Origin of the sequence: Sphingobium lignivorans (genome assembly GCF_014203955.1) — a bacterium.
Classification (GTDB): Bacteria; Pseudomonadota; Alphaproteobacteria; order Sphingomonadales; family Sphingomonadaceae; genus Sphingobium; species Sphingobium lignivorans.
Window position 1 is genome coordinate 56,257 of sequence record NZ_JACHKA010000001.1, and the last position, 56,475, is coordinate 112,731.

53 protein-coding genes (1 of these 53 only partly in view) are annotated in these 56,475 nt (G+C 65.7%); 28 read left to right on the forward strand and 25 right to left on the reverse strand.

The window, feature by feature from the left end:
• Positions 1–133: 133 nt before the first annotated feature.
• Positions 134–2,425, reverse strand: a complete 2,292-nt coding sequence (gene parC / locus HNP60_RS00275) for a DNA topoisomerase IV subunit A (RefSeq protein ID WP_184148763.1) — start codon at positions 2,423–2,425, stop codon at positions 134–136.
• 133 nt (positions 2,426–2,558) lie between these two features.
• On the opposite strand from parC, the gene hemB reads away from it, so the two are divergent.
• Genes hemB through HNP60_RS00290 form a run of 3 tightly spaced genes read left to right on the forward strand, consistent with a single transcriptional unit; the run spans position 2,559 to position 4,658 of the window.
• A complete protein-coding gene (gene hemB / locus HNP60_RS00280) occupies positions 2,559–3,554 on the forward strand; it encodes a porphobilinogen synthase (protein WP_148276660.1) in 996 nt (331 codons plus the stop codon).
• On the forward strand, positions 3,547–4,104 hold the full coding sequence (locus HNP60_RS00285; RefSeq protein ID WP_184148766.1) for a GNAT family N-acetyltransferase: 558 nt from the start codon (positions 3,547–3,549) through the stop codon (positions 4,102–4,104). Before hemB ends, HNP60_RS00285 begins: the two co-directional genes overlap by 8 nt.
• Entirely contained in the window at positions 4,101–4,658 is a 558-nt protein-coding gene (locus tag HNP60_RS00290) for a gamma carbonic anhydrase family protein (RefSeq protein WP_184148769.1), read from the forward strand. Before HNP60_RS00285 ends, HNP60_RS00290 begins: the two co-directional genes overlap by 4 nt.
• Here HNP60_RS00290 and HNP60_RS00295 read toward each other — a convergent pair.
• The gene (locus HNP60_RS00295) at positions 4,633–5,175 is read right to left on the reverse strand and encodes a hypothetical protein (protein ID WP_184148772.1); all 543 of its coding nucleotides are present in this window, start codon (positions 5,173–5,175) and stop codon (positions 4,633–4,635) included. The two genes, HNP60_RS00290 and HNP60_RS00295, sit on opposite strands and share 26 nt — an antisense overlap.
• A 215-nt stretch (positions 5,176–5,390) precedes the next feature.
• Between HNP60_RS00295 and rplU the strand changes: the two genes are divergently transcribed.
• The 3 genes from rplU to HNP60_RS00310 all read left to right on the forward strand — a co-directional run bounded on the left by rplU (position 5,391) and on the right by HNP60_RS00310 (position 6,893).
• Entirely contained in the window at positions 5,391–5,750 is a 360-nt protein-coding gene (gene rplU / locus HNP60_RS00300) for a 50S ribosomal protein L21 (protein WP_014074424.1), read from the forward strand.
• A 29-nt stretch (positions 5,751–5,779) separates the two neighbouring features.
• A complete protein-coding gene (rpmA, locus tag HNP60_RS00305) occupies positions 5,780–6,049 on the forward strand; it encodes a 50S ribosomal protein L27 (RefSeq protein WP_184051784.1) in 270 nt (89 codons plus the stop codon).
• Between the two features lie 271 nt (positions 6,050–6,320).
• Positions 6,321–6,893: a GNAT family N-acetyltransferase gene (locus tag HNP60_RS00310; RefSeq protein WP_184148775.1), complete on the forward strand. Its 573-nt coding sequence runs from the start codon at positions 6,321–6,323 to the stop codon at positions 6,891–6,893.
• On the opposite strand, the gene HNP60_RS00315 is transcribed toward HNP60_RS00310, so the two are convergent.
• The gene (locus HNP60_RS00315) at positions 6,863–7,405 is read right to left on the reverse strand and encodes a GNAT family N-acetyltransferase (protein WP_260394576.1); all 543 of its coding nucleotides are present in this window, start codon (positions 7,403–7,405) and stop codon (positions 6,863–6,865) included. The two genes, HNP60_RS00310 and HNP60_RS00315, sit on opposite strands and share 31 nt — an antisense overlap.
• Positions 7,406–7,602: 197 nt before the next feature.
• Here HNP60_RS00315 and HNP60_RS00320 point away from each other — a divergent pair, with 197 nt between their 5' ends.
• On the forward strand, positions 7,603–8,508 hold the full coding sequence (locus HNP60_RS00320; protein ID WP_184148780.1) for a hypothetical protein: 906 nt from the start codon (positions 7,603–7,605) through the stop codon (positions 8,506–8,508).
• A gap of 102 nt (positions 8,509–8,610) precedes the next feature.
• Here the strand turns inward: HNP60_RS00320 and HNP60_RS00325 are convergent, their stop codons facing one another.
• A complete protein-coding gene (locus HNP60_RS00325; RefSeq protein WP_184148782.1) occupies positions 8,611–10,278 on the reverse strand; it encodes an MFS transporter in 1,668 nt (555 codons plus the stop codon).
• Between the two features lie 218 nt (positions 10,279–10,496).
• On the opposite strand from HNP60_RS00325, the gene obgE reads away from it, so the two are divergent.
• Genes obgE through HNP60_RS00340 form a run of 3 tightly spaced genes read left to right on the forward strand, consistent with a single transcriptional unit; the run spans position 10,497 to position 13,677 of the window.
• Positions 10,497–11,555: a GTPase ObgE gene (gene obgE, locus HNP60_RS00330; RefSeq protein ID WP_184148785.1), complete on the forward strand. Its 1,059-nt coding sequence runs from the start codon at positions 10,497–10,499 to the stop codon at positions 11,553–11,555.
• A 17-nt stretch (positions 11,556–11,572) separates the two neighbouring features.
• Positions 11,573–12,730, forward strand: a complete 1,158-nt coding sequence (gene proB / locus HNP60_RS00335) for a glutamate 5-kinase (protein WP_184156775.1) — start codon at positions 11,573–11,575, stop codon at positions 12,728–12,730.
• Positions 12,727–13,677 carry an NAD-dependent epimerase/dehydratase family protein gene (locus HNP60_RS00340; protein WP_184156777.1) on the forward strand — a complete coding sequence of 317 codons (951 nt, stop codon included), beginning with the start codon at positions 12,727–12,729 and terminating at the stop codon, positions 13,675–13,677. Before proB ends, HNP60_RS00340 begins: the two co-directional genes overlap by 4 nt.
• Here HNP60_RS00340 and HNP60_RS00345 read toward each other — a convergent pair.
• Complete coding sequence (locus tag HNP60_RS00345) at positions 13,620–14,273, reverse strand: hypothetical protein (RefSeq protein ID WP_184148788.1); 654 nt, start codon at positions 14,271–14,273, stop codon at positions 13,620–13,622. The two genes, HNP60_RS00340 and HNP60_RS00345, sit on opposite strands and share 58 nt — an antisense overlap.
• 362 nt (positions 14,274–14,635) lie before the next feature.
• On the opposite strand from HNP60_RS00345, the gene HNP60_RS00350 reads away from it, so the two are divergent.
• The 5 genes from HNP60_RS00350 to lptG all read left to right on the forward strand — a co-directional run bounded on the left by HNP60_RS00350 (position 14,636) and on the right by lptG (position 20,757).
• The gene (locus HNP60_RS00350) at positions 14,636–14,884 is read left to right on the forward strand and encodes an acyl carrier protein (protein ID WP_184051774.1); all 249 of its coding nucleotides are present in this window, start codon (positions 14,636–14,638) and stop codon (positions 14,882–14,884) included.
• A 3-nt stretch (positions 14,885–14,887) separates the two neighbouring features.
• Positions 14,888–16,147, forward strand: a complete 1,260-nt coding sequence (gene spt, locus HNP60_RS00355; RefSeq protein ID WP_260394577.1) for a serine palmitoyltransferase — start codon at positions 14,888–14,890, stop codon at positions 16,145–16,147.
• Between the two features lie 70 nt (positions 16,148–16,217).
• Positions 16,218–18,215 carry an ATP-binding protein gene (locus HNP60_RS00360; protein WP_184148791.1) on the forward strand — a complete coding sequence of 666 codons (1,998 nt, stop codon included), beginning with the start codon at positions 16,218–16,220 and terminating at the stop codon, positions 18,213–18,215.
• 228 nt (positions 18,216–18,443) lie between these two features.
• Positions 18,444–19,658, forward strand: coding sequence for an LptF/LptG family permease (locus tag HNP60_RS00365; protein ID WP_184148794.1), 1,215 nt, complete (start codon positions 18,444–18,446; stop codon positions 19,656–19,658).
• Between the two features lie 4 nt (positions 19,659–19,662).
• Positions 19,663–20,757: an LPS export ABC transporter permease LptG gene (lptG, locus tag HNP60_RS00370; protein ID WP_184148798.1), complete on the forward strand. Its 1,095-nt coding sequence runs from the start codon at positions 19,663–19,665 to the stop codon at positions 20,755–20,757.
• A 208-nt stretch (positions 20,758–20,965) separates the two neighbouring features.
• On the opposite strand, the gene HNP60_RS00375 is transcribed toward lptG, so the two are convergent.
• Entirely contained in the window at positions 20,966–22,036 is a 1,071-nt protein-coding gene (locus HNP60_RS00375) for a fatty acid desaturase family protein (RefSeq protein ID WP_184148800.1), read from the reverse strand.
• 190 nt (positions 22,037–22,226) lie between these two features.
• Between HNP60_RS00375 and HNP60_RS00380 the strand changes: the two genes are divergently transcribed.
• Both HNP60_RS00380 and HNP60_RS00385 read left to right on the forward strand, forming a co-directional pair.
• Positions 22,227–23,387 (forward strand): hypothetical protein, encoded by a 1,161-nt coding sequence (locus HNP60_RS00380; protein ID WP_041392279.1) that lies wholly within the window; start codon positions 22,227–22,229, stop codon positions 23,385–23,387.
• 148 nt (positions 23,388–23,535) lie between these two features.
• Positions 23,536–23,970: a protein tyrosine phosphatase family protein gene (locus HNP60_RS00385; RefSeq protein ID WP_184051764.1), complete on the forward strand. Its 435-nt coding sequence runs from the start codon at positions 23,536–23,538 to the stop codon at positions 23,968–23,970.
• A 156-nt stretch (positions 23,971–24,126) separates the two neighbouring features.
• Here HNP60_RS00385 and HNP60_RS00390 read toward each other — a convergent pair whose 3' ends face one another.
• The 4 genes from HNP60_RS00390 to HNP60_RS00405 form a co-directional block, all read right to left on the reverse strand.
• Positions 24,127–24,528 (reverse strand): MAPEG family protein, encoded by a 402-nt coding sequence (locus tag HNP60_RS00390; protein ID WP_184051762.1) that lies wholly within the window; start codon positions 24,526–24,528, stop codon positions 24,127–24,129.
• A gap of 287 nt (positions 24,529–24,815) precedes the next feature.
• A complete protein-coding gene (locus HNP60_RS00395; RefSeq protein ID WP_184051760.1) occupies positions 24,816–26,117 on the reverse strand; it encodes an ammonium transporter in 1,302 nt (433 codons plus the stop codon).
• A 15-nt stretch (positions 26,118–26,132) separates the two neighbouring features.
• Entirely contained in the window at positions 26,133–26,471 is a 339-nt protein-coding gene (locus HNP60_RS00400; protein ID WP_184051758.1) for a P-II family nitrogen regulator, read from the reverse strand.
• A 587-nt stretch (positions 26,472–27,058) separates the two neighbouring features.
• Positions 27,059–27,955 (reverse strand): prephenate dehydratase, encoded by an 897-nt coding sequence (locus HNP60_RS00405; RefSeq protein ID WP_184148803.1) that lies wholly within the window; start codon positions 27,953–27,955, stop codon positions 27,059–27,061.
• Between the two features lie 181 nt (positions 27,956–28,136).
• Here HNP60_RS00405 and HNP60_RS00410 point away from each other — a divergent pair, with 181 nt between their 5' ends.
• On the forward strand, positions 28,137–28,766 hold the full coding sequence (locus HNP60_RS00410; protein WP_014074447.1) for a c-type cytochrome: 630 nt from the start codon (positions 28,137–28,139) through the stop codon (positions 28,764–28,766).
• Positions 28,767–28,826: 60 nt separating this feature from the next.
• Here the strand turns inward: HNP60_RS00410 and HNP60_RS00415 are convergent, their stop codons facing one another.
• Both HNP60_RS00415 and HNP60_RS00420 read right to left on the reverse strand, forming a co-directional pair.
• Entirely contained in the window at positions 28,827–29,708 is an 882-nt protein-coding gene (locus HNP60_RS00415; RefSeq protein ID WP_014074448.1) for an LOG family protein, read from the reverse strand.
• 42 nt (positions 29,709–29,750) lie between these two features.
• On the reverse strand, positions 29,751–30,437 hold the full coding sequence (locus tag HNP60_RS00420; protein WP_260394580.1) for an extensin family protein: 687 nt from the start codon (positions 30,435–30,437) through the stop codon (positions 29,751–29,753).
• 289 nt (positions 30,438–30,726) lie between these two features.
• On the opposite strand from HNP60_RS00420, the gene HNP60_RS00425 reads away from it, so the two are divergent.
• From HNP60_RS00425 to HNP60_RS00440, 4 genes are all read left to right on the forward strand, one after another.
• Entirely contained in the window at positions 30,727–31,875 is a 1,149-nt protein-coding gene (locus HNP60_RS00425; RefSeq protein WP_184148809.1) for a phosphoserine transaminase, read from the forward strand.
• Positions 31,876–31,984: 109 nt separating this feature from the next.
• Positions 31,985–33,568: a phosphoglycerate dehydrogenase gene (gene serA, locus HNP60_RS00430; protein WP_184148812.1), complete on the forward strand. Its 1,584-nt coding sequence runs from the start codon at positions 31,985–31,987 to the stop codon at positions 33,566–33,568.
• A gap of 113 nt (positions 33,569–33,681) precedes the next feature.
• Positions 33,682–34,818: an ATP phosphoribosyltransferase regulatory subunit gene (locus HNP60_RS00435; protein ID WP_184148815.1), complete on the forward strand. Its 1,137-nt coding sequence runs from the start codon at positions 33,682–33,684 to the stop codon at positions 34,816–34,818.
• A gap of 137 nt (positions 34,819–34,955) precedes the next feature.
• A complete protein-coding gene (locus HNP60_RS00440; protein ID WP_014074454.1) occupies positions 34,956–35,714 on the forward strand; it encodes a Crp/Fnr family transcriptional regulator in 759 nt (252 codons plus the stop codon).
• A gap of 7 nt (positions 35,715–35,721) precedes the next feature.
• Here the strand turns inward: HNP60_RS00440 and HNP60_RS00445 are convergent, their stop codons facing one another.
• Positions 35,722–36,162 (reverse strand): hemerythrin domain-containing protein, encoded by a 441-nt coding sequence (locus HNP60_RS00445; RefSeq protein WP_184148835.1) that lies wholly within the window; start codon positions 36,160–36,162, stop codon positions 35,722–35,724.
• A 669-nt stretch (positions 36,163–36,831) separates the two neighbouring features.
• Between HNP60_RS00445 and HNP60_RS00450 the strand changes: the two genes are divergently transcribed.
• From HNP60_RS00450 to HNP60_RS00460, 3 genes are read left to right on the forward strand one after another with little or no spacing between them, the layout of a single operon-like run.
• Positions 36,832–40,176 carry a transglutaminase family protein gene (locus HNP60_RS00450; protein WP_184148838.1) on the forward strand — a complete coding sequence of 1,115 codons (3,345 nt, stop codon included), beginning with the start codon at positions 36,832–36,834 and terminating at the stop codon, positions 40,174–40,176.
• 5 nt (positions 40,177–40,181) lie between these two features.
• Positions 40,182–42,674 (forward strand): circularly permuted type 2 ATP-grasp protein, encoded by a 2,493-nt coding sequence (locus HNP60_RS00455; RefSeq protein WP_184148841.1) that lies wholly within the window; start codon positions 40,182–40,184, stop codon positions 42,672–42,674.
• Positions 42,675–42,684: 10 nt separating this feature from the next.
• The gene (locus tag HNP60_RS00460; RefSeq protein ID WP_184148844.1) at positions 42,685–43,581 is read left to right on the forward strand and encodes a transglutaminase family protein; all 897 of its coding nucleotides are present in this window, start codon (positions 42,685–42,687) and stop codon (positions 43,579–43,581) included.
• Between the two features lie 59 nt (positions 43,582–43,640).
• Here HNP60_RS00460 and rpsT read toward each other — a convergent pair whose 3' ends face one another.
• The 7 genes from rpsT to HNP60_RS00495 all read right to left on the reverse strand — a co-directional run bounded on the left by rpsT (position 43,641) and on the right by HNP60_RS00495 (position 48,750).
• Complete coding sequence (gene rpsT / locus HNP60_RS00465) at positions 43,641–43,904, reverse strand: 30S ribosomal protein S20 (RefSeq protein WP_014074459.1); 264 nt, start codon at positions 43,902–43,904, stop codon at positions 43,641–43,643.
• 138 nt (positions 43,905–44,042) lie between these two features.
• The gene (locus tag HNP60_RS00470; protein WP_184148847.1) at positions 44,043–44,609 is read right to left on the reverse strand and encodes an HdeD family acid-resistance protein; all 567 of its coding nucleotides are present in this window, start codon (positions 44,607–44,609) and stop codon (positions 44,043–44,045) included.
• Between the two features lie 21 nt (positions 44,610–44,630).
• Positions 44,631–45,764: an AI-2E family transporter gene (locus HNP60_RS00475; RefSeq protein ID WP_184148850.1), complete on the reverse strand. Its 1,134-nt coding sequence runs from the start codon at positions 45,762–45,764 to the stop codon at positions 44,631–44,633.
• 149 nt (positions 45,765–45,913) lie between these two features.
• Complete coding sequence (locus HNP60_RS00480) at positions 45,914–46,264, reverse strand: arsenate reductase (protein WP_184148853.1); 351 nt, start codon at positions 46,262–46,264, stop codon at positions 45,914–45,916.
• The gene (locus HNP60_RS00485; RefSeq protein ID WP_184148856.1) at positions 46,261–46,749 is read right to left on the reverse strand and encodes a GFA family protein; all 489 of its coding nucleotides are present in this window, start codon (positions 46,747–46,749) and stop codon (positions 46,261–46,263) included. Before HNP60_RS00485 ends, HNP60_RS00480 begins: the two co-directional genes overlap by 4 nt.
• Positions 46,746–47,180 (reverse strand): RrF2 family transcriptional regulator, encoded by a 435-nt coding sequence (locus HNP60_RS00490; RefSeq protein ID WP_014074464.1) that lies wholly within the window; start codon positions 47,178–47,180, stop codon positions 46,746–46,748. Before HNP60_RS00490 ends, HNP60_RS00485 begins: the two co-directional genes overlap by 4 nt.
• 196 nt (positions 47,181–47,376) lie before the next feature.
• Entirely contained in the window at positions 47,377–48,750 is a 1,374-nt protein-coding gene (locus tag HNP60_RS00495; RefSeq protein WP_184051729.1) for a class II 3-deoxy-7-phosphoheptulonate synthase, read from the reverse strand.
• Positions 48,751–48,845: 95 nt separating this feature from the next.
• Between HNP60_RS00495 and HNP60_RS19785 the strand changes: the two genes are divergently transcribed.
• From HNP60_RS19785 to HNP60_RS00505, 3 genes are read left to right on the forward strand one after another with little or no spacing between them, the layout of a single operon-like run.
• Positions 48,846–48,971: a hypothetical protein gene (locus tag HNP60_RS19785; RefSeq protein ID WP_260394581.1), complete on the forward strand. Its 126-nt coding sequence runs from the start codon at positions 48,846–48,848 to the stop codon at positions 48,969–48,971.
• A gap of 13 nt (positions 48,972–48,984) precedes the next feature.
• On the forward strand, positions 48,985–49,251 hold the full coding sequence (locus HNP60_RS00500; RefSeq protein WP_184051727.1) for a helix-turn-helix domain-containing protein: 267 nt from the start codon (positions 48,985–48,987) through the stop codon (positions 49,249–49,251).
• Positions 49,248–50,972, forward strand: a complete 1,725-nt coding sequence (locus tag HNP60_RS00505; RefSeq protein ID WP_184148859.1) for a SulP family inorganic anion transporter — start codon at positions 49,248–49,250, stop codon at positions 50,970–50,972. The genes HNP60_RS00500 and HNP60_RS00505 overlap by 4 nt, the downstream gene beginning before the upstream one ends.
• A gap of 25 nt (positions 50,973–50,997) precedes the next feature.
• Here the strand turns inward: HNP60_RS00505 and HNP60_RS00510 are convergent, their stop codons facing one another.
• The 5 genes from HNP60_RS00510 to thrS all read right to left on the reverse strand — a co-directional run.
• On the reverse strand, positions 50,998–51,957 hold the full coding sequence (locus HNP60_RS00510; protein ID WP_184148862.1) for a D-2-hydroxyacid dehydrogenase: 960 nt from the start codon (positions 51,955–51,957) through the stop codon (positions 50,998–51,000).
• A complete protein-coding gene (gene cysS, locus HNP60_RS00515) occupies positions 51,947–53,422 on the reverse strand; it encodes a cysteine--tRNA ligase (RefSeq protein ID WP_184148865.1) in 1,476 nt (491 codons plus the stop codon). The genes HNP60_RS00510 and cysS overlap by 11 nt, the downstream gene beginning before the upstream one ends.
• Before the next feature lie 153 nt (positions 53,423–53,575).
• Positions 53,576–54,286: a PEPxxWA-CTERM sorting domain-containing protein gene (locus tag HNP60_RS00520; protein WP_260394582.1), complete on the reverse strand. Its 711-nt coding sequence runs from the start codon at positions 54,284–54,286 to the stop codon at positions 53,576–53,578.
• 156 nt (positions 54,287–54,442) lie between these two features.
• A complete protein-coding gene (gene infC, locus HNP60_RS00525; protein WP_014074472.1) occupies positions 54,443–54,979 on the reverse strand; it encodes a translation initiation factor IF-3 in 537 nt (178 codons plus the stop codon).
• A 281-nt stretch (positions 54,980–55,260) separates the two neighbouring features.
• Positions 55,261–56,475: the 3' portion of a threonine--tRNA ligase gene (thrS, locus tag HNP60_RS00530; RefSeq protein ID WP_014074473.1), read on the reverse strand. 789 nt of this gene lie beyond the right edge of the window; only the last 1,215 of its 2,004 coding nucleotides appear in the window; its start codon lies beyond the right edge, outside the window; it ends in the stop codon at positions 55,261–55,263.

Sequence of the window (56,475 nt, forward strand, 5' to 3'; positions counted from 1 at the left end):
TTAACAAACGCGCGCCCGCCGACAGCTTGCTTGGCTGTTCAAGGTGTTGCCTCGCAGAGCTCCCACGACGCCGCTCGCGCGGCCCCCTCCAGGCCCTGCCGGGTTCGGCCCCGGGCCGGCGGAGGCGCCGATTCTAGTCGAACCGGTTGTTGCGCGGAAATCCGTTCGGCGGCATGCGGCCGGCTGCACCCCGTGCCGCGCGCCAGGGCAGAAGGTCGGTTTCCGTCCGGACACGGCCGCGCTCGCCCCCCATCGTCCAGCTGAGCCCTTGGGCGAGTGTCAGCGCGGTGGCATCCGACAGGCCGCCGTCACGATATCGCTGCAGCGTCACGCCCTGCCCGCGCGCCATCTCGGGCAGTTCGGCGAGCGAGAAAATGACGAGCTTGCGGTTCTCGCCGATCACCGCGATCGAATCGGCGTCGGCCGCGATCGGCCGCACGACTTTCAGCGTGGCATTGCCCTTCAGGTTGACCACTTGCCGGCCCTTGCGCGTCTCGGCGATGATTTCGCCCATCGAGGCAACGAAGCCGCGGCCATCGCTGGCGGCGAGCAGCAGCCTCCCTTCCGGTCGCGCGGGAAGCAGAGCAACGATGCCCGTCTCGTTGGCCAGATCGACCATCAGGCGCACCGGCTCGCCGAATCCGCGCCCGCCCGGCAGCTTGTCGGCGCCGAGCGTGAAGAACCGCCCGTCGCTGCCGGCCAGCAGCAGCTTGTCGGTTGTCTGCGCGTGGAAGGCGAAGGCCGGCCCGTCGCCTTCCTTGAATTTGAGCGCTTCGGTCGTGTCGAGGTCGACATGGCCCTTCATCGCACGGATCCAGCCGCGCTGGGACATGATGACGGTGATCGGTTCCCGCTCGATCATCGCTTCCAGTGGGATTTCGCGGGCCGGCGCGGCCTGTTCGAGGCCAGTGCGCCGTGCGCCGATGCCCTTTTCCGGCGTGTAGCGCCTGCGCAGCTCCGCCAAATCCTTCTTGAGGCGCGTCTTCTGCCGGGCCGGCGATTCGACCAGCTTGTGCAGTTCCTCCCGCTCGGCCGCCAGCGAATCGCGCTCGCGCCGCAGCTCCATTTCCTCGAGCCGCCGCAGGGACCGCAGGCGCATGTTGAGAATGGCTTCGGCCTGCCGGTCGGTCAGCTGGAATTCCGCCATCATCACCGGCTTGGGCTCATCCTCCGTGCGGATGATCTCGATCACCCGGTCGAGATTGAGGAATGCGATGATATAGCCATCGAGCAGTTCCAGCCGGTTGTCGATCTGGTCGATGCGATGCTGTGAACGGCGGACCAGCACCTCGATCTGGTGCGCGAGCCAGGCCGTCAGCAGCGGCTTGAGCCCCAGCACGCGCGGCGTGTGGCTGGCATCCAGCACGTTCATGTTGAGCGGAAAGCGGCTTTCGAGATCGGTCAGGCGGAACAGGCTGTCCATCAGCACGTCCGGATCGACGGTGCGCGCGCGCGGCTCCAGCACGATGCGCAGCACCTCGTCGGATTCGTCGCGCACGTCGGCGAGGATCGGCAGCTTCTTGTCCGCGATGAGCTGGGCGATCTGCTCGATCAGCTTGCCCTTGGCCACGCCATAGGGGATCTGGTCGATAACCGCGATCCAGGTGCCGCGCCCTTCGTCCTCCCGGTGCCAGCGCGCACGCACGCGCAGGCTGCCACGGCCGGTCTCATAGGCATCGGAGATGACTGAGGGCGGATCGACCAGCAGTCCCCCGGTGGGGAAGTCCGGTCCCCGCATGAGCTGCATCAGCTCGCCATGCTCGGCGGCAGGATTATCGATGAGGAGGCTCGCCGCATCGATGACTTCCGCGACATTATGCGGCGGAATGCTGGTCGCCATGCCCACCGCGATGCCCGCCGCGCCATTCGCCAGCAGATTGGGGAACAAGCCGGGGAAGACTTCCGGCTCTTCCTCCTCGCCATTGTAGGTGGGGCGAAAATCGACCGTGCCCTGATCGAGCCCGGTCATCAGGTCCGCCGCCGCCTGCGTCAGCCGCGCTTCGGTGTAGCGCATGGCGGCCGCGTTATCGCCGTCGATATTGCCGAAATTGCCCTGCCCGTCGATCAGCGGCGTGCGCAGCGAGAAATCCTGCGCGAGACGCACCAGCGCGTCATAGACCGAGGCATCGCCATGGGGATGATATTTGCCGATGACGTCACCCACGACGCGGGCGCATTTCTTGTACGAGGTATTGTTGCGCTCCGGATTGGCAACCAGCACGTCCGGGGCGGGGCCGCTCGGCTCCAGGCGCAGCAGCCGCATGGCCCAGAGCAGGCGACGATGGACCGGCTTGAGCCCGTCGCGCAGATCCGGCAGCGAACGCGCCGTGATCGTGGAGAGGGCATAGACGAGATAGCGCTCGGACAGCGCGGAATCGAAGGGATGGTCCTTGATGCTGTCGAGCGGATCGGGAATGTCGGTCATGCCTCGCCGTTACCAAGCGCGGGCCGCCTTGGGTAGGGCGCATGAAGGGCCGGCATGCGAGCATGGCGCCGTCGCGGGGGACGAAGCGCTTGAAGCCGGGCCGGAGCAGGCCTATCCCGCCGCGATGAGCCATATTCACGCCGCAGCCTATCCCGCCCTCCGTCTCCGTCGCACACGCGCAACCGGTTGGAGCCGGGCGATGCACGCGGAGAACCGGCTTTCGCCCGCCGATTTCATCTGGCCTCTGTTCGTGACCGAGGGCCGGGATGTGAGCGAGCCGATCGCGAGCCTGCCGGGCGTCTCCCGCTGGTCGGTCGATCTTGCGGTGGCGCGCGCAAGGGAAGCCGCGGCGGCGGGCATCCCCTGCCTCGCGCTCTTCCCGAACACGCAGGCGGACCGGCGGAGCGACGATGGCGCCGAAGCGCTCAACCCGGACAATCTGATGTGCCAGGCCATCCGTGCCATCAAGGATGCGGTCCCGGACATCGGCCTGCTGACGGATGTCGCGCTGGACCCCTATACCGTTCACGGTCAGGACGGGCTGCTCGATGAGGCCGGCTATGTCGTCAACGATGCCACGGTCGACATGCTGGTGGGGCAGGCGCTCAATCAGGCAGCGGCCGGCGCGGACATCATCGCTCCCAGCGACATGATGGACGGGCGCATCGGCGCCATCCGCGAGGCGCTGGAAACGGAGGGCCATGCCAATGTTCAGATCATGGCCTATGCCGCCAAGTATGCGTCCGCCTTCTACGGTCCGTTCCGGGACGCGGTCAGTTCGCGCGGGCTGCTGAAGGGCGACAAGAAGAATTACCAGATGGACCCCGCCAACAGCGACGAAGCGCTGCGGGAAGTGGCGCTCGACATCGCCGAAGGCGCGGACAGCGTGATGGTGAAGCCGGGTCTGCCTTATCTGGACATCGTGGCGCGCGTGAAAGCGAACTTCAACGTCCCCGTCTTCGCCTATCAGGTGAGCGGCGAATATGCGATGATCGAGGCGGCCGCGGCTGCCGGGGCAGGCGAGCGGGACGCGCTGGTGCTGGAGACGCTGATGGCCTTCAAGCGCGCCGGTTGCGCGGGTGTGCTCACCTATCATGCGCTTCACGCCGCCCGGTTGCTGAATGGCTGAACCCGTCGCCCGGACCGAGCGGCTCCTGCTGCGGGGCTGGGACGAGGCGGATCTTCCCGCCTTCCTACAGGCGACGAACACGCCCACGGTCATGCGCTGGCTCGGCGGTGTCATGGACAGTGCAGCGCAGGCGGCGCTTCTTGAACGGGTCATGACCTGCCAGGCGCGGAACGGCTTCTGCTTCTGGATCGTGGAGCGCATCGCGGACGGCGCCATGCTCGGCTTCTGCGGCCTCAAGCGGGCGGATGCGCCCGGCTCCTCGGTCAGCGGCGAGATGGAGGTCGGCTGGCGCCTGCGCGAGGACGCATGGGGGCAAGGCTATGCCCGGGAAGCGGCAACCGCTGCCCTGGACCTGGGTTTCGGCCGATTCGGCGCGGACCGGATCGTGGCGCTGACCGTTCCCGGGAATGCCGCCAGCCAACGCCTCATGCAACGGCTCGGCATGCAGCGCCGGACAGACCTGGACTATCAGGACTGCCGTTTCGGGCCAGACCTCAATCCCACGATTGTCCATCTGATCTCCGCCAGCCAATGGGAAGCCAACTCATGACCGCTCCGCTCATCCTGCCCTTCGGTGGCAAGACCCCCAGAATTCACGACAGCGCCTTCGTCGCCCCCGGCTGCGTCATCATTGGCGATGTGGAGATCGGGCCGCAGGCAAGCATCTGGTATAATTGTATATTGCGGGCGGACATCAATCATATCCGCGTGGGCGCGCGTTCGAACATCCAGGACGGCAGCGTGATTCACGTCGAGACCGACTATGGCGATGGCGGGCACCCCGCCATCATTGGCGATGACGTGCTGATCGGCCATATGGCGCTGGTCCATGGTTGCACGCTTCAGGATCGCGCGTTCGTCGGCATGGGGGCGATCGTGATGGACGGGTGCGTGATCGAAGGCGACGCGATGCTGGCGGCGGGGGCCATGCTCACGCCGGGCAAGCGCATGCCCTCCGGTCAGCTCTGGAGCGGCCGACCTGCCAAATATATGCGTGACCTTTCGGAAGCCGATATTCTTGGGATGCAGCGCGGCGTGAATGGCTATGTGCATGAAGCCGGGCTTCATGCCGCCGCGCTCAAGGCAGTCGCAGAGCGCCCCTGAGCGAATCGAGCGCGTCGTTCTGCGCATCGACGAGGGCGAGCACCTGCATTCGGACCGGATCGATCGTCGCGAGATCCGCCATGACGCGCCCGCTGTCCTCGTTGTTCTGCCGTTCGACATGCAGCGTATCGAGGCTGGCGAGAGCTGCGATGCTCTCGTAGCGCGCGCCATCCAGGGCGCTCACCGCCATCTGGGCAGCGACCCAGGCCTCGCTTTCGGGCGCCGCGTTGCGCGCGGCGGAAACGAGCGAGCGTCCCTGGTCGAGCTGCTTGCGGAACACGGCATCGGCGCCGCTGGCCTTTTCCGCAAGCTGGCTGACCTGCGTGGCGAGCGCGGCATCCACGGAAGCCGGCTGCACGGGCGAGGGCTCGGGCGGCTGGCGATCGCGCGATTCGGCTGGCCGCTTCGCCAGCGAGGGATAACGCCCGCTCTCGCTCGTCTGCGCATGGGCATTGAGCGAACCGAGAGCGAAGAGGGCGAGGAAAGCGGTGAGGCGGCGGATCATGGTTCCGCTCATGTAAGCGACTGTCCGTCGTCCTTCAACGAGTCTCGGCGAACGAGCGGCCGGCAGGCTTTGATCATGGCCTCTGCGGGCCGTTTCCAGCCGGTCGGAGGGATTCCCGGCATTGACAGGCCTCCGATCGACCACTAAGGGGCCACTTTCCCGCGCGGGCACCCTTTGGCTGTGCCATATGCTCGCGCCAAGCAATTTGAGCGAAAGAAGTAAAGCCCATGTTCGCTGTCGTGCGTACGGGCGGCAAGCAGTATCGCGTCGCCGCCGGAGACAAGATCGTCGTTGAGAAGCTCGCTGGCAATGCCGGCGACACCATCACGCTGGACGATGTCCTGCTCGCGGGCGAAGGCTCGGAGATCAAGGACAGCAACGGCCTGGCCGTTTCGGCCGAGATCATCGCGCAGGCGAAGGGCGAGAAGGTCATCGTCTTCAAGAAGCGCCGCCGTCACAATTATCGGCGCCGCAATGGCCACCGCCAGCAGCACACGATCCTCAAGATCGTGTCGATCGGTGGCGAAGCGCCGAAGAAGAAGGCCGCCAAGAAGGCCGAGGCTGCACCGGCCGAAGCCGAAGCCTGAGCCGCAGAAGAAATTCGAGGAGTTAGACCATGGCACATAAGAAAGCTGGCGGTTCGTCGCGCAACGGCCGCGATTCGGAATCCAAGCGCCTTGGCGTGAAGAAGTTCGGTGGCCAGAGCGTCATCGGCGGCAACATTCTGGTCCGCCAGCGTGGCACGAAATTCTATCCCGGCCGCAATGTCGGCATCGGCAAGGACCACACGCTGTTCGCGCTGACCGAGGGCCGCGTGGTTTTCCACGATGGCAAGCTCGGCCGGAAGTTCGTGTCCGTGGACGTGATGGCGGAAGCCGCGGAATAACCGGACGATCGGTGGGATCGTCCAGCGGGACGATCCCTTGGTGGCCGGACAACCGGTTTACCTGAAAGCCAAGGGAGAAGGGATCGCCCCTCCTCCCTTTTTTCATATCTCCCCTGGAGCGATTTTCCCGGCCGGCAGTTGCGTCAGGCCAGGGACATCGAGGCATCCAGCGAGCGCGCCGCTTGCGAACCCTGTTCGCGGTGCCCGGTCAAAAGGCTGTCTCACAGGCGTCATCTCGGTGCGGCAGGGCCGTATCGACAGGAGTTGAGATATGTTCGCACGGACCCAAAGACTGCTGCTGCGTCCCGGCTGGCCCGAGGATGCGGCAGCTCTACATGCAGCGATCGCCGACGAAGGCATTGTTCGCAACCTCGCCAAGGCACCGTGGCCCTACACGCTTGCAGATGCGCATGCCTTCCTCACGCGTGAGCGCGATCCGCGCCTGCCGGCGTTCCTGATCGTCAAGCGCACCAATGGCACGCCTCATCTGGTGGGCGGATGCGGCATCGGCGTGCAGGAGGATGGCGAGCTCGAACTGGGCTACTGGATCGCGAGGCGCTACTGGGGGCTTGGCTTCGCCACGGAAGCGGCCGGCGCCGTCATGCGCATCGCCCGCGCCGCAGGCCTGCGCAACATCGGTTGCAGCCATTTTCTCGACAATCCGGCGTCAGGCAAGGTCGCCCGCAAGCTCGGTTTCCGGCCGGTCGGTCGGCCGCGGCAACGCTACGGCCTTGGCCGCGGTCGCGCCGATCTTTGCCAGCTCTACGAGGATACAGGCGAAGGCGAGATGCGTGACGATCCCGCGATGGAACTCTACGCGGACGTCGATTGTCTGGCCGCCTGACGGGCCGGCGCCATCCGATGCATGAGGACGATCGGCTCGCCATGGAAAGGCGGCCGGTCGACTTCCTCGAAGCCGAGCTTTTCCGCGACCCGCAGCGAGGGCGTGTTGCCCGGCGCCACGATGCAACCGGTGCGCGGTGCGTCGAGCGCCTGGTCCGCCCAGGTCAGCACAGCCCGCATGGCTTCGGTCGCAATGCCGCGCCCGGCCGCTTCCGGCATGCAGGCCCAGCCCGCCTCGGGCATCCCGGCGAGTCCGTCGAGGCCGCGCATGGCGTCCAGCAGGCCGCCCTCGCCGAGATAGGCGCCCGTGGCCTTGTCCTCGAAGACCCAGAAGCCGAAGCCCAGCATCGGCCACATGCCGCCATAGCGCAGCAGGCGGAACCAGACCGCCTGATCGTCCTGCGCCACGCCACCGATGAAGCGGATCGTCTCGGGATGCTGCCAGAGCGCCCGGCAGTTGGCGAAATCCTCCCGCCGGTGTGCGCGAAGCCGCAAGCGCTCGGTGTGGATCAAGGGAGCGGATGGAAGCATGAACGCGGCTTGCCGCTCCGCTAAGCCAAACACAAGCGCAAAGGGATGGCGCGTCGCCCGCCTTGCAATGGCTCTCTTGAACGCGCGCCAGAAGATCGTTGCGTGCCGTGGCACCTGACTGCATGATCCGATTGCGCCTCCATGCGACCGCGCGGGGAGGCGCTACCCCGGGGGCTGACATGTCGAAGTGCATTTTCCACATGGGCTATGCGAAATGTGGTTCGACGCTGTTGCAGGAAAAGGTGTTTCCGACGGTCGAGGGCGCGGATCTTCGCCTGACGCCGACGGGGGATTTCTTCGAAGGCATGGGCAGCGCACCCGTCCGGCGGCGTCTGGTCTCACAGATTTTCACTTGCTCGCCCGACGTGTGGGACAATGAAGAGATCGTGGGGAGGCTGTTTCCATCCGATGCCTCGAGGGATCTGCTGATCAGCGAGGAAGCCCTCTTCACCACCGATCCTTCCAACGCGCACATCGCGGCGCATGTCGCGGCCATGGCCCGGACAGCCCGCCGGCTGGGATATGAGAGATTCGAGCTGCTCGCCATCCACAGGCGGCAGGATGAACGCATCGCCTCGGCATATGCGCAGAATAGCCGCCATCTCGACAAGGCTGGCCAGGAGGATTTCGAGGCGGACTGCCGCCGCCTCATCGATCCCGCGCGAGACCTGTATCGCCGTTCCCAGCGGTTCGACTATGCCGGGCTGGCGAGCCTGCTTATCGATGCGCTCGGCAGGCAGGGTGTGAGCTTCATCCCTCTCGAACTGCTGGCGACCGACGCCCGGCGCTTCGCGGCGGACCTGGGTGCGGTGCTGGAGTGGGACATCGATCATGAGACGCTCGTGGATCGCAGCGTCAACGCCAAGCAGGCGGGGGCGGGGCGCTGGAAGATCTCGCCGCGCAAATATGAGCAGCGCGCCTCCGTTTATGATCGCCTTCGCGGCAGGCTGGCGCGCCGGCGCCGGCCGACCAGCTTCACGCTCTCCGAGACATTGGCGGGCGAGGTGCGCGCGGCATTCGAGCCCGGGAACCGGCGGCTCGCCGGGATCTTTGGGTATCCACTCGGCGAGCTTGGCTATTTCTGACGATTCGCCCCGGCATGGTTCATCGTGCCCGGATGGCGCCTGCTTCCCGCCGCATGTGCAGGGAGGGGAATCGCTCGGCCGTCCCTCTCCCCGGACCAGCCGCTAGCTGTCGATATTGCGCCGGAATGTTTCGGGCAGGAACAGCAGTCCGTTGATCACGGTCGCGACGGCGACGAGGACCGGATACCAGAGGCCATAATAGATGTTTCCCGTTGCCGCGACCATGGCGAAGGCCGTGGTAGGCAGGAAGCCGCCGAACCAGCCATTGCCGATGTGATAAGGCAGCGACATCGAGGTGTAGCGGATGCGGCTGGGGAAAAGCTCCACCAGCATGGCGGCGATCGGCCCGTAAACCATCGTCACCAGCAGAACGAGATAGAAGAGGATGGCGATCAGCTTCACCGTGTCGATCTGCGCCGGGTCGGCCTTTGCGGGATATCCGGCGTCCGTGAGAGCCGTCTGCAGCGAGGCCTGATAAGCCGTGATCGCCTCGGCCCGGTCGGGTGCGGAAAGCGGTGCGGGGTCCGGCGCGCTCAGGGTCGTGCCGCCGATTGCGACCGAAGCGATCGTCCCGGCCGGTGCTGCTACATTGCTGTAGTCGATGCCGTTGCGCGCGAGATAGGCCTTCGCGATATCGCAGCTCGAGGTGTCGAACCTGTTCTTGCCGATCGGATCGAACTGGAAGGAACACTCATCCGGATAGGCCGTGACGGTCACCGGGGCATTCGCCACCGCGACGGCCAGAGCCGGATTGGCCGCATTGGAAAGCGCGTGGAAAGCAGGGAAATAGGTGGCGGCAGCGAGAGCACAGCCACCCAGGATGATGTATTTCCGTCCGATCCTGTCCGACAGCCAGCCGAAGAACACGAAGAAAGGTGTCGCCATCGCGAGGGCAATGGCGATGTAGATGTTGGCTGTCGCGCCATCCACCTTGAGGATCTTCTCCAGGTAGAAGAGGGCGTAGAACTGGCCGGTATACCAGACCACGGCCTGACCGGCGACGGCACCGAACAGCGCGACGAGAACCCAGCGCAGGTTGGTCCACTGGCCGAAAGCTTCGGAAAGCGGCGCCTTGGAGGTTTTTCCCTCCTCCTTCATCTTCTGGAAAACGGGGCTCTCGTTGAGCTGCAGCCGGATCCACATCGAAACGCCAAGCAGCAGGATGGAGATGAGGAACGGCAGGCGCCAGCCCCATGAGCCGAAGCTTTCCTCGCCCATGACGGTCCGGAATCCGATTACGACCAGCAGCGCGGCGAACAGGCCGAAGGTCGCGGTGATCTGGATGAAGCTCGTGTAGAGGCCCCGCCTGTTGTTGGGCGCATGTTCCGCGACATAGGTCGCCGCGCCGCCATATTCGCCGCCAAGAGCCAGACCCTGGAGAATGCGCAGCAGCACCAGGATGATGGGCGCGGCAATGCCGATCGTGTCATAGCCGGGGAGGAGGCCGACCGCGAACGTCGAAAGGCCCATGATGCCCATCGTGACGAGGAACGTGTTCTTCCGTCCGACGATGTCCCCGATCCGGCCGAAGACGATCGCGCCGAACGGCCGCACCGCAAAACCCGCCGCGAAGGCGCCGAGCGCAAGGATGAAGGCTGTGGTCTCGTTGACCCCGGCGAAGAAGACCCGGGAGATGAACACCGCTAGCAGGCCGTACAGATAGAAGTCGTACCACTCGAAGACGGTGCCGAGCGACGAAGCGGTGATGACCTTCTTCTCGCTCTGCTTGGCGCGGTGATGTTTGGGCTCTTCTTTATGGGCGCTCGCCATGCTTCTCTCTCCCTCGGGCGCTATAGCGCATATTTTTGCCGCGACTTCCATGTGGTCCATGGTGCCGTCACGGTCTCTCACGGTGCGATACGGCCGATGCCATGGATAAGCGCATGCAGATCCGCGGCCCATCCCCATGGGAGGCTATGATGCAGGCACCGGAGCCCAGACAGTCGTCAGTGCTTCACCTTTGACGCCAAAATCCCTATGGCGCGGCGATGCATTTCCTCGATCAGGCCAAAATCTTCATTCGCTCCGGCGCGGGCGGCCCCGGAGCCGTGAGTTTCCGGCGCGAAAAATATGTCGAATATGGCGGCCCCGACGGCGGCGACGGCGGCAAGGGCGGCGACATCATCTTCGAGGCGGTGCCCGGCCTCAACACGCTGATCGATTTCCGCTACACGCAACATTTCAAGGCGCGGCGGGGGACGCCGGGTGCCGGCAAGAACCGCACGGGCGCCGGTGGCGGCGATCTGGTCATCAAGGTGCCGGTGGGCACGCAGGTCATCTCAGAGCCGGACGAGGAGGGCTACAGCGAGATACTGGCCGACTTCACCGAGCCGGGGCAGCGCATCGTGCTGCTGCGCGGCGGTGATGGCGGCCGGGGCAATGCGAGCTACAAGACCTCGACCAACCGCGCACCGCGCCAGCATGGCACCGGCTGGCCCGGCGAGGAGCGCTGGGTGTGGCTGCGCCTCAAGCTGCTGGCCGATGTCGGCCTCGTCGGGCTGCCCAACGCCGGCAAGTCGACCTTCATCAATCAGGTGACCAACGCGCAGGCCAAGGTCGGTGCCTATCCCTTCACCACCACGCGCCCGCAACTGGGTGTGGTGCTGCACAAGGGGCGTGAGTTCGTGCTGGCGGATATTCCCGGCCTCATCGAGGGTGCATCCGAAGGCGCCGGTATCGGCGATCGCTTTCTTGGCCATATCGAGCGCTGCCGCGTGCTCATCCACCTTATCGACGCGACGGGCGACGATCCGGTCGAAGCCTGGCAAATCGTGCGGAACGAACTCGCCAATTATGGCGAAGGGCTCGAGGAGAAGCCGCAGCTGCTGGCTCTCAACAAGGGCGATCTGCTCGGCGACGAGCTGATGAAGGACATCGCCGGAGATCTGAAAAAGGCCGGCGCGGGCAAGGCTTTCATCATTTCCGGCGCGACCGGCAAGGGCGTGGACAAGCTGCTGGATGCGGTGATTCCCTTGCTCGATGCGCCGAAGGAAAGCGACGAGGATGGCGCTGACGAGGCGGGAGACAGGCCTTGGTCGCCGATCTGACCCGGTCGGCGCGCGCGATGGTGCCGCAAACGGAGGCGAGGACCCCCGCTGACGATCTCACCGGCTTCCCGCCCGGCATTCTCCGCCGCTTGGTCATCAAGGTCGGCTCCGCGCTGCTCGTGGAGCCCGATGGAGCGGTGCGTCGCAAATGGCTGGAGAGCCTGGTTGGCGAGATCGCGCAACGGCGCGCTCAGGGGCAGCAGCTCGTCGTCGTCTCGTCCGGTGCGATCGCGCTCGGTGCCCGGCGACTGGGGCTCTCCCGGGGCGGGCGTGCCACGCTGGAAGACGCGCAGGCGGCGGCCGCCGTGGGGCAGATCATCCTCAGTCAGGTCTGGGCCGATCTCCTGGCAAGTCACGACATTGCGGCCGCGCAGATGCTGGTCACGCTTGGCGATCTCGAGGACCGGCGGCGCTATCTCAACGCAGCTGCGACGCTCGACCGGCTGATCGGCCTCGGCGTTGTGCCGGTGGTCAACGAGAATGACAGCGTGGCCACCGAGGAGATCCGCTTCGGAGACAATGACAGGCTCGCCGCGCGCATAGGGCAGGCTGCCCGCGCGGATGCGGTGGTCCTCCTCTCGGATATCGACGGGCTGTATACCGCCAATCCGCAGGTCGATCCCGATGCAACGCTCATCCCGCTGGTCGAGAAGATCGATGCACGCATCCTCGCCATGGCGGACGGCAACTCGGCCTCGGGCATGGGCTCGGGCGGCATGATCTCCAAGCTGCAGGCGGCCCGGATCGCGACCGGCGCCGGAACGCACCTCGCCATTGCCTCCGGACGCGTCGAGTCGCCCCTGAGGCATTGGGCGGAAACCGGCAGGGGCACGCTGTTCCGGGCTTCCGCCCGGCGGCGAGGGCGCAAGGACTGGCTCGCCGGGCGCCTCACGGTGAAGGGACGGCTGAGCGTGGATGCGGGCGCTGCTGATGCCCTGCGGCAGGGGCGCAGCCTGCTTCCTGCCGGCGTCACCGGGACGAGTGGCGCCTATGCCAGAGGGGACGTCATCGACATCGCAGACCCGGACGGCGCCGTGATTGCACGGGGGCTGGCGCAATATGACAGTCAGGACGCCGAGCGCATCATCGGCAAGCGCAGCGAGGACGTGGCAGCCCTGCTGGGCGGCACGCCGCGCGCCGCCATGGTCCATCGCGACCATATGGTGCTGCTCTGAGCCGGCTCGCCGTCACCGGGGGGACGGGGTTCGTCGGGTGCGCAACGCTGGATCGCGCGCTCGCGGCGGGCCACAGCGTCCGGGCCCTGGCGCGCCGTCCCCAGCCTCCGCGTGAAGGGCTTGAGTGGATCGCGGGGTCCCTGGAGGACCCTGATGCGCTCGACCGGCTGGTGGAAGACAGCGATGCCGTCATTCACATCGCCGGGGTCGTCAACGCGCCGGACCGGAAGGGCTTCGAGGCCGGCAATGCCACCGGCACGGCCGCGGTCATTGCAGCGATGAAGCGGGCCGGGATCAGGCGTCTTGTCCACGTCTCTTCCCTCGCCGCGCGCGAGCCCCACCTATCCGACTACGGTTGGTCGAAGGCGGAAGCGGAGCGACATGTCGAAGCCTCGGGCCTCGACTGGACCATGGTCCGCCCGCCAGCCATTTTCGGCCCGGGCGACGCGGAACTGCTTGAGCTGTTCCAGATGGCCGTTCGCGGGTTCGTGCTGCTGCCCCCGGCGGGTCGCCTGTCGGTCATCCATGTCGACGATCTCGCGGACCTGCTGGTGCGGCTCGGCGGCGTGGAAAGCGCGGCGACGAAGGAAGCGATCTACGAAGTCGACGATGGCCGGCCGGACGGCTGGAGCCATGTCGCCTTCGCCAAGGCGATTGGCCATGCCGTCGGGCGCAAGGCCGTCCGCACGATATCCCTGCCCTCGGTCTGCGTCCGGTGGGGCGCCCGTATCGATCGGCTGCTTCGCGGCGATCGCGCCCGGCTTACGCCGGACCGGGCTGCCTATTTCTGCCATGCGGACTGGGTGTCGCGCGCGGACCTGCGCCCTCCCGCCGATCTCTGGACGCCGGGCATAGCGACGGAAACTGGGCTCGAGGCGACGGCGGCAGCCTATCGCGCGAAGGGATTGCTGCCGTCCTTGTCGTCCGAAGGGGTGCGCCGGGCCTGATTGGCGGCATTGTCGAGAAGCATCGCAACCTGACGAACCAGCCGGATGCGCTCATTATGGCGCGGGTCCAGACTGTCGGCCGCTTCATAGCCGGCCCGGTGGCGCAACTTCTCCGCGAGGCTATCGAGCTGGTCGGAAACGGGAGTCGCTGCCTCCTCGATGATCACGTCGGCTACCCATTCCAGCCCTGCATCGTCCAGCCGGGGCCTCGCTCTCGCGGCGGCGAGGTTGGTGAGAGTGCGCGCGCTTCCGGCCGCCGCTCTTGCCCGCAGGTGGCGATGAAGCTGAAAGGCCAGATAGCCCCCGATCCACAGTCCGAAATAGCCGGACCAGAGCAGGACCCATCGGATATTCACTTCGACCGGCAATGGTTCCGCTGCCACGACTGCGTCCCACAGCGTCCGGACCAGCAGGACGACCAGCGCCGCAGGCACGATCGTCGCGATCATCGTCCCCGGACTGGCCCAGCCTTTCTCGAACTCGCCCTTGCCATATTTGAGCGCCAGCCAGAATGTTGCTGCCCCCGCCGTCACGGCCACGAGACGCCGGCCCGTCAGCAAATTGAATGCGTCGCCCATGGCGAGCTCGGAGCTCAAGGAGATTACAGCATAGGTGAACAGCCAGAAGAGCGCGGCCAGGATCAGGATATGATTGTCCGACGGGTGCCTTCTCTGGGCGGCGAAAAAGAGACTCTGGTCCATGCCGCCTCGCTAGGCCCGCTTGGTGAAAATTCCTAGGCCCTTGAAAGGATGGTGTAAGATCCGCGACGGACCGTGCTGGTGGCGCGTCGAAACCTCTAGTAGCCACTCGCTCCGCCCTGTCTTCCCTCTGCTCTGGAGGCGACCGGCCGACCGACCGCGGCACCGTGCCCGAATGCCGCCTTATTCGCTTGCCATAGGACTGCCGGACGGGGCATGCCCCCGCGCAACGAACCGCTTCAGGAAGAAAGCCAGCACTCATGTCGGATCGCCAGGACATTTTCGGGCAGGTCGCCGCGCAGATCGAGCCTTTCAACAAGAAGGGCGTGGCACTGGACGAAACCACCACCTTTGCCGGGGACCTTGAGTGGGACAGCCTCACGGTCATGGATTTCGTGGCCGCCGTCGAGGATGAATTCGACATCATCATCACGATGAACATGCAGGCCGAGATCGAGACCGTAGGCCAGCTCGTCGATGCTGTCATGAAGCTCCGGGCGGAGGGCTGAGCGATGACCGGGCTGACCGATGACAAGGCTGCAACCATGCGCGTGGCCGATGGCGACAGGGATCTGTTCTCGAAGTTCGACGCGCTGATCGCCGAACGCGAAGCGCTGCTGGCCACCGGTGTGCGCGATCCGTTCGCGATCGTGATGGACCAGGTGCTCTCGCCCACGCGCGCGATCATCAAGGGCAAGGAGACGATCCTGCTCGGCACCTATAACTACATGGGCATGACCTTCGATCCGGATGTGGTCGCGGCGGGCAAGCAGGCGCTCGACGAATATGGCGCCGGCACGACCGGCTCGCGCGTGCTCAACGGCACCTACCAGGGTCACAAGGCCTGCGAAGACGCGCTCAAGGATTTCTACGGCACCAAGCATGCCATGGTGTTCTCGACCGGCTATCAGGCCAATCTCGGCATGATCTCGACGATCGCAGGCAAGGGCGATTACGTCATCCTCGATGCGGACAGCCATGCCAGCATCTATGACGGCTGCTATCTCGGCAATGCCGAGATCGTGCGTTTCCGCCACAACAGCGTGGAGGATCTCGACAAGCGGCTCGGCCGCCTGCCCGCCGAAGCGCAGAAGCTGGTGGTGCTCGAAGGCGTCTATTCGATGCTCGGCGACGTGGCGCCGCTTCCCGAGATGGTCGCGGCCGTGCGCAAGCATCCCAATTGCATGATCCTCGTGGACGAGGCGCATGGCATGGGCTTCTTCGGTCCGAACGGCCGGGGAGTCTATGAGGAGCAGGGTGTCGAGAAGGAGATCGACTTCGTGGTCGGCACCTTCTCGAAGTCCGTCGGCACCGTGGGCGGGTTCTGCGTGTCGGATCACCCCAAGTTCGAGGTCATGCGGCTTGTCTGCCGGCCCTATGTGTTCACCGCCTCGCTGCCGCCCAGCGTGGTCGCAACGGCCGCGACGTCGATCCGCAAGCTCATGCATGCAAGCGAGAAGCGCGCCCATCTGTGGGAAAACAGCAGGCGGCTGCACCAGGGCCTGCGGGACATGGGCTTCCGCCTCGGCACGGAAACGCCGCAGTCCGCGATCATCGCCGTCATCCTGACCGACCAGACGCAGGCGGTCGCAATGTGGCAGGCGCTGCTGGAGCTTGGCCTCTACGTCAACATGGCACGCCCCCCGGCGACGCCTGCGGGTACGTTTCTTCTCCGCTGTTCGCTGTGCGCCGAGCACTCGAGCGAGCAGGTCGGGGAAATCCTCGAAATGTTCAGGCAGGCGGGGCGGCAGACCGGGGCCATCGCGGCCTGAGGCGCGATCTCGGGCTCGTTCGCGAAAAAGGCTCCCCAGCCACGCTCTCCTGGTCTAACCTGGGTTAGAGATGACAGAGGACGCAGAAGGCCTCGACGACAGCGTCGATGAGCTGCCTCGCTGGCGGCGGTGGGTGCCTTTTGTGCTTGCCGTGGTCTTCGCGATCGCGCTGGGCTGCCTCATCTATCTCGCCGGCCATGCGGCCGACCTGCGCGACCGGGCCATCGCGCTGCAGCGCCACAGCTACCAGGTCATGCTTCAGGCCAAGACGGTCGAAGCCCGGATCGGCAGCGCCGAGACGCTGCTGGCCCGCTACGTCATCAGCCATGATGCGGCGGTTGGCCGGCAGTTTCAGGACGAGTGGGGCACCGCCATGCGCGAGCTGGTGGCCCTGGAGCGCTCCACACGTGGCAACGCGCGCCAGAGCGCGGCCGTAGCGCGATTGCGCGCGGCGATGACCGATCGCGGATCGACCCTGACCGAGATCGCATTGCGGGTCCGCTATCAGCAGTCGCTCGGCGCGCTGGGGCAGCTGGAGGCAACCCGCAAGGAAGCATCGGTCCGCACCATCGCCGATGCGCTCAAGACGATCGCCGATCTCGCGGAGGCCGAGCGCGCGCGTCACAATGTTCAAGTCGACCAGTCGCAGTCGCGCGTGAACCGCCTCAACGACAGCTACAGCGTGATCGGGCTGGGCCTGTTCCTCGCGGCGATCGGGGCGCTCTGGTTTGCCAACGCCGCGCTCAATGAGCGGCGTTATGCGCGTCGCCTTGCCGCCGCCGAAGCGGCCCGCGTCGATAATCTTGAAGCGGCAGTTCTCCAGCGGACAGAAGAGCTGCGCGAGGCCAATGCCAAGCTCTACCGGGAAATGGAGGAGCGCATACAGGCCGAGCAGAGCCTGCGCCAGCTTCAGAAAATGGAAGCTCTCGGCAAGCTCACTGGCGGCATCGCGCATGATTTCAACAATATGCTCGCGGTCGTCGTCGGCGGGATCGATGTCGCCCGGCGGCAGATGGGCAAGGATCCGGAAAAGGCGATCACGCATCTGGACAGCGCGATCGAGGGCGCCAACCATGCCGCGGCTCTGATCGAGCGCTTGCTTGCCTTCGCCCGCGCGGAACCCCTGCTTCCCGATCAGGTGGACATCGACAGGCTGATCGCGGGAATGGAAGACCTGCTCGCGCGTGCCATCGGCGGCGGCGTTCGGGTCGAGCTCGCGCTCGATGCCGGGGACTGGCCTGTCTGGGTGGACCGGGCCCAGCTGGAAAGTGCGCTCGTCAACATGGCGATCAATGCGCGCGACGCCATGGACGGGCGCGGCACGCTGACGATCGCGACCGAACGCCTCACGCTGAAGGAGCAGGAGATCGGCCAGTGCACGGCGGGCGATCATGTCTGCCTCAGCGTGACCGACACCGGCACGGGCATGACCCCGGACGTGCTGGAGCGGATATTCGAGCCGTTTTTCACGACCAAGGCGATCGGTAAGGGCACCGGGCTGGGCATGAGCCAGATATTCGGCTTCGTCAGTCAGTGCAGGGGCGCGATCGACATTCGCAGCGCGCCGGGAGAAGGCACCTGCGTCCGGCTCCTGCTGCCCCGCCTGGCGGAGGGCCAGGGGTTCGGGGCGACATCGCCGAGCGTCGGAGCGTTCGCGCCAGCCGATGCGGCGGGTCCGGCCGGAGGCGGGCTGACCATCCTTGTCGTCGAGGATGATCCGCGCGTGCTGCGGTCCACGCTCGCCGCGCTTGCCGCGCTCGGCCATGCGAGCCTGCCCTGCGACCATCCAGGCAAAGCGGCAGAGCTTCTGGAAGCGCATCCAGACATCGATCTCATCCTGTCGGACGTTCTGATGCCCGACATGTCGGGGCCCGAAATGATCGAGACGCTGGGCGCCGTCCTGGCCCAACGGCCAGTGATCTTCGTCACCGGCTTTGCCGGCGACAAAGGCATGACCGCGCAGCTTGCGGGCTTCCCCATTCTCCGGAAGCCGTTCACCGTGGCTCAGCTTGCGCAAGCCATAGCCGATGCGGCGGCGTCTCCTCACGATGGCAAGGCAGCAGCCTAGGATTGATGTGAAATCACCGATTGTCGGCAACAGGGCTGGGCCGCGCACTTTCCTCCCGGAACGGGGGAGTGGTTGCGCGCCTTGCCGGCGCGATCCGTCGCGTCGAACCGCCCTGTGGGCCTTTTACGCGGCATTCGGAGGTTGCGACCTTGCCGGAAGCGCCTTACGGCCAAGGGCCATGTCCGCAGGCCCGCTGGACGAAACAAGAAGGTTTCTGCGAGACTGCCCATGCTGACCGCACTGGATCGCTACATGGCGCGGTTGATCGCCGTCCCGCTGATCGCGAGCCTGATGATCGCCGCCATGCTGCTCGTGCTGGACAGGATGCAGCGGCTGTTCGTCTTCGTCGCGACGGAGGGCGGGCCGGTCAGCGTGGTCTGGCGGATGCTGGCCAATCTCCTGCCGGAATATCTTGGGCTCGGTATTCCCATCGGCCTCATGCTCGGCATCCTGCTCGCCTTCCGGCGTCTTGCCCTGTCTTCGGAGCTGGACATCCTGCGCGGGGTGGGCCTGTCCTACACCCGCCTCCTCAAAGTGCCGTACATGTACGCCATCGTGCTGGCGGTTCTCAATCTGGCCATTGTCGGCTTCATTCAGCCGCACAGCAAATATGCCTATGAACGCCTGCGGTTCGAGTTGCGCTCCGGCGCGCTTGGCGCTTCCATCAAGGTCGGCGAGTTCAATAATCTGGGGGACGGCTTCACGATCCGCATCGAGCAGAGCGCGGAGGAGGGCAGGCGGCTCACCGGCATTTTCGCGCGGATGCAGAGCGGGAGCGGGCAGTCGCTCGCGGTCACGGCCGCGCGCGGGCAGTTTCTCGCGACGGATGACCCGGATACGATCATCCTGCGCCTGACCGAAGGGGTTCTGGTTCACGATTCGCCGAGCTACAATGAGCCGCGAATCCTGTCCTTCTCATCGCACGACCTGCCGATAGACCTGCCGAAGATCGAGCAGTTCCGCACGCGTGGAGACGGTGACGTGGAGCTGAGCCTGCCGGAGTTGTTCAAGGCAGGCCTTTCCAGCGCCAATACACCCCTCGACCGGGCCAAGGCCTGGTCCAATTTCAATTTCCGGGTGGTGGAAGTGGCGATGATGCTGCTGCTGCCCCTTGCGGCTGTCGCTTTTGCGATTCCACCTAAGCGGTCCACGTCGGCGCTTGGCGTCTTCCTGTCGATCGTCTTCATCGTGACTTATCACAAGATCAACCAGTATGCGGAATCCGTGGGCGCGTTGGGCCGGCTCGATCCCTTCCTCGCACTCTGGGGACCCTTTCTCGTCTTCGCCGGCATCATCGGCTGGATGTATTATCAGACGGCTTATGTGCCCGGCGGCCAGCCCATCGGTGCCCTCGAGCGTCAGTTCGCCAAGCTGCTCGGCCTGTTCAAGGCCCTCTTCAAGCGGATAGGCAATCGCCGGTACCGCAAGGCGCACGAGAGTTGACGCCATGTTCCTGAACTTCTTCCCCTCGCGCACGCTCGCCATCTATCTTGTCCGCACCTTCCTGTGGCGATGCTTCGCCATGCTGGCGATGCTGGTGCTCGTCCTGCAGATGCTCGATCTGTTGAGCGAGGCGGGCGCGGTGCTGGCCTATCCGGGCAATGGCGACGCGGAATTATGGCGTTATGTCAGCTTGCGCGCGCCGCAGATCATTTCGCGCTTCCTGCCCTTTTCGGTGCTTCTCGGCACGATCATCATGCTTACCACGCTCAACGCCAACAGCGAGGTGGTGGCCATGAAATCCGGCGGCCTCTCGGCGCACCAGATTCTCGCGCCGCTCATGCTGGCGAGCCTGGGTGTCGCCGCCATCAGCTTCGTGTTCAACGAGCGGGTCGTGGTGCGGGCCACCGCAACGCTGACCGCGTGGGAGCATGCGAAGTTCGGCCCGATTCCGGCAGATCGCGGCATCAAGTCCAACATCTGGGTTCGCGACGGCGAGGATCTGATGCGCGCCGGCACCATCACCGGCCGCGGCCGCGCCGTGCGGCTCCAGGACATCGACATCTATGATAGACACGGAGACAAGCTGATTTCCGTCATGAATGCCAAGCGCGGCGCCTACACCGGATCGGGCTGGCGGCTGGAGGACGTGCGCGTTTTTGACGTCGTGCGCGGCACCAGCCACGACGTGGCGACGATGACGGTGGGCAAGGACATCACGCCGGATCAGTTCACACTTTCCTCCGTCGATGCCGACGGCCTCTCCTTCTTGGAACTGCGCGAGTCGATCGACACCCTGCGGGAAGCGGGGCGGCCGGTGACTTCGCTGGAAGGCTCGCTCTGGCACAAGATCACCGGCCCGCTGTCCGCGCTGCTCATGCCGCTGCTGGGCTCGGTCGCGGCGTTCGGCATCGCACGATCGGGCAAGCTGTTCGTGCGCGCGGTCATCGGCATGGCGCTCGGCTTCGCTTTCTTCGTCGCCGATAATTTCGCGCTCTCGATGGGCAATCTGGGCGTCTATCCGCCGATGCTCGCCGCCTGGGCGCCCTTCCTGCTGTTCCTCTTCGTCGGCGAGGCGGTGCTCATCACGACTGAGGAATAGCCCCCCGGGCGGGGGCTGACGGCACTCAAGCGGCCCCGCCGGGTTTCCGGCATGACAGATGGAAGGCTTCGCCCCGCCTTCGGCATCCTCCCTCATCCCAGGGCGTTTTCACTCCACTGGGATAGAGGCTGGAGCCTGTCAACGCAGGCTCAGGCATCGCGCAGGGTGCCTCGAGGCGCGCCTTTGGACCGGGGGTGCGGGGAAAGCTTTACCCGGCCCGCATGGTGCTGCGCGCGATCTTCGCAACCAGCGGTGCCATGCCGCCATAGCTTGCCTTGCCATAGGTCGAGCCGTCGCCAAGATGCGCGACGAGGCGGCGATGCGTCTCGCCGAGCGAATGATAAGGCATGCTCGGCAGCAGGTGGTGAAGGGCGTGATAGCGCAGGCCCACCGGTGCCCAGAGCGCGGCCAGCGGCGCGGGCGGCGGCACGTTGACCGAATCGAGGAACTGCCCCGTCACCGTCATCGGCTCGCCTTCATTCTCCCAGAGATGGGCGACCAGCGTGCGAAGCTGATTGACCACGGCCACGCACGCGAAGATGACCATTCCGGTCAGCAGCGGGCGCCATCCGAGCAGGAAGATGCTGGCGACCAGCGTGATGGCCCACAGGCTCGCGCCGGCTTCCTGCCAGGCCCACATGCGGGCGAAATCGCCCTCCGGGGCGCGCCGGCGATAGGCCGGGTTGATCGACAGGGCCGAATAGCGCTCCACCACGATCCGCCGCAGCGGCGGAATGATGACGCTCAGCGGCGTCAACACCGCGAAGCGGAAGATCAGTGCCAGCGGCGCAAGCATCGCCGCGATGATGAAAAGGGGCAGCGACCATGGCTTCATCAGTGCGAGCGGCAGATATTCAGGATCGTCCGCCGTCCCATAGCGCGTCTTGGCATGATGTTGGGTATGCACGCCTTCATACATGAAGGATGGCACGAGCAGCGGAATGCCGACCATCAGGTTCCACGCCAGCCGGAAACCGGGGAGCGCGCCCTTGCGGATATGCGTCAGCTCATGGATGAAGCCGACCGCACGGTAAAGCGCGAGCGCGGCGATCACCCCGCCGAGCACGACCGCCCAGCGCTGATCGGCGAGAATCGCGACCGCAAGGCCGGCATAGCCAGCGAAGGCCGAAGCGAGGAAGTCGGGCCAGTAGATGGCAGCGCGGGCGGTGCCCAGGTCGCGCGTGAGCTCCACCGCGGCACGCAGCATGGCACTGTCTTCCGGCGTTCTGGCCAATCCCCCGGCAGAGAGCGGGGAAGATGCGGCGTTGCGAGCGTCCATTCTGTTGTCCATTGCGGTCATGACGTCTTCCTATAGGGCAAATGCGAGCAGATCATGGCAGCAATGTGGTTCGTTCCGTCCCGGGCTGGAGAGGTTCGTCCGGCGCGGGTTGACAAGTCGTCCGCCAGCCCCTCTGTGCTGATCCTTTCAGATTGAGCGTCCGATGCGGGCGCAGGACAAGGGCACGGCCGTGGCGAATGCCGATCTAGTCATCACACCCGTCTCGGGCAAGGCGGACCTTAAAGATTTCATCGATCTTCCATGGGCGATCTATGCCGATGATCCCAATTGGGTGCCGCCGCTCAAGGATGAAGTGCGCAAGCTGCTGACGCCGGGCCACAACCCCTTCCACGAGCATGCGGAGCATTGCTATTTCCTCGCCCGCCGGGGCCGGGAAGTGACCGGGCGCATCAGCGCGCATATCGATCATCTCGCCCTGTCCATGCCGCCTGAGCAGGGCATGGGGCCGGGTACCGGCAATTTCGGACTGTTCGAGGCGAAGGATGCCGCGAGCGCGGCCGCACTGATCGGCGCGGCGGAAGGCTGGCTGCGCGCGCAGGGCATGTCCCGCGTGCTCGGGCCGATTTCCCTTTCCATCTGGGAAGAGCCGGGGCTGCTTGTGAAAGGCTTCGATCATCCTCCCACGGTGATGATGGGCCACGCCAGGCCGGTCTATCAGGAGTGGATCCAGGCCGCCGGCTACACGCCCGCCAAGACGCTCAACACGTTCGAGCTGGACATCACCCAGGATTTTCCGCCGCTCATCCAGCGCATCGTCCAGTCCGGGGAGCGCAACGAGCGCATCAATATTCGCAAGGTCGACAAGTCGCGCTTCGATTCGGAAGCGGCCATCATCCTTTCGATTCTCAACGACGCCTGGGACCGGAACTGGGGCTTCGTGCCGATCACCGACCATGAGGTCGCCCATTTCGGCAAGGAACTGAAGCCGATCGTCCGGGAGGATCTCATCCGCATCGCGGAGCTGGACGGCGAGCCCGTCGCTTTCATGATGACCCTGCCCGATCTCAACGAGGCGCTGGCGCCGCTCAACGGCTCGCTGTTGCCCTTCGGTTGGGCGAAGCTGCTCTGGTGGCTGCGCCGGCCGCGGTGCCGCACGATGCGCGTGCCGCTGATGGGCGTGGTCCAGCGCCTGCAATCATCGCGCATGGCAAGCCAGCTCGCCTTCATGATGATCGAATATATCCGCCGCGACGCTGTCGTCGAATATGGATCGAGCCGGGGCGAGATCGGCTGGATTCTGGACGACAATCAGGGAATGGTGGCCATCGCCGAGGCGATCGACAGCCGCATCAACAAGAGCTACGTGATCTACGAGAAGCCACTGGGCTGACGGGCGCAGGAGCGGCCCGGTCTGCCGGACCCGTTCACGACGCTTGAGGGGGCCAGCTTGCTCCCCCGGGTTGCCTTGTGCCGGGGGCTGCCTTGCGCCGGAGGGTGCAGGCAGCGTAGGGATGCCGGTCTCATCAGGGAGTGCCGCGATGCTCAAGCGACTGACGCCGTCCATTTTCGTCTCGCCCCAGATCGATGTCGGGACCGTCGAGGAAGCCAGGGCGCTGGGTGTCACGCTCATCGTCAACAACCGGCCGGAAGGCGAATCGCCCGACCAGACGCCGGGTGCGCAGATCGAAGCCGCGGCGCAGGCGGCCGGCATGGACTATGTGGCCATTCCCGTGTCGCACAGCGGCTTCGCGCCCTGGCAGCTCGATGCGCTGGATGAGGCGCTGGGCGCCAGCGGCGAGGGCAAGGTGCTTTGCTACTGCCGGTCAGGCACGCGCAGCACGCTGCTCTGGGCCCTTGCCCGGGCGCGGGCCGGCGATGAGCCCGATGCGATCGCGGCGATGGCTCTGGACGCCGGCTATGATGTGACGCCGATCCGCGAGATGATGCACGCGCTGGCGGCCGGCACCATCTGACCTCCGCACACCGGCGGAATCAGCACGAAGTCCCGCAGTCCCGAGGGGTCTGTCGAACGGCGCCTGTGCGCACGTCGATTGAGGCAGGGTGCGCGAGGATGGTCTTCCCCACGCTCTTCGTGGATCTCAGCAGGATGCCGGCCTGCCGCGCCGGGCTCAGAGCGTGGCGCGCAGGGCGGGCCAGAGCAGCATCGCGATGCCGATGATGCTGACACCGAAGGCCAGCGTGCGGACCACGGGCACGCCAGCCGCGTAGAGCGGCAGGTAGACAATGCGGGCGCCCAGCCAGAAGACGGCGCCCCATGTCGTCCCGTTGCCCAGCAGGCCGGCAGCCCAGTCGATCAGGATCGCGACCGCGACGATCGGAAAAGTCTCGAAGAAGTTGGATTGCGCCCGGACCAGACGTCCCACGACAGGGTCGGCGGGCGGCAGCGCTTCATCGCGCGCGCTCATGTTCCACGTCGTGCCATATTGCCGGGTCTTCACATGCGCGGCCGCGAAGATGTGGATGAGCCCCAGCACGCAGCCCCAGGCGAGTATGGCAAGTTCGATCGGCATGAGCAGCTCTCCCGATGGCGGTTATGCGCTTCCGGCGGCCACAATGCAAAGCCGGTTCGCATCGCGACCGATGCATCGGCCGACATGTGGTGGCGCAGGTGATCCGGCCGCAGGGCGCCTTCGCATATGCATGCGCCAGCCCCGGGCCTGAGGCGCAGCGCACGCTCGTAGCAGGAACATCGAATCAAAAAGAGGCCGATGCGCATGGCACCGGCCCCAGGACTGTTCGCAGGAGGAACATCGTCGGGCCGGGCGGCGCCCCCCGCGGGCCGCCCGGCCAAGTTTGATCAGTTGTAGGCGCGCTCGCCGTGCTCGCCGAGGTCGAGGCCTTCCTGCTCGACTTCCGGCGTGACACGCAGGCCCACCGTGAACTTGGCGATCGTGAAGGCGATTGCGGCACCGACGGCGGCCCAGATGACCGCGACGGCCGTCGCGAACAACTGCGTGCCGAGCTGGGCACCGATCGCGTAGTCGGCATCACCCGGCCCGCCGAAGCCCGGCGCGTAAGTGAATGCCACACCGATCGAGCCGAGGATGCCCGCAATGCCGTGAATGCCGAACACGTCTGCCGTATCGTCAAAGCCCAGCGCCGGCTTGATCTTCGTGACGAAGACGTAGCAGAGCACCGAAGCGATCGCGCCGAGGATGATGGCGCCGAACGGACCGCTGTTGCCCGCGGCAGGCGTAATCGCGACGAGACCGGCGATCACGCCCGAGCAGGCGCCCAGCAGGCTCGACTTGTGACCGGCGACCTTCTCCACGACGAGCCAGGCAACCGCCGCCGCCGCCGTGGCGGTGAAGGTGTTGATCATGGCAAGTCCGGCCGCGCCATTGGCACCGAGCGCCGAACCGGCATTGAAGCCGAACCAGCCGACCCACAGCAGGCCGGTGCCGATCAGCGTCATCGTCATCGAGTGCGGCGGCATCGGCTCCTTGGGAAAGCCGATACGCTTGCCGAGGATGAGGCAGCCGACCAGGCCCGACACGCCGGCATTGATGTGCACGACCGTGCCACCGGCGAAATCCAGCGCGCCCCGCTCGAAGAAGAAGCCACCGGCCGACCACACCATGTGCGCCAGCGGGAAATAGACGATCGTCAGCCACACAACGGCGAAGATCATCAGGCCCGAGAACTTCACGCGCTCCGCCGTCGCACCGACGACGAGCGCCGCGGTGATGGCCGCGAAGGTCATCTGGAAGCTGATGAACACATATTCGGGAATGGTGCCGGACAGCGTGTCAGGCGTGATGCCGGCGAGGAAAAGCTTGCCGCCATCGCCGATGAACGTGCCCTCGCCGCTGAATGCAAGGCTGTAGCCCCAGCTCACCCAGACCAGCATCGCCACGCAGGCAATGCCAAGCACCTGAGTCAGCATGGACAGCATGTTCTTGGCCCGCAACAGGCCGCCATAGAAAAGCGCCAGACCGGGCACGATCATGGCGAGAACAAGCACGGTGGAGACGAGCATCCAGCCCGTGTCACCGGTGTCGAGCGTCGGGACCTCTTCCTGTGCCCATGCGGGCACCGCGGCGAAGAGCGAAAGGGCCGTTGCCCCCGCCACGCCGCAGATCTTCTTGATCGGTGTCATGCGTTACCCCCTTTGTTACAGCGCGGTCTCGCCGGTCTCGCCGGTGCGGATGCGCACGGCCTGACCGACTTCCAGAACGAAGATCTTGCCGTCGCCGATGGCACCGCTGTTCGCAGCCTGTTGAATGCCTTCGACCACACGCGGGGCGAGGGCGTCGTCGCAGACGACCTCGACCTTGATCTTCGGAACCATGTTCGTGGAGTATTCCGCGCCGCGATAGATTTCGGTCTGGCCTTTCTGCCTCCCGAAGCCCTTCACTTCGCTCACCGTCATGCCGGCGATCCCCAGGCTGGAGAGGGCTTCACGCACCTCGTCCAGCTTGAACGGCTTGATGATTGCCATGATGAGTTTCATGCTGCCCCCTTTGGTGGTATGCCAAGGCAGTCAAGCAAGCACCGTGCCAATCGATTAACGGAGCATTAAAGCGGGACCGTGCATCGGCGCACCTCGCTGCGACGCACAATTTTTAAGCAGCGGTTCCGGCCTGCTCAAAAAACAGGCAGCAGAAGAGCGGTTATTGTCCGGGAACTGGTCGGCTTAGGGAGTATGCGCGAGGGCGCGCGCCCGTTCCCATCAGCATTGCTTTTTTCCCTGTCCTACATCCCTTCCCTTGTGGCAGCCCCTGCCGCACGCCTCCTTCTGGAAACAGGCAGGCAAGGCACGGCTCATTCTCAATCAGGGACCTTCATCGTCCGTCGGGTCGCGCAGGCTTGCTGGAACAGACACTGGCGTCCGCCGCATCGAAAGGTGATGGAAGCGGAAGATGACACGGACGGGTCGTCATCTTTGTGAACTTCCAGACCGCAATGCCATGTTGGACCGGTATGGCCGAGCCTCGCGCCGTCCGCGCTTTCCATCCTGTCCGCATGATCACCGGTCTTGTCAGGGCTCCGCGAATCATCCTGCCCAGCCCTTGAGCGCCATCTCCAAGCGAGGGGAGATCAGCCGTGGAGGGATCGCGGACGGGCCTGGCGGTAGCTGCCGAGCAGACGCACCCATTTGCTATGGAAGCTCAGCTCCTCGAGTGCACGATCCACGGCCGGATCGCCCGGCATGCCTTCGATGTCCGCATAGAATTCGGTCGCGGAGAAGCTGGCGCCGCGCTGGTAGCTCTCCAGCTTGGTCATGTTCACCCCATTGGTGGCAAAGCCGCCCATCGCCTTGTAGAGCGCCGCGGGCACATTCTTCACCTCGAACAGGAAGCTCGTCATCACCGGCTCATCGCGCGAGGGCAGTTCGGGGTCGCGAGCCAGGACGACGAACCGCGTCACATTGTCTTCGCTGTCCTCGATATTCTCCTCATGGATCACGAGGTCGTAGAGCTCGGCTGCCAGCGTGGGCGCAATGGCGGCCGCCCCCGGTTCGCGCACCTCGGCTACCAGAGCGGCAGCGCCGGCGGTGTCGGCATAGACGATGGGCCGGATCCCGTGCGCACGCAGATATTTCCGGCATTGGCCAAGGGCCTGCACATGGCTAAGCGCGCTGACGGGAGGCGTGGTATCCGCGCTCATCAGCGTGTGCCGAATGGGGAGGAAGAATTCGTCGGTGATATGGAGCCCGGACTCGGGCAGCAGGAAATGCATGTCCGCCACGCGTCCGTGCAGCGAATTCTCGATCGGGATCATGGCCCGGTCCGCTCGCCCTTCCCGCACCGCATCCAGCGCATCCTCGAAGCTGAAGCAGGGCAGCGGAAGCGCCTCGGGCGCGTATTTCATGACTGCGAGATGCGAGTTGGCCCCGGGCGCGCCCTGGAATGTGATGGCGCGCGCGGGAACGCCCGCAGCGGCGTCCATCATCTCGGCGACCAGGCGGCGTGCGGGGAGGGGATAATTGTCCATGTCGGCCGCAGCGCTTAGGACTTCGGGCCGAGCCGCGCAAGGCGCGGTCGCGGCGGGGCGGGGGCGAGGGCCTTTCCCGGACTTGCACCCACGCGGCGCAGTCATTAAGGGAGCGCGCACAAGGGGCGCCGGAGCATCGCGGTCGGAGGGTCGCGCCGGTCAATTCGGAGACAGAAACCGCATGAGCGATCGTTTCAACACCATTGCGGGCTGGGCACTGTTCGCCGGCATCATTGCGCTGGGCAGTGGCATTATCAGCAGCAAGCTGTTCCACGGTGAGCGGCCCGAGCCGATGGGCTACGCCATCGAGGGCGTCGAGGCAGAAGGCGCCGGCGGTGCCTCCGGGCCGTCGCTCAACACGCTGCTCGCGAGTGCTGACGTTGCGGCCGGCGAAAAGGTTTTCGCCAAGTGCGTGGCGTGCCACACGATCAATCAGGGTGGCGCCAACGGCATCGGTCCCAACCTCTGGGGCGTGGTCGGCGAGGAAATTGCTCACGGCCGTGGTGGCTTCGCCTTCTCCAACGCGCTCAAGGAAGTGGGCGGAAGCTGGACATTTGAACAGCTCGATCATTGGCTGGCCTCTCCCCGGGCATTCGCCAATGGCACGAAGATGAGCTTTGCCGGTCTCAGCAAGCCGGAAGACCGGGCGAATGTCATCGCCTACATGAATGCGCAGGGCACCAACCTGCCACTCCCGGCTGCCGATGCCGAAGCAGCTCCGGCAGAAGGCGACAACGCAGCGGCGCCCGCCGAAGGCGAGAATGCCGCAGCACCTGCCGAAGCCGGGAACGCCGCCGCGCCGGCCGAGTAAAATCGCATCTACCGTTGAATGCGGTCACGAAGGCGGGTGCTTGCACCCGCCTTTTGCGTATCAGCAACCCGGATCCGCGCCGCTTTCCCCATAGAATTCGTCGACCACGCGCCACGCCTCTTCCGCCGTCTCGACCCAGTTGATGAGATCCAGGTCGTGAGGGCTGATGACGCCTTCCTCAGCCAGCGCGTCGAAGTTGACGACACGCGTCCAGAACTCCCGTCCGAACAGGAGGATGGGGATTGGCTTCATCTTGCCGGTCTGCACCAGGGTCAGCAGCTCGAAGAACTCGTCAAACGTGCCGAAACCGCCCGGGAAGACGGCCAGAGCCCGTGCCCGCAGCGTGAAGTGCATCTTGCGCAGCGCGAAATAGTGGAACTGGAACGAGAGGTCCGGCGTCACATAGGGATTGGGATTCTGCTCGTGCGGCAGCACGATGTTGAGGCCGATGGTCTGCGCACCCACATCCGCCGCACCGCGATTGGCAGCCTCCATGATCGAGGGACCACCGCCGGAACACACGACGAAATTGCGGCAACCCGCGGCGTTCACCGGAAACTGGGCCGCGATGCGCGCGAGCTTGCGCGCTTCCTCATAATAGCGGGCTTTGGCCGCCAGCCGCTCGGCGACCTTGCGTTCCTGAGGCGTCCTGGCAGCCTCGATCCGCGCCTGCGCCGCTTCCGGCTCGGGGATGCGTGCTGAACCGTAGAAGACGAAGGTGGACGCGATCCTGGCCTCGTCCAGCAGCAGCTCCGGCTTGAGCAGCTCGAGCTGAAAACGCACCGGCCGCAGGTCGGGGCGCAGCAGGAACTCCGGGTCCTGAAATGCCAGCGTGTAGGATTTGCTTTCGGTCTGCGGCGTCGGAATGGCGCGCCGCGCATCCCGCGCTTCCTCGATGGCCGGGCGGAACTTGCTTTCGTTTACGGAACCATGCTCACTCATGCGCGGGCGCTAGACGATTTCCGGCGGGAAGGAAACGCCGGACTAGCGGCAGAAGCTGCGGCCGCTGCTTCCGGCGTTCGCCATGTCGAGATGAAAATGATCGCGGTGCGCAGCATTATAGTCGGGCCCCAGCACCGTGCGGAAGCGTTTGCAGGCGCTCTGGTGCAACACGCGGAGGAACTGTGCCGAGGGGCCGTCCCCGCGCCAGTCGTCCACGAGGCTGATTCGCCGGCCGTCGGCGAGAACGAACGCCGCCACGTCCACGGCATTTGCTTGGGCGTGCTCGCTGCGCTTGCCCGCGATCGTGCCGCCCGTGCCGCGCACGTCCCGGCAGGCATAAGTGCCGAAAGTCTCGATGCGGACCACTTCGCTGCCGAGATAGAGCCGCGCAGCGGGACGCACTGCATAGCGCGCCCAGGCTGCGAAATGGGCCGCAAGGGGGCAAGTCATCGGGCCGAGATTGGCTGTGGGCGTGCCGATATCCATGAGCTTGATGGTATCGATCGTCGCGCAGCCGCCGCCGCGGTCCTGATTGGGCAGGGGCTGGTAGCGCACCTTGGCGGCGTCGAGCTTGGCCGCGCACATGCGAAAGCTCTCGCTGTTCGGCATGGCCGAAGGCGGCGCGGCTGGTCGGGTCACCCTGCCCTGCCGCACGACGCTATGGTCCGCGCACGCGGCAACACTCGCGATCGCGACCAGCGCGGCGAGCCTGACAGACAAAGACGTCATTCCCGTCCCGACCATGACGCGAGCATCAGCATGGACATGGTTAACAAAGGGTTAAGCGCCCCGGCAGAGCGAGCCCAGCCGAGTCGAAACCGGGGCAGGCTGCCGTCGACGCTTCCTGGCGCCGGGCGTTCAGGCGCAGAGCGTGCCTCCTCCTGGGTCGGGGCTCGCGCGCCCATGAATGCGTGCGGAGGCCACAACGCGGCTTGACTTTGGCGTGGCTGAGCGTAGGGCCGCCGACGGGCCACGCGGTCCCAACGCCGCGCGTGCTCTCTGCAAGGAGACGCAACACATGACTGAGGTTACCAAGCCGGGCGTCAAGCCCGCGCGCCCCCATTTCTCGTCCGGACCCTGCGCCAAGCCGCCGGGCTACAGCCCCGACAAGCTGGCCACTGCCGTCCTTGGACGTTCCCATCGCTCGAAACTCGGCAAGGATCGCCTCGCATATTGCATCTCCCTGATGCGCGAGCTGCTGAACCTGCCCGAGACGCATCGCATCGGCATCGTGCCCGGCTCGGACACCGGCGCCTTCGAGATGGCGATGTGGACGATGCTTGGTGCCCGCCCGGTCACGACGCTCGCTTGGGAGAGCTTCGGTGAAGGTTGGGTCACCGATGCCGCCAAGCAGCTCAAGCTCGATCCCACGGTGATCCGTGCCGATTACGGCCAGCTCCCCGATCTTGCACAGGTCGACTGGTCGAACGACGTGCTGTTCACCTGGAACGGCACCACGAGCGGCGTGCGTGTGCCTGACGGCGACTGGATCGCTGACGATCGCGAAGGCCTCTGCTTCGCGGATGCGACCAGCGCGGTTTTCGCCTACGACCTTCCCTGGGACAAGATCGACGTCGCCACCTTCTCCTGGCAGAAGGTGCTGGGCGGCGAAGGCGGCCATGGCGTTCTGATCCTCGGCCCCCGCGCGGTCGAGCGGCTGGAAAGCTACACGCCGAGCTGGCCGCTGCCCAAAGTGTTCCGCCTCATGTCCAAGGGCAGGCTCGCCGAGGGCGTGTTCAAGGGCGAGACGATCAATACGCCGTCCATGCTTGCGGTCGAGGACGCGATCTTCGCGCTCGAATGGGCGAAGACAATTGGCGGCGCGCAGGGCCTCATCGCTCGCGCGCAGGCCAATGCCGATGCGCTCAATGCCATCGTGGAATCGCGCGACTGGCTCGGGCACCTGGCTGCCGATCCGGCGACCCGCTCGATCACCAGCGTCTGCCTGACCGTCGAGGGCGCCGATGCCGACTTCATCAAGAAGATGGCCTCGCTGCTCGAGAAGGCCGACGCCGCTTATGACGTCGCGGGCTATCGCGATGCACCGGCTGGCCTGCGCATCTGGTGCGGCGCCACGGTCGACACGGCGGATATCGAGGCGCTCGGCCCGTGGCTCGACTGGGCCTATGCCGAGACCAGGGCCGCGCTGAGCGCGACGGCCGCCTGATCCCATCCCTCGTCATTCCCGCGAACGCGGGAATCCAGACCACAGCAGCGCTTCATCGCCTCTGGATCCCCGCGTTCGCGGGGATGACGAAATTCCAAGGACAAGACACATGACCAAGCCCAAAGTTCTCATTTCCGACAAGATGGACCCTCAGGCCGCGCAGATCTTCCGCGAGCGGGGCTGCGAGGTGGACGAGATCACTGGCCTGAAGCCCGAGGAACTGATCGAGATCATCGGCAAATATGATGGCCTTGCCATCCGCTCCTCGACCAAGGTGACCAAGGAGATCATCGACGCCGCCACCAATCTCAAGGTGATCGGTCGCGCCGGCATCGGTGTCGACAATGTCGACATCCCCTATGCTTCGGCCAAGGGCATCGTCGTCATGAACACCCCGTTCGGCAACTCGATCACCACCGCCGAGCACGCCATCGCGCTCATGTTCGCGCTCGCTCGCCAACTGCCGGAGGCGGATGCCAGCACCCAGGCCGGCAAATGGGAAAAGAACCGCTTCATGGGTGTCGAGGTGACGGGCAAGACGCTCGGTCTGATCGGCGCGGGCAATATCGGGTCCATCGTCGCCAGCCGCGCCCTTGGCCTGCGCATGAAGGTCGTGGCGTTCGATCCCTTCCTTACCCCGGAACGCGCGATCGAGATGGGCGCGGAGAAAGTCGATCTGGAGACGCTGCTGGCGAAGGCGGATTTCATCACCCTGCACACGCCGCTCACGGACCAGACCCGCAACATTCTTTCCGCCGAGAATCTGGCGAAGACCAAGAAGGGCGTGCGCATCATCAATTGCGCGCGCGGCGGCCTGATCGACGAGGCGGCGCTCAAGGAAGGCCTGGAGAGCGGTCATATCGCCGGTGCCGCGCTGGACGTGTTCGCGGTTGAACCTGCCAAGGAGAACCCGCTGTTCGGCACGCCCAATTTCATCTCCACGCCGCATCTGGGCGCTTCCACCAGCGAGGCGCAGGTGAACGTGGCGTTGCAGGTGGCCGAGCAGCTCAGCGATTATCTCATCTCCGGCGGCGTCACCAACGCGCTGAACATGCCGAGCCTCTCGGCGGAAGAAGCGCCCAAGCTGCGGCCCTATATGGCGCTGGCCGAAAAGCTCGGCAGCATGATCGGCCAGCTCTCGCATGACGTCATCCCGCGCATCTCGATCCACACCGAGGGCGCGGCCGCCGAGCTCAACCAGAAGCCCATCGTCTCGGCCGTGCTCGCCGGTTTCCTGCGCACGCAGACGGACACGGTGAACATGGTGAACGCGCCCTTCCTCGCCCGCGAGCGCGGCATCGAAGTACGCGAGATCAAGACCGAGCGCGAAGGTGACTATCACACGCTGGTGCGCGTCTCGGTCAAGACCTCGCAGGGCGAGCGCTCGGTGGCGGGAACGCTGTTCGGCAATGCTGCGCCGCGCCTCGTCGAGCTGTTCGGCATCAAGGTCGAGGCCGATCTCGATGGCAACATGCTCTACATCGCCAACACGGATGCGCCCGGCTTCATCGGCGCGGTGGGCACCACGCTGGGCGAGGCCGGCATCAATATCGGCACGTTCCATCTGGGCCGGCGGGAAGCAGGCGGGGAGGCGATCCTGCTGCTTTCGGTCGACGGGTCCGTGCCGCAGGAACTGCTGTGCAAGATCGACGCGCTGCCGAGCGTGCGCCGCGTGACGCCGCTCAAATTCTGAACCATGAGGCGCACGCTTCCGGCTCCCCGGGGGCGTGCGTCTGGCGGTCGTTTCAGGACGGATGCGATGAATTTCTCCTCGCCTGCGCGCCCAAATCGACTAAATGCCCGGCCATGACCGACGCGATTGCTCCAGGCCTGCTACCGGAAGGTCTTGCCGACCGTCTTCCCCCGAAGGCGGAAGCTTCCGCGCGCCTTGTGCGCGAAGTGCTCGATACTGTCGCGGGGCATGGCTACCGGCGCGTGATGCCGGCGCTTGCCGAGTTCGAGGAAACCCTCGTCGCGCGTCTCCAGTCGGCGGCTGCCGAGGACCTGCTGCGCGCGGTCGACCCGGTTTCGCAGCGCACGCTGGCCATCCGGCCGGACATGACCGCGCAGGTCGGCCGCATCGCCGCGACGCGCATGGCATCGACGCCACGCCCCCTGCGCCTGTGCTATGGCGGGCCGGTGATGAAGCTGCGCGCGGACCAGCTTCGCCCGGAGCGCGAGCGCATGCAGGTGGGCGCCGAGATCATCGGCACGGACAGTGTCGCTGCCGCCGTGGAGATCGTGAACGTCGCCATCGAGGCGCTGCAGCGTGCGGGCGTGCAGGGCATCACCATCGATTTCACCCTGCCTGACCTGGTGCCGACGCTTGCCGCGGGACCGATGCCGCTGGCGTCATCGGAGGTCGAGGCGGTGCAGGCGCGGCTGGATGCCAAGGATGCCGGCTCTCTGGTGGAGCTTGGCGAAGGCGCGCGCGCTTATCTGGGCCTGATCGAGGCCACCGGACCCTTTCATGCCGCCATGGAGCGGCTGGAGGCTTTCGATACCGGGCCCGCTCAAGGCGCGCTTGTCGACCGGATCGCTGCGCTGCGCGCCATTGCAAAACCGATTGGCTGGGACATCACCCTGACCCTCGACCCGACCGAGCGCCACGGCTTCGAATATCAGAGCTGGTTCGGCTTCTCCGTTTTCGCGGAAGGGTTCATTGGCGAGATCGGGCGGGGCGGTGCCTATCAGGTTGCACGGCCGGATGGCACGAGCGAACCGGCGATGGGATTCTCGCTCTATCCCGATCCCCTGATCGATGCCGGCTTCGGAGCCGAATCGGCGCGGCGCCTTTTTCTGCCGCTCGATCACGATCCGGTTCGCGCCGCGGAATTGCGCAGGGAGGGCTGGGTGACGGTGGCCGCGCTCTCGCGGGACGACGATCCGCAGGTGCTGGGATGCGAGGCGCTGCTGGCGGGCCAAGACATTCGCGCTCTTTGAGCCCGCCTGCGGGGCGCCTGCAGGGCGAGAATCAGGCGGCCGGCAGTGATCCGCCACGGTTCCCTAGTATTATTCCTTATTTCGGGAAGAGCTTGCCAGGAGCACAATGATCTAAGTCAAACAGATCGGAGGTTTCCATGGCGCGAATGGACGTGCTGCCCGTCGCTCGAGCCTATAGCGACATCGCAGGCCTAGTTGCCGCTCCCCCTCGCTGCCGCAATTGCGCCGTGCGCGACTCGGCGCTTTGCTCGAGTCTGGACAATCGTGAGCTGAGCGCGCTCAGCGACATCGGCCGACGGCGGACCATCCCCGCAGGCCAGGTCGTCAGCTGGGCTGGTGATGCCAGCAGCAGCTGCGCCAATGTCGTGAACGGGACCCTGAAGGTCACTGCGACCATGGCGGACGGACGCGAACAGATCGTCGGCCTGCTGTTCCCGGGCGATTTCGTCGGCCAGCTTTTCTCCGACGAGACTTCGCTGACGGTGACCGCGCTTACCGACACGGATATCTGCAGCTATTCTCGCACGGCATTCGAGGGCCTGCTGGACGATCTGCCGCGGATGGAGCGGATGCTTCTCAAGCGCACCATGGCTTCGCTCAACGAAGCGCGCGACCGCATGCTGTCGCTGGGGCGCAAGAACGCGCAGGAGCGCGTGGCAGGCTTCATTCTCGATCTCGCCGATCGTTCCGGTCGCGAGGAGCATGATGGCAGCATCCATGTCCATCTGCCGATCAGCCGCGGCGGCATGGCGGACTATCTGGGCCTCACCATCGAGACAGTGAGCCGTCAGCTCACCAACCTCAAGTCCGCGGGCATCATCAGCTTCGCCAAGGGCGATCGGGAATGCCGCATCCTGGATCGTGACCAGCTGGAGGACATCGTCAATCCGGCGTGAGGGGAGCCTAGGGCGCCATCCAGCTTTCTTTCAGCGCGATGGCGCGGCGGCTTCCGTCGAAAAAGCAGCGAAGCATGTATGCCAGCTGGCCGACCTGGTCCCGGTCACCTTGTCGTGATTGCTGGAGGAGCGCGTTCACCAGGTCCTGCGCGTGCATTTCATCGAGTTCGTGCATCCGGCGTAGCGCGGCCAGCGCGGCATCGTTGGGACGCACGGCCGGCGGCAGGGCGGCGAAATATTGTTCCGCACGCTTGAAATGCGTGGCGGTGACATGCTCGATCCGCTCGCACAGATGCTGGATCTCCTGAGCGGCCGGAAGTGCGGGCAAGCCATCGGCCAGCGTTTCAAGGTCGCGGCAGAGCATACGCTGCACAATATGATCCTCCCGGATCGCATCGTAGCTGGGCGGCTCGGGCAGAAGGGAAGGGGGGAGGCTTGGGGGGGGCATCCGTCAGGTCTCCTCTCGCGAATGTCGCTCATCATGAGCGAGCGGCGACAAAAGACCTTGATCCCGGTCAAGGGCGAGGAAGCCGATGAGAAGGTCCTCTCCGGGATCGGCATTCTCTCCTGAGGAGAAGTGGAACGAGGCCGAACAGGCCGATTCGCGGAGTTGTGGCGAGACCGGGCCCATGAGGACCGGATGGAGGCGACGGCCTGCAATGCCGGTCCAACACGACGCTACGCTCTGGAAGTTCATAAAGATGAGGACACGTCCGTGTCATCTTCCGCTTCCCTGAACTTTGCGGCGAGATCAATCAGGCGGACGCCAGCGCCTGTTCCGGCAAGCCTGCGTGGCCCGACCGGATGATGGAACCCTCCAATGAGAAAGAGCCGTGCCTTGCCTGCCCCTGTCCACAGGGGCAGGCGTCGAGGATGGCTGCCACGGCAGAGGGCCTGTAGGACAGGGGAAAAGCGAGGCTGAGGTGGGAGCGGCGAGCCGCTATGCAGCGCGCTTCTCCGTCCCCCCAATGGGAATGGCGCGGGCCCCTGCATCAGCGCCATCTTCTGAGGGTGACCGAGCCCATAAAGGCACAAATTTTCCCCAGACCGCCTCGACGCGCATGTCCGTTGCGCATTGTCTATTGCGCATTGCACAATATTTGCGTTGATTGCCCGGATGCTCAAAGCCGCCGTCTATCACCGCACCGCCTATCACTACAGCCGGCCGGTCCGCCTTGGCCCCCAGATGGTGCGCCTGCGGCCTGCCCCGCATAGCCGGACGAAGGTGCCGAACTATGCTCTGCGCATCGAGCCGGACAACCACTTCATCAACTGGCAGCAGGATCCCCATGGCAACTGGCAGGCCCGGCTGGTGTTTCCCGAGCCTGTCGACCGTTTCGTGGTCGAAGTGGACCTGCTGGCCGACCTCGACGTCATCAATCCGTTCGATTTCTTCGTCGAACCTTATGCTGAAAATTACCCGTTCACATATGAGGCGGCGCTTGCCAGTGATCTTGCTGCCTATTTCGATCTCGAAGCGCAGGGGCCGCTGTTTGAGTCACTGGTCGCGCAGCATGCCGGGCATCAGGGCCGCACCATTGATTTCCTCGTCGACATCAATCGCCAGCTCGAACAGCGCGTCGGCTATGTGATCCGCATGGAGACGGGCGTGCAGACGCCCGAGGAGACATTGCGGGTCGGCACCGGCTCCTGCCGGGACAGCGCGTGGCTGCTGGTGCAGCTGCTGCGCCGCCTCGGCTTCGCCGCGCGATTCGTTTCGGGTTACTCGATCCAGCTCGTGGCGGATGTCGAGCCGGTCGAGGGGCCCAAGGGCGTGAGCCAGGATGTGGTGGACCTTCATGCCTGGGCGGAAGTCTATGTGCCCGGCGCCGGCTGGATCGCGCTCGACGCCACCTCCGGCATGTTCGCCGGCGAAGGGCATATCCCGCTCTGCGCCACGCCGCATTATCGTTCGGCCGCGCCGATCGAAGGCATGGCCGAGCCGGCCGAGGTCGACTTCCGGTTCGAGATGCGCGTCTCCCGCATCGCGGAAGCGGTCCGCATCACAAAGCCATTCACGGACGAGCGCTGGTCGGCGGTACAGGCGCTCGGCGAGCAGGTGGATGCCGATCTCGCCGCGCAGGACGTGCGTCTCACCACGGGGGGCGAACCCACCTTCGTGGCGGTGGACGGCGGACAGGAAGACGAGTGGAATGGCGGCGCCGTCGGCCCAACCAAGCAAGGCTATGCCGACAGGCTGACCCGCGCCTTGCGCGAGAAATTCGCGCCCGGCGGCATGCTCCATCACGGGCAGGGCAAATGGTATCCGGGCGAAAGTCTGCCGCGCTGGGCCTATGCCATCTACTGGCGCAAGGACGGCGCGCCGGTGTGGCGCGACGCCACTCTCATTGCGCAGGAGGATGGCGAAGGCAAGGCGCCCGCCACGCCCGCCATGGCGGAACGCTTCATGGCCGGGCTGGCCGCCGGGCTGGGCGTGGGGCCAAGCTATGTGCTGCCGGTGTTCGAGGACGAGGAGGAATGGGCGAAGAAGGAAGAAGCGCTTCCCCTCAACGTCACGCCCGAGGACAACAAGCTCGACGACATCGAAGCGCGTGAACGCATGCGCAAAGCCTATGAGCATGGGCTCTCCAACGCCATCGGCTACGCGCTGCCGATCCAGCGCTGGCAGGCTGCGCAACCCGCGCCGCGCTGGATGAGCGAAGTGTGGAGCGTGCGCCGGGGCCGGCTCCGCGCGGTGCCGGGCGACAGTTCGCTGGGCTATCGCCTGCCGCTCGGGGCGCTGCCCTATGTCCCGCCGGCCGCCTTCCCCTATATCCACCCGCGCGACACCAGCGAACCACGTGAGCCGCTGGCCGATTTCCATGTCCAGCGCACCGAGCGCGCGGCCCGGTCCGATCCGCGCGAGCAGATGGTCGCCTCGCGCAGCGAAGCGCCGGACACCGCGGCGCAGGAGCGCGTCGAGCAGGAATTCATCGAAGGCGCGGTCCGCACTGCCATCACGGTGGAACCCAAGGCGCATTATCTCTCCGTGTTCCTGCCGCCGGTCCGCGCGCTGGAGGATTATCTGGAGCTGGTGGCGGAAGTGGAAGCGGTGGCGTCCGCGCTGCAGGTGGAAGTGCGGATCGAAGGCTATGCCCCGCCGCCGGACCCCCGCTTGCAGGTGCTGAAGATCACGCCCGATCCTGGGGTCATCGAAGTCAACATCCAGCCCGTCGCGACATGGGCGGAGACGGTGGACCTCACCGAATCGCTGTATGACATCGCGCGCGAGCACGGGCTCACCGCAGACAAGTTCATGATCGATGGCCGGGCGGTGGGCACCGGCGGGGGCAACCACATCGTGCTGGGCGGGCCGAGCCTTGAGGATTCGCCGTTCATCCGCCGGCCGGACCTGCTCAAGAGCTTCGTCCTTTACTGGCAGCGCCACCCCTCGCTCAGCTATCTCTTCTCCGGCCTTTTCATCGGGCCGACAAGCCAGGCGCCCCGCATCGACGAGGCGCGGCATGACGGCCTCTACGAGCTGGAAGTCGCGCTGGCGCAGGTGCCCGTGCCGGGGGCAGGCGAGATGCCGCCGCCATGGCTGGTGGACCGGCTGTTCCGCAACCTGCTGGTCGACGTGACCGGAAACACGCATCGCACCGAGATCTGCATCGACAAGCTCTTCTCGCCCGACGGCCCGACCGGCCGCCTCGGTTTGGTGGAATTCCGCGGGTTCGAGATGCCGCCGGATGCGCGGATGAGCCTGGCGCAGCAACTCCTGCTGCGTGCCCTCACCGCCTGGTTCTGGCGCGCGCCGCAGGATGGCGGGCTCGTGCGCTGGGGAACCCGCCTCCACGACCGCTTCATGCTGCCGCATTTCGTATGGAGCGATTTCCTCGACGTGCTCGCGGACCTGCGACATGCCGGCTATGTGTTCGACCCCGCCTGGTTCGAGGCGCAGCGCCAGTTCCGCTTTCCGGTCCATGGCACGGTGCGCGCCGGTGGCGTAGAACTGGAGATCGCCCATGCGCTGGAGCCATGGCATGTGCTGGGCGAAACCGGCGCGATCGGCGGCACGGTGCGCTATGTCGACAGCTCGACGGAGCGGCTTCAGGTGCGGGTCAGCGGCCTTGTGGAAGGGCGCCATGTCGTCGCCTGCAATGGGCGACGCGTGCCGATGACGCCGACCGGCGTGGTGGGCGAGGCAGTGGGCGGCGTGCGCTACAAGGCTTGGGCGCCCTCGGACTGCCTGCATCCGCGCCTGCCCGTGAATGCGCCGCTGACCTTCGACATATTCGACCAGTGGAGCGGTCGGTCGCTCGGCGGCTGCGTCTATCATGTGGCGCATCCGGGCGGTCGCAACTATGATGACGTACCGATCAATGCCTATGAGGCAGAAGCGCGGCGCAAGGCGCGGTTCCAGGATCATGGCCATACGCCGGGATCGATGGCGCTGCCGCTCGAGGAGAAGACAGGGGAATTCCCATTGACGCTTGACCTGCGCCGCCCCCCGAACTTGTGACACGGATGGCAGGCGCCACAGTGACCATGGAAGATTTCGATCCCGCCCTGCAGCGTTACCGGCGGGAAGCCAGCCGCAGCGACCTGATGCTGAGCGCGCAGGGCGATCCGCGCATGGCCGCATGCTGGCAGTCCATGCTGGCCACGCTCGCCGGGCCGGACCGGGGCGGCCTTTCCGGCCTGCAGGAGCGTACGGCCCAGCAGGTGCTCGATCTGGGCATGGCCTTTCGGCTGACCGGCGAAGTGGAGGAGCGGGTCTGGCCGCTCAGCCCGGTTCCCATATTGCTCCACGCGACCGAATGGCGCGGAATCGAGGATGGCCTGGCGCAACGGGCCGACCTGCTCGAAGCCGTGCTGGACGATGTCTATGGAGCGGGACGCCTCGTGCAGGAAGGCGCGCTGCCTGCCGCCATCGTGACCGGCAGTCCCGACTACTGGCGCCAGATGCAGGCCATCCCGCCGCCGCATGGACATCGGCTGCAATTCTATGCCGCCGACATGGCGCGCGGGCCCGGCGGGGAATGGCGCGTGCTGGCCGATTATGTCCGCTCGCCGGTGGGGGCCGGATACGCGCTGGAAAACCGGCTGGCGATGACCAGAGCGACGGACGATGCGCTGGGCGCCATGAACTTCGTCCGGCTGGCGCCTTTCTTTGCCAGCTTCCGGCAGGGACTGGCGGCGATCTGCGCCCGCCCGGATCCGCGCATCGCCCTGCTTACGCAGGGGCGGTACAATCAGAGCTATCCCGAGCAGGCGCATCTGGCCCGCTATCTGGGCATATTGCTGGTGGAGGGCGATGACCTGACCGTCCGCGACGGGCAGCTGTTCGTCCGCACAATCGAAGGCGTCAAGCGCGTGGACGGTGTCTGGCGGCGCATGGGCACCGATCTGCTGGATCCCCTGGCATTCGACGCGCGCTCGACCATCGGCGTGCCCGATCTGTTCGAGGCGATCCGGACGGGTGGCCTCGCCATGGCGAACTGGCCGGGTGCCGGGCTGGTGGAAACGCCTGCCCTTGCCGCTTTCCTGCCGCGCCTGAGCAAGCTCCTGCGGAGCGAAGCGCTGCGCATCCCCAATGTGGCGACTTGGTGGTGCGGCCAGAAGAGCGAGCGCGAGCATGTGCGCGCGCATGTCGATACGCTGGCCATCGGTTCCGCCTTCGGCCTGCCGGTGCCTGCCATCCCGCACGGCCGCGCCCGGCTCGCCGCGCGGCTGAGCAGCTCAGAGCGCGCCGCCTTCCTGGCAGAGCTGGATCAGCGGCCCGTCGACTATATCGGGCAGGAGTTGGTGCGGCTCTCGACGACGCCGGCGCTGGTGGGTGGCGAACTCCTCCCCCGCCCCTTCATCCTTCGGACTTTCCTGGCGCGGGACGCGCAGGGCAACTGGTGCGCCATGCCGGGAGGCTTCGCACGCCTCGCCGCCCATGACGACATGCGCGCGGTGCTGATGGGCGAGGGCGACATGTCCGCCGATGTCTGCATCGTCGCCGACGAGCCGCAGCCGGCCATGACGCTGCTGGAAACCGGCAAGGCGATCAGCATCCGGCGCGTGGCGGGCACGCTGCCCAGCAAGGCGGCCGACAATTTCTTCTGGCTGGCGCGCTATCTGGAGCGCGGCGAAATGGTGCTGCGCATGGTACGCGTGCTCATCGGCGGCAGCATCGAGGCGGAAACCGCGTCCTCGCTCGATCAGCCGACCTTGCGCCGCGTCGCGGACGTGCTGATCGCCTGGGGCGCGGCGACAAACGCCGCCGTGACGGGCGGCATCCACCCGCTATGCGTTCATGCCCTGAGCGATCCGAAGATGCCCGGCAGCGTGCATGCGCTTTTCGAGGCGGCCGAGGCCATCGGGCGGGGCCTGCGCGAGAGGCTCGCGATCGATTTCTGGCGGCTGCTCAACCGGGGGCTGGGCGATGTCGCCGCGATGCAGGGCTCGCAGCTCATGGCGCATGTCGCTCGCCTCCTCGATCGCTGCGCGTCGCTTTCCGGCCTTTCTGCGGAAAACATGATGCGCGGGGCCGGCTGGCGCTTCCTCGACATGGGCCGGCGGCTCGAGCGCGCGGTGCACATCTGTCGGCTGGTCAAGACCTTTGCGGGCGACAATGCCAGCGCACACGATCTCAACCTCCTGCTGGACCTCTCCGACTGCCAGATCGGCTATCGCACCCGCTATCTCGCTGGCCTTGCGCTTGCCCCAGTGCGTGACATGCTGGTGCTGGAGCCGGGCAATCCACGGTCTCTCGCATTTCAGGCCGATGCCCTGCTGGAGCATCTCTCGGCGCTGCCCCCTCTGCGCGATGATGGCATGCCCGAGCGGCCGGTGCAGATCGCCAATGCCATCGCCGCGCGGCTGCGCGCCACGACGGCCGAGACGCTTGCCGCAGGCGATCTCGACTTCATCGAGCGGCAGCTTCTCGATCTGTCCGACAGCATCAATGACCGCTTCTTCCTCAAGGGGGAGGATGCCCCGCGCGCGTCGGGCATGACCCGGCTCGCATGAAGGTGCCTGCATGAGATACAAGGTCAGCCACATCATCCGGGTCAATTATAATCCGCTCGTGCGCCTGGCGCATTTCAACCTGCGCCTGGCACCGATTCCCTGGCCCGGGCAGCAGGTCGATCAATACGAGCTCGCCGTTGATCCGCTGCCGGATCGGCGGGAGGAGCGGCCGGGCGCCTATCCTTTCAAGCTCGTGCGCGTCGAGATCATGAAGCCTATATCGACGCTTGAAGTGCGCTCGACATTCATCGCCGAGGTCGGCGATGCGGAACTGGATTTCGCGGCCTCAGGGCTGACCATCGCGCAGGTAGCCAAGGCGGCCCTTGAGGTGCGGAGGCTGGATGCCATGGCGCCGCCCCATTATCTTTTCCCGTCCCGCCTGCTGCCTGCCACGCCGCAGATCGCGCAATGGGCAAGACCCCTCCTGCCGCCGGATGCGGACTGCCTGAGCAGCGCTCTCGCCTTGGCGCAGACCATCCGCTCCAGCTTCCAGTATGACACGAGCGCGACGCAGGCGGATACGCCGGTCGCCGACGCCTTCGCCATCAGGCGTGGGGTCTGCCAGGATTTCGCCCATGTGCTGATCGTGGCCCTGCGGTCGGTGGGGCTGCCTGCGGCCTATGTGAGCGGCTATCTGCGCACTTATCCGCCCCCGGGTCAGCCGCGACTGGTCGGCGCTGACGCGATGCACGCCTGGGTCGCCCTCTGGTGCGGGCCGCAACGGGGCTGGGTCGGCATTGATCCCACCAACGGCGTGTTGGCCAATGCCGATCATCTGGTCGTGGCCATGGGGCGCGATTATTCAGACATCTCGCCGATCGACGGGGTGTTCGTGGGCGGCGCCTCGCAGAAGACCTATAATTCGGTCGACGTCTCGCCGATCGATACGCGGACGATGGCGAGCTGACGCAACAAAAACGGCGCCGAACCCGTCGGCGCCGTCTTCAATATCCCGAAGGAATGAATTCAGCCGAGCGCTGCGACGCGCTTCGTCAGGCGACCGAACTTGCGGGCCGCCGTGTTCTTGTGCATCACGCCGCGCGCCACGCCGCGCGCCATCTCGGGCTGCGCAGAGCTCAGCGCTTCCTGAGCGGCCGACTTGTCACCCGCTGCCAGAGCCGCCTCGACCTTCTTCACGAGGGTCCGGATGCGGCTGAGCCGGCTACCGTTGATCTCGGCGCGACGCGCGTTGCGACGGATGCGCTTCTTTGCCTGAGGCGTATTGGCCATTGAATTCCTCGAACTCGAAACTGTTGCATGGAACGCGGCGCGAATCCCGGGAGGGAGCCAGCGAGCCCGCGTGGAAGGCCGGGCCATTAGCTGCCATTGGCTCGATCGTCAACCGCCTTATGGCAAAAGACGGTCGGTTCAGGCGGCTGTGCTCGTCGAAACCTTCCGCAGGCCGAGGCCCAGAAGGACGAGAAACAGACCCCTGAACAGGAAGCTGATTCCGACGATGATGGCGAGGAACGCCAGACTCGGCACGGGGCCCGAGAGGAGCAGGATCGCGCCCAGCACCAGATCGAGCAGGCCGAGGAACAGCCGCCACCAGCGGTCCACCGGAAAGCGCGCGGCCGTGACCAGTTGCATGACGCCGGACACCACCAGCCAGAAACCGATCGCCCAGACGAGCGACAGCGCGCCGAGAAGAGGTGCGAAGAGGATGCTGGCGCCGGCAAGAAGTGCGAGGATGCCCAGGATGAGTTCAATCCACCGTCCGCGCCGGGACAGCGACGAAATGGCGGACGCGATGGCGGCGACGCCATAGACGATCAGGACGAGCGCGAGGATGATGCCCGTTGCCAGGCCCGTGGCGATCGGATTGGTGAGCGCGAGAACGCCGATCAGGATCACGAGGACACCATATGCCACGATCCAGCCCCAGCCGGTGCGCAGGGGAGGATCACCGGGAATGGGCGATTCGTTGGTTGCCATGAACCTGTTTCCTCCGTGCGCTCAGAGTGTATCGACTGGTCGAGACCCCGCTGACGACTCGGCGGCGTCGCCCGGCACCATAGCGCTTTGCTCGGGCGCGCGCATGTCCGACACGATCGTCCATGTCGCGATGAACAGGGCCGCGATGACAGGGCCGATCACGACACCGCTGAAGCCGAACAACTCGATGCCGCCCAGCGTCGAGATGAGCACGACATAATCGGGAAGGCGCGTGTCCCTGCCGACGAGAATGGGGCGCAGGAGATTGTCGACCAGTCCGATCACGAACAGGCCGCACAGGACCAGGATGATCGACTTGACGATGGCGCCGCTCACGAAAAGATAGATCGATACCGGGACCCAGACGAGGCCGGTGCCGATCGCCGGAAGCAGCGAAAAGAACCCCATGAGGACGCCCCAGAGAAGCGCGCCTTCCACCCCGAGCACCCAGAAGACGAGCCCCCCGATCAGCCCCTGAAGGATGGCGACGACGATGCTTCCCTTGATCGTCGCGCGGATGACCAGCACGAACTGCTTCAACAGCGCTTCGCGCTGGGCGAGGCGCAGCGGTGTGCTGTTCATCAGCCGTCGCGACAGATCGTCGCCATCCCGCAGGAGGAAGAAGGTGAGGTAGAGCATCACGCTGAGCGCGATGAGGAAGCTGAAGGCACCCTGGCCGATCACCACCGCCTGCGCCGCCAGAACGCGCAATATGTCGGCGATGCCGGCATTGAGCCTCGCGCGGGCGGCTTCGAAGTCGGCGAAGCCGAGCCGTTCGAGCACACCCACTGCCCAGTCGGGGAGATTGTCACGCAGGCGCGAGAACAGCATCGCAAAGTCGATCTCGCCAGATTGGATGCGCCCATAGAACAAGGTCGCTTCCTGGATCAGCGCCATGCTGAGCAGGATCGCCGGCACGATCACCATGGCCACGATCAGCACAAGCGTGATGGCCGCGCTGGTGTTCGGCCGGCGCGGGAAAGCCGCAAGCAGGCGGTGATAGACCGGCGTGAAGAGGATGGCAGCGATCACGCCCCAGAGAATCGCCACGAAGAAGGGCTCGATGAGCAAGGCGAATGCAACAGTGACGAGCAGGACAAGGCCCAGGAAGAAGCCGTCCTCTACGCGCATTCCGGGGCGGGCCTGAGGCTCCATGGGCTCACTTTCAATCCGTTCCTGCCGGGAACCGGATGGGCTCCTGCGGCGACATCATCCCAAACGCGCATAAAAGGCAATCGGCTTCCGGGCGAAGCGATCTTCCCGGACATGACAGCGGGAAGGCCGCGCGCATCACCGCGTCATGCTCAGGATGCCAGTTCGCGCTCCCAGATCGCCGGCCCGAACCCGACCAGCAGGTGATCCAGCCCCGTCACCACCGGCCGCTTGATGAGGGACGGGCGCGCCACCATCAGGGCGATGGCCTTCGCTTCGTCGATGGCTTCCCTGTCTTCCTCGGGCAGCTTGCGGAACGTCGTGCCGGCCCGGTTGAGAAGGGCCTCCCACCCGGCCTGCTCGACCCAGCCCCGCAGTTCCGCGGGTTCAGGCGGCGCTTTCTTGTAGTCGCGAAAACTATAGGCAATGCCCTTCCCGGCCAGCCATGCGCGGGCCTTCTTCACGGTGTCGCAGTTGGGAATGCCATGCAGGGTGATCGTCATGGGGCCGGCCATTGCTCCGTATCGTGGTCGGGATGCTGGTGATTGCTGGCGCGGATGATCGGCGCTTCCTCGACCATGTCGTCCTCGGTCGCGCCGTGGTCCGGCAGCGTGGCGAGATGATCGATGAAGGGAAGGCGCCCTTCCATGCCGACTTGCGTCCGGGGCGGGGCCAGCGCGGGATCGTCGAGCGATCCGAGCGTGAGGGCGGTGCGCCCGCTGGTCTTGCCGCGATAGAAAAGCGGCGTGCCGCAGCGCGCGCAGAAGCCTCGTTCCGCGAGATCGGACGACGCGAAGACCGCAGGGGTGCCGCGCGTCCAGGTGAGACTGTCATTAGGGGCGCCGACCAGAGCGGCGAAGACATTGCCCACCGCCTTCTGGCACATGCGGCAATGGCAGATATGGGAATTGTCCAGCAATTGCCCGGCGCGGTAGCGCACCGCGCCGCACTGGCATCCTCCGGTCGCGATGATGTCGAGGCGCTTCATGCGAGCGCATCGGTGCTGACATCCTCGAACTTGTCGGCCAGCGTCAGCCTGTCGAGGATCGCGGCCGTCTCGTCACGGACCTTGAGCATGATCCGCCGCAGTTCGCATTCGTCTTCCGGCAGGCAGTTCTTGCAAGGCTGGTGCGCATAGCGGCTGGCGCAGGGGACAAGGGCGAGCGCACCGTCGGTCAGGCGGAAGATGTCGCCATAGCGGATATCGATCGGCGCGAGGGCGAGCCAGTAGCCGCCGTCACGCCCCCGGCGCGTCGCGACCAGCCCGGCCCGGCTCAGCTCGGAGAGAATGACGGTGAGAAACTTGGCGGGTATGTTCTGCGCCGCGGCGATGTCCGCAAGCTGGATCGGCCCCTCGCCATAGTGCCGCGCAAGATGCTGAAGCGCGCGGATCGAGTAGCGAGTGCGTTGCGAAAGCATACCAACCTATTTGGCAGAGAATGCGTCCGGTGCAAGGGGTTTGGCCGAATTTCAGCCATCATGCGCGCGCGGAGTGCCCTGTGGCCGCCCCGCTTCGCTTGCCCGAAAACGTGCTGAGCGCCTTCCGTTGGCTCGGACGATCCGCCTGACGGGCGCTATCGCGTACGAAGCGCCCGTCAGGCGTCCGGATCTGTTCTCAGGCGGCCTGCTTGCGCCGCTCGGCCAGTTCGTCGTTCAGCATCTCTGCCAGCAGGAACGCCAGTTCGAGGCTTTGCGCCGCGTTGAGGCGGGGATCGCAATGCGTATGGTAGCGATCGGCCAGGCTCTGCTCCGTCACGTCGACGGCGCCACCGGTGCATTCCGTGACATTCTGGCCGGTCATTTCCGCATGGATGCCGCCGCCGAAGCTGCCTTCCGCGCGATGCACGGCGAAGAAGCCGCGCACTTCGGCGAGAATCCGCTCGAAGGGGCGCGTCTTGTAGCCGGTCGCGGCCTTGATGACATTGCCGTGCATCGGATCGCAGGACCAGACCACCGGATGCCCCTCCCGCATCACAGCGCGCACGAGCGGGGGCAGGCCGGCCTCGATCTTGTCATGGCCATAGCGCGTGATGAGCGTGATCCGGCCCGCTTCGCGCGCGGGATTGAGCAGGTCGAGCAGGCGCAGCAGCACGTCGGGCTGCAGGCTGGGGCCGACCTTCATGCCGATCGGATTGCCGATGCCGCGCAGATACTCGACATGTGCCGAGCCCTCGAAGCGCGTGCGATCGCCGATCCACAGCATGTGCGCGCTGGTATCGTACCAGTCGCCCGTGAGCGAATCCTGCCGGGTCAGCGCCTGCTCATAGGGCAGGAGCAAGGCTTCGTGGCTGGTATAGAAGCTGGTGCCGCCAAGCTGCGGCACCGTCTCGGGTGACAGACCGCAAGCCTTCATGAAATCCAGCGTTTCGCCAATGCGATCCGCCATTTCCCGGAACTTCTTCGCCCAGGGACTGCGGCCCATGAAATCGAGCATCCAGCCATGCACCCGGTCGAGGCTGGCATAGCCGCCGGTGGAGAAGGCGCGCAGCAGATTGAGCGTCGCGGCCGACTGGTTGTAGGCGCGAATCATGCGCGCCGGGTCCGGCTCGCGGCCCTCGGCCGTGAAAGCGATGTCGTTCACATTGTCGCCGCGATAGCTGGGCAGCTCCACGCCACCCACGGACTCGGTCGCGGACGAACGGGGCTTGGCGAACTGCCCGGCCATGCGGCCGACCTTCACCACCGGCAGCTTGCTGGCAAAAGTGAGCACCACCGCCATCTGCAGCAACACGCGGAACGTATCGCGGATATTGTTCGGGTGGAACTCGGCGAAGCTCTCCGCGCAATCGCCGCCCTGCAGCAGAAACGCCTCGCCATTGGCGACTTTCGCCAGATCCGCGGTGAGATGACGCGCCTCTCCGGCGAAGACCAGCGGCGGGAAATTGCCAAGCTGAGCCTCGGCCGCGGCCAGTGCCGCGGCGTCGCGATAGTCGGGCATTTGCAGCCCCTCATGATCCCGCCAGCTTGCGGGGTTCCAGTTCGCCGTCATCGCCGAAAAAACTCCGTGCACGGTGCCGAGCGCCCAAGATGGGGCGCGCCGGACCGGGGGCAAGCCCCTACGCCTTCGGCGTGTCGGAAGCAAGGATGCTGCTGCGCACCCGCAGCATGGCGAGCGGGCAGGGCCAAGCGCCGCCCGGAGCCATGCGTCAACTGCAAGACCGCACTCCAGAATTGCAAACTGATATTCTGGATATCAATTGTCTGTCTTGATACATGAAGCGTCATGATGACGTCTGCCCAGATGCGCGCGGCTCGTGCCTTGCTCGGCATGGATCAGCGCCAGCTTGCCCAGCTCTCCGGGGTTTCGCTGCCGACGATCCGGCGCATGGAAGCCAGCGATGGCAATGTGCGCGGCAATGTCGACAGCCTCGTCAAGGTGGTGGACGCGCTCAGCGCGGCCGGGGTGGATCTCATCGGTGACGGCGCGCCGAGCCCCGATGGCGGTCGCGGCGTCCGGCTGAAGCCTCGCAAGGGAGCAAACGGATCATGAAGCCCAGCGTGGCCGCCCCCAGCTTTGCGGAACTCTTCACGCCCAAGCTCGTCACCGTGCTGCGGGAAGGCTATGATGCGCGCGGCCTCAAAGCGGACGCGGTCGCGGGCCTGACGGTCGCCATCGTCGCCCTGCCGCTCTCCATGGCCATTGCTATCGCATCTGGTGTCGGCCCCGAGCGCGGCCTCTACACCGCGATCATCGGCGGGTTCATCGTCTCGATGCTGGGGGGCAGCCGTTTCCAGATCGGCGGCCCGGCGGGCGCCTTCATCGTTCTCATCGCCGCCACGGTCGCGCGGCATGGCGTGGACGGCCTGCTGATCGCGACCTTCCTGTCCGGCCTCATGCTCATGGCGGCGGGCTGGCTGCGGCTCGGCACGTTCGTGAAGTTCATACCTTATCCCGTGACGGTAGGCTTCACGGCCGGGATCGGCATCATCATCCTGGCCAGCCAGCTCAAGGACCTGATGGGCCTCACGCTCGCGGGACCGGAGCCCGGCGAACTGCTGCCCAAGCTGCAGGCACTGGGCGCGGCCCTGCCCACGGTGAACGCGGCGGCGCTCGGCCTTGCTCTGGCGGCCATCGCCATCATCCTCGCCTGCCGGAAATGGCGGCCGCACTGGCCGGCCTATCTCATCGCCGTGGTCGCAACCGCCCTGCTGGCCACGCTCGTGAACCTGCCGGTGGAAACCATCGGCTCCCGGTTCGGCGAAATCCCGCGCGGCCTGCCCGCGCCGGGATTGCCCGATCTTTCCCTGAGTCGCGTGGTGGAGCTTCTGCCGACGGCCCTGTCCTTCACGCTGCTGGGCGCGATCGAGAGCCTGCTCTCCGCCGTGGTGGCGGACAGCATGAGCGGGCGGCGGCACCGGTCCAATTGCGAGCTGGTGGCGCAGGGTGCGGCCAATTGCGCCAGTGCGCTGTTCGGCGGGATGTGCGTGACGGGCACGATCGCGCGCACGGCCACCAATGTCCGGGCAGGGGCGCGGGGCCCGGTGTCGGGCATGCTGCACGCGGTGTTCCTGCTCGTCTTCATGCTCGTCGCCGCCCCGCTCGCAAGCTACATTCCGCTTGCTGCCCTCGCCGGCCTGCTGGCGACGGTCGCTTGGAACATGGTCGAGCGCGATCATATCGCCACGCTCGTGCGCGCCTCGCGCGGGGATGCGCTGGTGCTGGCGGTCACTTTCCTGCTGGTGGTGCTCGAGGATCTCAGCCTCGGCATTCTCGTGGGCTTCAGTCTCGGTACGCTGATCTTCCTCAACCGCATGGCGCAGGCAGTGGAAGTGGAGACCGGCAGTCCCCTCGTGGAAACCGACCGCGCGGACGATGAACGGACCGGCGGGCGATCAGGCTATGAGCCCGCCCCGATCGCCGATCAGGACATCGCCCTTTGCCGCATCTCGGGCGCCTTCTTCTTCGGCGCGGCCGGCGCGGTCTCCGCCATGCTGGACCGGCTAGACGAGCATCCGCGTGCCTATGTCATCAACATGGCAGACGTGCCGATGCTCGATTCGACCGGCGCCGCGACCATGGAGGCCTTTGCGCGCAAGGCGGCTCAGCGCGGCGCGGCGCTCTACATCGCCGGTGCGCGCCCGGCCGTCCGCCGCGCTCTTCTGAGCCATGGCATCCGCCCGCCCCATGTCCACTATCGCGCGAACATGAAGGACGCCATCGAAGCGGCCCGACTGGCGAAAGTGAGCGGCGAAGAAGAAACGCTGCATTGATGAGGCGGGGTGCGCCCGCCAGCCCTCAGTATCCCCGGCTCAGGTCAACGACATGCTCGAGCGGCTCGCCGGCGAGATAATGGCGCAGATTCTTCAGAAAGCGCTGGGCACCCCGGCGGAAAGCGCTGGTCTGGCTCTGGCCGGACAGGTGCATGGTGACAAGCAGGTTCGGCGCATCCCATAGCGGGTCTTCCGGAGGCAGCGGCTCCGGCGTGGTCACGTCGAGGAAGGCGCTGCCGATCGCGCCGGACCGCAACGCCTCGATCAGCGCGGGCTGATCGACAAGTTCGCCCCGGGCGATGTTGATGAGCCGGGCATCGGCCTTCATGGTGGCGATCTCCGCCGCGCCGATCATCGCGTGTGTCTCGTCCGTGCTGGGGGCTGCAAGGATCACGATGTCGAATTCGCCAAGGCGGGGGCGCCAGTCGTCCGGCCCGATCACGCCGGGATCGCCGGAGTCCGCGGACCGCCGTACGCCAGTCACGTCGACGCCGAAGGCCCGCAGCCGCGTGCCGATCTCGCGTCCGATCGCGCCATAGCCGATGATGAGCGCCTTCGCGCCCAGCAGCTCGAACGAACCGGGCGGCCCGCTGCGGATCCAAGCCTTGCGATCATGGGCGCGGACCACCTCGTCCAGCCGCTTGGCGAGGGTGAGCACGCCAAGCACGGCATAATCGGCAATGACATCGGGCATGAGGCCATTGCCATTGGTGAAGATCTGCCCGCGCTCGCGGATTTCCTTCACCGGAAAAGCGTCGAGTCCGACGGTGACGGTGTTGATCCACCGGGCAGACGTCGCGGCGCGAGGGCCCTGGACATAGGCGCCCGATGCCCAGTCGTCGAACCAGCCGATCTCGGCTTCCGGCGCAAGCGCGAGGCATTCCTCGAGCGTCGAGAAGCCCCTGATCTCCACGCCCTCCGGCAGCATGGCCGAAAGCTGGGCGCGATAGCGCTCGGGAAAGACGATCAGAGGCTTATGTGCCATGCTCCAGCTTCCACTCCCATCCCAGCGGATCGCCATCCATCACCTCGACTCCGGACGCGATGAGCGAATCGCGGATCGAATCGGATGTGGCGAAATCCTTTGCCGCGCGCGCCTCTTTCCGCTGCGCCAGAGCCGCATCGATGTCGGCTTCCGCGATGGTAGCGGCTGTGGGGCGCAACCGCAGCGCCGTGCGGTCGAGCGTGAGAAGATCGAGCCCGAACACCGCGTCCATCCGCTCGATCAGCGCGCGCTTTTCCTCGGCCGGCACTTTCTTCATCGCGATCGCTTCCTCGACGACGATGAGCGCGGCCGGCGTGTTCAGATCATCGCTCAGCGCCTCGTCGAACCGCGCCAGCAGGGGCGCCAGGCGGGGATGCGTCACGGCGTCCGCCGCGTCCACGCCCCGGAGCGGTCCGACCGCCATCAGCATACGCTTCAGGCGCGTGAGGGCCGCCGCGAGATTGTCCCAGCTGAATTCCAGTTCCGATCGGTAATGCGCCTGCAGGCACAGCAGCCGGTAGGCCAGCGGGTGATAGCCCCGGTCGACGAGCAACTGCAGCCGCAGGAACTCGCCCGAGGACTTGCTCATCTTGCCGCCGCGATCGATCAGGAAATTATTGTGCATCCAGATGCGGGCGCCGCTGTTCTGGGCGCAATCGAGATGGCCATGATGAGCATCGAAGCCCTGGATCGCCTGATTCTGCGCGATCTCGTTGGGATGATGAATCTCGCGGTGATCGATGCCGCCGGTGTGGATGTCGAACGGCAGGCCGAGCTCGGCCCGGCTCATCACGGAGCATTCGAGATGCCAGCCTGGCGCGCCGCGGCCCCAGGGCGAATCCCATTCCATCTGGCGTGTCTCGCCCGGCGGGGTCCGGCGCCAGATGGCGAAATCCGCGCCATGGCGCTTGCCTTCCACCTGCTCGATCCGGCCCTCGCCTTCTTCCGTGGCCGCGCGCGCCAGCCGGCCATAATCGGCGACGGTCGACACGTCGAAATAGAGGCCCGAGGGCAGCTCGTAGCAATGCGTATCGGCGATGGCTTTCGCCGCCTCGATCATCTGCGGCACATAATCGGTCGCCACCGTCCATTGCGCGGGATCAGACACATTCAGCCATTTGAGGTCGCGTTTGAACTCGGCCGTGTAGAAGGCGGCGATATCCCAGGCCGACTTGCCCTGGCTCGCGGCGGCCTTCTCCATCTTGTCATCGCCCGCATCGGCATCCGACGTGAGATGGCCGACATCGGTGATGTTGATGACATGACGCAGGAGATAGCCTTTGAACCGCAGCGTACGGCCCAGCGTATCCGCGAAGACATAGGCCCGCATGTTGCCGATATGCTGGTAGTTATAGACGGTCGGCCCGCAGCTGTAGACGCGCGCCTCGCCGGGATGGACGGACTCGAACGGCTGCATCGCGCGCGTCAGGCTGTTGAACAGGCGCAGGGGCGTGGCTTGGGTCATGGCGGGCCATGTGAGCGTTGCCGGCGCCAGGGTCAACTCCCGCCCGCAGCGCAGGATGCAGCGACTCCGAAAAGGAAGGCGGCGGCCTGTCCGGCCGCCACCTTCTTCGCCTTCCCGCGCCCGGCTGCGCCAGTCGCGAGCGGGCGCTTTCCTTCAGGCGAAGCTGAGACGGACGCGACGGCGACGGAGCGCACTGCCGACTACGCCCAACCCCGCGATCATCATGGCCCAGCTGGCCGGTTCCGGAACGGCTGCCGGGGGCGGCACATCCTCGATCGCCCGCACGTCGAAGCGGATGTTGTCGAGGCCGACGTCATAAGCATCCGGTCCCCAAACAAGCTTGATGCCATCGGAGAACCAGCCGCTGTCGACGGCGAGCGTGCCGTGGGTGGGATAGAGCGTCGGCGCCGAGCCGGCCGCGATCACCGTGCCGCCCAGCGAGCTGATGTCATAATTGATCGTCTGGCAGCTGCTGCGATTCTGATAGCAACCAAAATCGAGGGAAATCAGCGACACTTCATAGCCGGCCGCTGCGGTGAAGATGATCTCGCTGGCGTGGACCGTCGGCCCCGAGCCGCCCCAGACGATGTTCAGCAGATCGCCGTAGCCGGCCGCCCAGTGCTTGAGGAAGCTCTCATAAGTGACCCCAGTGCTGCTGTTGAAGGACCGGTAGGACACGTCCACCTGCCCGGCGATATCCCCGTAATTCTGGCCAATGGCCGAGCCGTTACCGCAGGCTTCGTTGCCAGCAGCGCCGCAGATATTTCCGCTGAAATCGAGAACCGACACCGCGCCCGCGGCGGAGGGCAGTGCCATCAGGCTGGTGCCTGCCATCGCCGCGAGGACAAAGTTTTTCACAAACATATCAATCTCCCACATCATCAATCTGGAAGGCGCGCATGCACCCCTCCGACAGATCAAGCGGGAAATCGCCGCGAATCGGACCAGCGGTTCCGCACGGACCGCCGTCCCGAATCGAGATTGCGCAAATTTCTGGTGGCCGGCGCGGCGAATGGCGCCTTATTTGGGCGCCAGCACCATGAGCATCTGGCGACCTTCCATGCGGGGATAGGCCTCGACCTTGGCAATCTCGGTCACGTTCTCGGCAACGCGCTGAAGCAGCGCCATCCCGAGTTGCTGGTGCGCCAGCTCACGGCCGCGAAACCGCAGCGTGATCTTGACCTTGTCGCCCTCGCCGATGAAGTCGTGGACCTTCTTCATCTTCGTATCATAATCATGATCGTCGATGTTCGGACGCATCTTGATCTCTTTGAGTTCCTGCGTCTTCTGGGTCTTGCGAGCGATATTGGCCTTTTTCTGGGCCTCATATTTGTACTTGCCGATGTCGAGAAACTTGCAGACCGGCGGATCCGCCGTCGGCGAGACCTCGACGAGGTCGAGGCCAACATCGGCTGCCTGCTCCATCGCCTCGCGCGTGAACATCACGCCGAGATTTTCACCATTCTCATCAATGACGCGCACCTTGGGCACATTGATGAATTCATTGTAGCGCGGGCCGTTGAGCGGCGGGGGCGGCGCCATCGGGCGGCGCATCATTGGGGGACGTATAGCCAGTTCTCCTTTAATGACAGTTCGAGGCCTCTTAACTTAACGATTTTCGATGGCAACTGAAAGAGGCGTGCTACGCAAGGCACGCCGGTGCGGCGCGATAGCAACAGTGCGTTAATGAGCCGCCAAGATGCCGCGCGCCATCTCCCCATATAGGAATGATGGCGCGCGATTGCGAGACATCCGGCGGACATGCCGGCGTGGCGCCGATCGCCCGCGATCCTTCGATGACGTCCGGCGCCGGACGAGGCTCGCCGGCGCGCGGACGCCTATCGCAGATCGGGCGGCGTCGCTTCGGCGACGAGCATGGCGATGAGATCGTCCACCTTCATGACCTTCTGATGCTCGTCTGAGCCGAGTCGGCGCAGGGCCACGGTCCCTTCCTCAGCCTCGCGGCGGCCCACGACCAGCAGGTTGGGAACCTTGGCAAGGCTGTGCTCACGCACCTTGTAATTGATCTTCTCGTTGCGCAGGTCCGTCTCGACGCGCAGGCCCGCCGCCTGCATCCTGGCGGCGACGTCCTTGGCATAGTCGTCCGCATCCGAGACGATGGTGGCGACAACGGCCTGCACCGGGGCAAGCCACATCGGGAACTTGCCGGCATGGTGCTCGATGAGAATGCCGATGAAGCGTTCATAGCTGCCCAGGATGGCGCGGTGGAGCATTACCGGGCGATGGCGCTCGCCATCCTCGCCGACATAGCTGGCGTCGAGCCGCTCGGGCAGCACCGTGTCCGTCTGGATGGTGCCGACCTGCCATGTGCGTCCGATCGCGTCGGTCAGGTGGAACTCGAGCTTGGGCGCATAGAAGGCGCCTTCGCCGGGCATTTCCTCCCAGCCCCATTCCGCCGTGTTACGGCCGGTCGCGGCGACTGCGTCCCGCAGGCTCTGCTCGGACCAGTCCCACATCTCGTCCGAACCGAAGCGCTTCTCCGGGCGCAGGGCGAGCTTGATGGCGTAATCCGAGAAGCCGAGGTCCTTGTAGACCACATCGAGCAGGTCGCAGAAGGCGGCCACCTCGCTCACGAGCTGATCCTCTCGGCAGAAGATATGCGCGTCGTCCTGCGTGAACTGGCGCACCCGCATCAGGCCGTGCAGCGCGCCGTGCGGTTCGTTGCGGTGGCAGCAGCCGAACTCGGCCAGGCGCAGCGGCAGGTCGCGATAGGATTTGATGCCCTGCCGGAAGATCAGCACATGCGCCGGGCAGTTCATGGGCTTGAGCGCCATCCATTCCGCGTCCTGCGAGACGACGGGGCCTTCATCCTCGGTATTCGGCGTCTCGTCGGGGATGACGAACATGTTTTCGCGATACTTGCCCCAGTGGCCGCTCTGCTCCCACTGGCGCGCATCCATGATCTGCGGCGTCTTCACTTCCTGATAGCCCGCCGCGTCCAGCCGACGGCGCATATAGGCCTCGAGCTGCCTCCAGATGAGATAGCCCTTGGGGTGCCAGAAGACACTGCCATGCGCTTCCTGCTGGAGATG

Coding starts and splice junctions, on each gene's coding strand:
- HNP60_RS00480 (WP_184148853.1), bottom strand. CDS start 46,264: ATGACGATCACCCTGCATGGCATTCCCAACTGCGACACCGTGAAGAAG.
- HNP60_RS00490 (WP_014074464.1), bottom strand. CDS start 47,180: ATGCTTTCGCAACGCACTCGCTACTCGATCCGCGCGCTTCAGCATCTT.
- HNP60_RS00475 (WP_184148850.1), bottom strand. CDS start 45,764: ATGGAGCCTCAGGCCCGCCCCGGAATGCGCGTAGAGGACGGCTTCTTC.
- lptG (WP_184148798.1), top strand. CDS start 19,663: ATGTTCCTGAACTTCTTCCCCTCGCGCACGCTCGCCATCTATCTTGTC.
- HNP60_RS00395 (WP_184051760.1), bottom strand. CDS start 26,117: ATGACACCGATCAAGAAGATCTGCGGCGTGGCGGGGGCAACGGCCCTT.
- HNP60_RS00495 (WP_184051729.1), bottom strand. CDS start 48,750: ATGACGGCGAACTGGAACCCCGCAAGCTGGCGGGATCATGAGGGGCTG.
- rpmA (WP_184051784.1), top strand. CDS start 5,780: ATGGCACATAAGAAAGCTGGCGGTTCGTCGCGCAACGGCCGCGATTCG.
- HNP60_RS00485 (WP_184148856.1), bottom strand. CDS start 46,749: ATGAAGCGCCTCGACATCATCGCGACCGGAGGATGCCAGTGCGGCGCG.
- rplU (WP_014074424.1), top strand. CDS start 5,391: ATGTTCGCTGTCGTGCGTACGGGCGGCAAGCAGTATCGCGTCGCCGCC.
- HNP60_RS00375 (WP_184148800.1), bottom strand. CDS start 22,036: ATGGACGCTCGCAACGCCGCATCTTCCCCGCTCTCTGCCGGGGGATTG.
- HNP60_RS00400 (WP_184051758.1), bottom strand. CDS start 26,471: ATGAAACTCATCATGGCAATCATCAAGCCGTTCAAGCTGGACGAGGTG.
- HNP60_RS00295 (WP_184148772.1), bottom strand. CDS start 5,175: ATGAGCGGAACCATGATCCGCCGCCTCACCGCTTTCCTCGCCCTCTTC.
- HNP60_RS00500 (WP_184051727.1), top strand. CDS start 48,985: ATGATGACGTCTGCCCAGATGCGCGCGGCTCGTGCCTTGCTCGGCATG.
- HNP60_RS00415 (WP_014074448.1), bottom strand. CDS start 29,708: ATGAGTGAGCATGGTTCCGTAAACGAAAGCAAGTTCCGCCCGGCCATC.
- HNP60_RS00435 (WP_184148815.1), top strand. CDS start 33,682: ATGACCGACGCGATTGCTCCAGGCCTGCTACCGGAAGGTCTTGCCGAC.
- HNP60_RS00325 (WP_184148782.1), bottom strand. CDS start 10,278: ATGGCGAGCGCCCATAAAGAAGAGCCCAAACATCACCGCGCCAAGCAG.
- HNP60_RS00420 (WP_260394580.1), bottom strand. CDS start 30,437: ATGACGTCTTTGTCTGTCAGGCTCGCCGCGCTGGTCGCGATCGCGAGT.
- HNP60_RS00425 (WP_184148809.1), top strand. CDS start 30,727: ATGACTGAGGTTACCAAGCCGGGCGTCAAGCCCGCGCGCCCCCATTTC.
- HNP60_RS00285 (WP_184148766.1), top strand. CDS start 3,547: ATGGCTGAACCCGTCGCCCGGACCGAGCGGCTCCTGCTGCGGGGCTGG.
- proB (WP_184156775.1), top strand. CDS start 11,573: ATGGTGCCGCAAACGGAGGCGAGGACCCCCGCTGACGATCTCACCGGC.
- HNP60_RS00320 (WP_184148780.1), top strand. CDS start 7,603: ATGTCGAAGTGCATTTTCCACATGGGCTATGCGAAATGTGGTTCGACG.
- HNP60_RS00350 (WP_184051774.1), top strand. CDS start 14,636: ATGTCGGATCGCCAGGACATTTTCGGGCAGGTCGCCGCGCAGATCGAG.
- serA (WP_184148812.1), top strand. CDS start 31,985: ATGACCAAGCCCAAAGTTCTCATTTCCGACAAGATGGACCCTCAGGCC.
- HNP60_RS00460 (WP_184148844.1), top strand. CDS start 42,685: ATGAGATACAAGGTCAGCCACATCATCCGGGTCAATTATAATCCGCTC.
- HNP60_RS00505 (WP_184148859.1), top strand. CDS start 49,248: ATGAAGCCCAGCGTGGCCGCCCCCAGCTTTGCGGAACTCTTCACGCCC.
- obgE (WP_184148785.1), top strand. CDS start 10,497: ATGCATTTCCTCGATCAGGCCAAAATCTTCATTCGCTCCGGCGCGGGC.
- HNP60_RS00365 (WP_184148794.1), top strand. CDS start 18,444: ATGCTGACCGCACTGGATCGCTACATGGCGCGGTTGATCGCCGTCCCG.
- infC (WP_014074472.1), bottom strand. CDS start 54,979: ATGATGCGCCGCCCGATGGCGCCGCCCCCGCCGCTCAACGGCCCGCGC.
- HNP60_RS00440 (WP_014074454.1), top strand. CDS start 34,956: ATGGCGCGAATGGACGTGCTGCCCGTCGCTCGAGCCTATAGCGACATC.
- HNP60_RS19785 (WP_260394581.1), top strand. CDS start 48,846: ATGCTGCTGCGCACCCGCAGCATGGCGAGCGGGCAGGGCCAAGCGCCG.
- HNP60_RS00445 (WP_184148835.1), bottom strand. CDS start 36,162: ATGCCCCCCCCAAGCCTCCCCCCTTCCCTTCTGCCCGAGCCGCCCAGC.
- HNP60_RS00405 (WP_184148803.1), bottom strand. CDS start 27,955: ATGGACAATTATCCCCTCCCCGCACGCCGCCTGGTCGCCGAGATGATG.
- HNP60_RS00450 (WP_184148838.1), top strand. CDS start 36,832: ATGCTCAAAGCCGCCGTCTATCACCGCACCGCCTATCACTACAGCCGG.
- HNP60_RS00455 (WP_184148841.1), top strand. CDS start 40,182: ATGGCAGGCGCCACAGTGACCATGGAAGATTTCGATCCCGCCCTGCAG.
- HNP60_RS00385 (WP_184051764.1), top strand. CDS start 23,536: ATGCTCAAGCGACTGACGCCGTCCATTTTCGTCTCGCCCCAGATCGAT.
- HNP60_RS00510 (WP_184148862.1), bottom strand. CDS start 51,957: ATGGCACATAAGCCTCTGATCGTCTTTCCCGAGCGCTATCGCGCCCAG.
- spt (WP_260394577.1), top strand. CDS start 14,888: ATGACCGGGCTGACCGATGACAAGGCTGCAACCATGCGCGTGGCCGAT.
- HNP60_RS00470 (WP_184148847.1), bottom strand. CDS start 44,609: ATGGCAACCAACGAATCGCCCATTCCCGGTGATCCTCCCCTGCGCACC.
- cysS (WP_184148865.1), bottom strand. CDS start 53,422: ATGACCCAAGCCACGCCCCTGCGCCTGTTCAACAGCCTGACGCGCGCG.
- HNP60_RS00360 (WP_184148791.1), top strand. CDS start 16,218: ATGACAGAGGACGCAGAAGGCCTCGACGACAGCGTCGATGAGCTGCCT.
- parC (WP_184148763.1), bottom strand. CDS start 2,425: ATGACCGACATTCCCGATCCGCTCGACAGCATCAAGGACCATCCCTTC.
- HNP60_RS00390 (WP_184051762.1), bottom strand. CDS start 24,528: ATGCCGATCGAACTTGCCATACTCGCCTGGGGCTGCGTGCTGGGGCTC.
- rpsT (WP_014074459.1), bottom strand. CDS start 43,904: ATGGCCAATACGCCTCAGGCAAAGAAGCGCATCCGTCGCAACGCGCGT.
- HNP60_RS00410 (WP_014074447.1), top strand. CDS start 28,137: ATGAGCGATCGTTTCAACACCATTGCGGGCTGGGCACTGTTCGCCGGC.
- HNP60_RS00310 (WP_184148775.1), top strand. CDS start 6,321: ATGTTCGCACGGACCCAAAGACTGCTGCTGCGTCCCGGCTGGCCCGAG.
- HNP60_RS00520 (WP_260394582.1), bottom strand. CDS start 54,286: ATGTTTGTGAAAAACTTTGTCCTCGCGGCGATGGCAGGCACCAGCCTG.
- HNP60_RS00290 (WP_184148769.1), top strand. CDS start 4,101: ATGACCGCTCCGCTCATCCTGCCCTTCGGTGGCAAGACCCCCAGAATT.